This window comes from Streptomyces pseudovenezuelae (assembly GCF_029892565.1).
Classification (GTDB): Bacteria; Actinomycetota; Actinomycetes; order Streptomycetales; family Streptomycetaceae; genus Streptomyces; species Streptomyces pseudovenezuelae_A.
In genome coordinates this window covers 1-55,621 of sequence record NZ_JARXVH010000007.1, presented here as the reverse complement: position 1 = coordinate 55,621, position 55,621 = coordinate 1, and the positions used below count along the sequence as shown (strand labels likewise).

55 protein-coding genes (1 of these 55 cut by a window edge) are annotated in these 55,621 nt (G+C 70.1%); 24 read left to right on the top strand and 31 right to left on the bottom strand.

The genetic code is table 11. From position 1 onward, the window contains the following. The 3 genes in view from M2283_RS23135 to deoC are tightly spaced (at most 6 nt apart) and all read right to left on the bottom strand, a layout consistent with a single transcriptional unit that may run on beyond the window. Positions 1 to 341 carry the 5' end (the start) of an aldehyde dehydrogenase family protein gene (locus M2283_RS23135; RefSeq protein WP_280878258.1) on the bottom strand. 577 nt of this gene lie to the left of the window's left edge, so 341 of the gene's 918 nt are visible here — the first part of the coding sequence; the start codon lies at positions 339 to 341; its stop codon lies off the left edge, out of view. Beyond that, on the bottom strand, positions 334 to 1,788 hold the full coding sequence (locus M2283_RS23130; RefSeq protein WP_280878257.1) for an aldehyde dehydrogenase family protein: 1,455 nt from the start codon (positions 1,786 to 1,788) through the stop codon (positions 334 to 336). Before M2283_RS23130 ends, M2283_RS23135 begins: the two co-directional genes overlap by 8 nt. A gap of 6 nt (positions 1,789 to 1,794) precedes the next feature. Next, positions 1,795 to 2,751: a deoxyribose-phosphate aldolase gene (gene deoC / locus M2283_RS23125; protein ID WP_280878715.1), complete on the bottom strand. Its 957-nt coding sequence runs from the start codon at positions 2,749 to 2,751 to the stop codon at positions 1,795 to 1,797. A 158-nt stretch (positions 2,752 to 2,909) separates the two neighbouring features. Between deoC and M2283_RS23120 the strand changes: the two genes are divergently transcribed. After that, positions 2,910 to 3,635: a PH domain-containing protein gene (locus tag M2283_RS23120; protein ID WP_280878256.1), complete on the top strand. Its 726-nt coding sequence runs from the start codon at positions 2,910 to 2,912 to the stop codon at positions 3,633 to 3,635. A 112-nt stretch (positions 3,636 to 3,747) separates the two neighbouring features. Here M2283_RS23120 and M2283_RS23115 read toward each other — a convergent pair whose 3' ends face one another. Further along, entirely contained in the window at positions 3,748 to 4,929 is a 1,182-nt protein-coding gene (locus M2283_RS23115; RefSeq protein WP_280878255.1) for a glycosyltransferase family 39 protein, read from the bottom strand. Between the two features lie 216 nt (positions 4,930 to 5,145). Here M2283_RS23115 and M2283_RS23110 point away from each other — a divergent pair, with 216 nt between their 5' ends. Then, complete coding sequence (locus tag M2283_RS23110; RefSeq protein ID WP_280878714.1) at positions 5,146 to 6,714, top strand: purple acid phosphatase family protein; 1,569 nt, start codon at positions 5,146 to 5,148, stop codon at positions 6,712 to 6,714. 27 nt (positions 6,715 to 6,741) lie between these two features. Here M2283_RS23110 and M2283_RS23105 read toward each other — a convergent pair whose 3' ends face one another. From M2283_RS23105 to M2283_RS23095, 3 genes are all read right to left on the bottom strand, one after another. Then, positions 6,742 to 8,373, bottom strand: coding sequence for a phospho-sugar mutase (locus tag M2283_RS23105; RefSeq protein ID WP_280878254.1), 1,632 nt, complete (start codon positions 8,371 to 8,373; stop codon positions 6,742 to 6,744). Positions 8,374 to 8,494: 121 nt separating this feature from the next. Next, positions 8,495 to 9,319, bottom strand: coding sequence for a purine-nucleoside phosphorylase (locus M2283_RS23100; protein WP_280878253.1), 825 nt, complete (start codon positions 9,317 to 9,319; stop codon positions 8,495 to 8,497). Positions 9,320 to 9,462: 143 nt separating this feature from the next. Then, the gene (locus M2283_RS23095; protein ID WP_280878252.1) at positions 9,463 to 9,900 is read right to left on the bottom strand and encodes a gamma-glutamylcyclotransferase; all 438 of its coding nucleotides are present in this window, start codon (positions 9,898 to 9,900) and stop codon (positions 9,463 to 9,465) included. 95 nt (positions 9,901 to 9,995) lie between these two features. On the opposite strand from M2283_RS23095, the gene M2283_RS23090 reads away from it, so the two are divergent. Then, the gene (locus M2283_RS23090; RefSeq protein WP_280878251.1) at positions 9,996 to 11,444 is read left to right on the top strand and encodes an NAD(P)H-quinone dehydrogenase; all 1,449 of its coding nucleotides are present in this window, start codon (positions 9,996 to 9,998) and stop codon (positions 11,442 to 11,444) included. Between the two features lie 166 nt (positions 11,445 to 11,610). Next, a complete protein-coding gene (locus M2283_RS23085; protein WP_280878250.1) occupies positions 11,611 to 12,558 on the top strand; it encodes a DeoR/GlpR family DNA-binding transcription regulator in 948 nt (315 codons plus the stop codon). A gap of 113 nt (positions 12,559 to 12,671) precedes the next feature. Here the strand turns inward: M2283_RS23085 and M2283_RS23080 are convergent, their stop codons facing one another. Together M2283_RS23080 and M2283_RS23075 are read right to left on the bottom strand one after the other, a co-directional pair. Next, entirely contained in the window at positions 12,672 to 13,244 is a 573-nt protein-coding gene (locus M2283_RS23080) for a TetR/AcrR family transcriptional regulator (RefSeq protein ID WP_280878249.1), read from the bottom strand. An 80-nt stretch (positions 13,245 to 13,324) separates the two neighbouring features. After that, positions 13,325 to 15,097, bottom strand: a complete 1,773-nt coding sequence (locus M2283_RS23075) for an acetyl/propionyl/methylcrotonyl-CoA carboxylase subunit alpha (protein ID WP_280878248.1) — start codon at positions 15,095 to 15,097, stop codon at positions 13,325 to 13,327. A 363-nt stretch (positions 15,098 to 15,460) separates the two neighbouring features. Between M2283_RS23075 and M2283_RS23070 the strand changes: the two genes are divergently transcribed. Continuing rightward, positions 15,461 to 15,937 carry a hypothetical protein gene (locus M2283_RS23070; RefSeq protein ID WP_280878247.1) on the top strand — a complete coding sequence of 159 codons (477 nt, stop codon included), beginning with the start codon at positions 15,461 to 15,463 and terminating at the stop codon, positions 15,935 to 15,937. Here the strand turns inward: M2283_RS23070 and M2283_RS23065 are convergent. The 4 genes from M2283_RS23065 to M2283_RS23050 all read right to left on the bottom strand — a co-directional run bounded on the left by M2283_RS23065 (position 15,906) and on the right by M2283_RS23050 (position 18,666). After that, a complete protein-coding gene (locus M2283_RS23065) occupies positions 15,906 to 16,532 on the bottom strand; it encodes a Maf family protein (protein WP_280878246.1) in 627 nt (208 codons plus the stop codon). The genes M2283_RS23070 and M2283_RS23065 overlap by 32 nt on opposite strands. 23 nt (positions 16,533 to 16,555) lie before the next feature. After that, entirely contained in the window at positions 16,556 to 16,684 is a 129-nt protein-coding gene (mmpB, locus tag M2283_RS23060; RefSeq protein WP_280878245.1) for a morphogenic membrane protein MmpB, read from the bottom strand. Between the two features lie 117 nt (positions 16,685 to 16,801). Then, positions 16,802 to 17,011: an acyl-CoA carboxylase epsilon subunit gene (locus M2283_RS23055; RefSeq protein WP_280878244.1), complete on the bottom strand. Its 210-nt coding sequence runs from the start codon at positions 17,009 to 17,011 to the stop codon at positions 16,802 to 16,804. A 17-nt stretch (positions 17,012 to 17,028) separates the two neighbouring features. After that, positions 17,029 to 18,666 carry an acyl-CoA carboxylase subunit beta gene (locus tag M2283_RS23050; RefSeq protein ID WP_280878243.1) on the bottom strand — a complete coding sequence of 546 codons (1,638 nt, stop codon included), beginning with the start codon at positions 18,664 to 18,666 and terminating at the stop codon, positions 17,029 to 17,031. Positions 18,667 to 18,777: 111 nt separating this feature from the next. Between M2283_RS23050 and M2283_RS23045 the strand changes: the two genes are divergently transcribed. Together M2283_RS23045 and M2283_RS23040 are read left to right on the top strand one after the other, a co-directional pair. After that, positions 18,778 to 19,638, top strand: a complete 861-nt coding sequence (locus M2283_RS23045; protein ID WP_280878242.1) for a biotin--[acetyl-CoA-carboxylase] ligase — start codon at positions 18,778 to 18,780, stop codon at positions 19,636 to 19,638. A gap of 143 nt (positions 19,639 to 19,781) precedes the next feature. Beyond that, positions 19,782 to 20,936 (top strand): adenylate/guanylate cyclase domain-containing protein, encoded by a 1,155-nt coding sequence (locus M2283_RS23040; protein ID WP_280878241.1) that lies wholly within the window; start codon positions 19,782 to 19,784, stop codon positions 20,934 to 20,936. Between the two features lie 56 nt (positions 20,937 to 20,992). Here the strand turns inward: M2283_RS23040 and M2283_RS23035 are convergent, their stop codons facing one another. Continuing rightward, positions 20,993 to 21,595 (bottom strand): hypothetical protein, encoded by a 603-nt coding sequence (locus M2283_RS23035; protein WP_280878240.1) that lies wholly within the window; start codon positions 21,593 to 21,595, stop codon positions 20,993 to 20,995. A gap of 228 nt (positions 21,596 to 21,823) precedes the next feature. On the opposite strand from M2283_RS23035, the gene M2283_RS23030 reads away from it, so the two are divergent. From M2283_RS23030 to hutH, 3 genes are all read left to right on the top strand, one after another. Beyond that, entirely contained in the window at positions 21,824 to 22,624 is an 801-nt protein-coding gene (locus tag M2283_RS23030) for an enoyl-CoA hydratase/isomerase family protein (RefSeq protein ID WP_280878239.1), read from the top strand. Positions 22,625 to 22,751: 127 nt separating this feature from the next. Continuing rightward, on the top strand, positions 22,752 to 23,900 hold the full coding sequence (locus M2283_RS23025; protein ID WP_280878238.1) for a GGDEF domain-containing protein: 1,149 nt from the start codon (positions 22,752 to 22,754) through the stop codon (positions 23,898 to 23,900). A gap of 146 nt (positions 23,901 to 24,046) precedes the next feature. Then, positions 24,047 to 25,585, top strand: a complete 1,539-nt coding sequence (gene hutH, locus M2283_RS23020) for a histidine ammonia-lyase (protein WP_280878713.1) — start codon at positions 24,047 to 24,049, stop codon at positions 25,583 to 25,585. A 90-nt stretch (positions 25,586 to 25,675) separates the two neighbouring features. On the opposite strand, the gene M2283_RS23015 is transcribed toward hutH, so the two are convergent. Both M2283_RS23015 and M2283_RS23010 read right to left on the bottom strand, forming a co-directional pair. Further along, entirely contained in the window at positions 25,676 to 26,482 is an 807-nt protein-coding gene (locus M2283_RS23015) for a hypothetical protein (protein WP_280878237.1), read from the bottom strand. A gap of 41 nt (positions 26,483 to 26,523) precedes the next feature. Continuing rightward, a complete protein-coding gene (locus M2283_RS23010; protein WP_280878236.1) occupies positions 26,524 to 26,850 on the bottom strand; it encodes a hypothetical protein in 327 nt (108 codons plus the stop codon). A gap of 109 nt (positions 26,851 to 26,959) precedes the next feature. Here M2283_RS23010 and M2283_RS23005 point away from each other — a divergent pair, with 109 nt between their 5' ends. The 5 genes from M2283_RS23005 to M2283_RS22985 all read left to right on the top strand — a co-directional run bounded on the left by M2283_RS23005 (position 26,960) and on the right by M2283_RS22985 (position 34,772). Next, positions 26,960 to 27,322: a hypothetical protein gene (locus M2283_RS23005; RefSeq protein WP_280878235.1), complete on the top strand. Its 363-nt coding sequence runs from the start codon at positions 26,960 to 26,962 to the stop codon at positions 27,320 to 27,322. Between the two features lie 239 nt (positions 27,323 to 27,561). Then, entirely contained in the window at positions 27,562 to 28,824 is a 1,263-nt protein-coding gene (locus M2283_RS23000) for a L,D-transpeptidase (protein WP_280878234.1), read from the top strand. Between the two features lie 135 nt (positions 28,825 to 28,959). Continuing rightward, on the top strand, positions 28,960 to 30,441 hold the full coding sequence (locus M2283_RS22995; RefSeq protein WP_280878233.1) for an ABC transporter permease: 1,482 nt from the start codon (positions 28,960 to 28,962) through the stop codon (positions 30,439 to 30,441). 106 nt (positions 30,442 to 30,547) lie between these two features. Then, positions 30,548 to 31,231: an ABC transporter ATP-binding protein gene (locus M2283_RS22990; protein WP_280878232.1), complete on the top strand. Its 684-nt coding sequence runs from the start codon at positions 30,548 to 30,550 to the stop codon at positions 31,229 to 31,231. Between the two features lie 217 nt (positions 31,232 to 31,448). Continuing rightward, positions 31,449 to 34,772, top strand: coding sequence for a S8 family peptidase (locus tag M2283_RS22985; protein WP_280878231.1), 3,324 nt, complete (start codon positions 31,449 to 31,451; stop codon positions 34,770 to 34,772). Between the two features lie 129 nt (positions 34,773 to 34,901). Here M2283_RS22985 and sigJ read toward each other — a convergent pair whose 3' ends face one another. Next, complete coding sequence (sigJ, locus tag M2283_RS22980) at positions 34,902 to 35,831, bottom strand: RNA polymerase sigma factor SigJ (protein WP_280878230.1); 930 nt, start codon at positions 35,829 to 35,831, stop codon at positions 34,902 to 34,904. A gap of 157 nt (positions 35,832 to 35,988) precedes the next feature. On the opposite strand from sigJ, the gene M2283_RS22975 reads away from it, so the two are divergent. After that, a complete protein-coding gene (locus tag M2283_RS22975) occupies positions 35,989 to 36,516 on the top strand; it encodes a YceI family protein (RefSeq protein WP_280878229.1) in 528 nt (175 codons plus the stop codon). A 62-nt stretch (positions 36,517 to 36,578) separates the two neighbouring features. Continuing rightward, positions 36,579 to 37,349, top strand: a complete 771-nt coding sequence (locus tag M2283_RS22970; protein ID WP_280878228.1) for a group II truncated hemoglobin — start codon at positions 36,579 to 36,581, stop codon at positions 37,347 to 37,349. 4 nt (positions 37,350 to 37,353) lie between these two features. Here the strand turns inward: M2283_RS22970 and M2283_RS22965 are convergent, their stop codons facing one another. After that, a complete protein-coding gene (locus M2283_RS22965) occupies positions 37,354 to 38,265 on the bottom strand; it encodes a helix-turn-helix domain-containing protein (RefSeq protein ID WP_280878227.1) in 912 nt (303 codons plus the stop codon). 180 nt (positions 38,266 to 38,445) lie between these two features. Between M2283_RS22965 and M2283_RS22960 the strand changes: the two genes are divergently transcribed. Next, positions 38,446 to 39,486, top strand: a complete 1,041-nt coding sequence (locus tag M2283_RS22960; RefSeq protein WP_280878226.1) for an NAD(P)-dependent alcohol dehydrogenase — start codon at positions 38,446 to 38,448, stop codon at positions 39,484 to 39,486. A 69-nt stretch (positions 39,487 to 39,555) separates the two neighbouring features. Here the strand turns inward: M2283_RS22960 and M2283_RS22955 are convergent, their stop codons facing one another. From M2283_RS22955 to M2283_RS22945, 3 genes are all read right to left on the bottom strand, one after another. After that, on the bottom strand, positions 39,556 to 40,617 hold the full coding sequence (locus M2283_RS22955) for a FecCD family ABC transporter permease (protein WP_432423122.1): 1,062 nt from the start codon (positions 40,615 to 40,617) through the stop codon (positions 39,556 to 39,558). Positions 40,618 to 40,697: 80 nt separating this feature from the next. Beyond that, the gene (locus M2283_RS22950; protein ID WP_280878225.1) at positions 40,698 to 41,687 is read right to left on the bottom strand and encodes a FecCD family ABC transporter permease; all 990 of its coding nucleotides are present in this window, start codon (positions 41,685 to 41,687) and stop codon (positions 40,698 to 40,700) included. Further along, positions 41,684 to 42,733, bottom strand: a complete 1,050-nt coding sequence (locus M2283_RS22945; protein ID WP_280878224.1) for an iron-siderophore ABC transporter substrate-binding protein — start codon at positions 42,731 to 42,733, stop codon at positions 41,684 to 41,686. Before M2283_RS22945 ends, M2283_RS22950 begins: the two co-directional genes overlap by 4 nt. Before the next feature lie 109 nt (positions 42,734 to 42,842). Between M2283_RS22945 and M2283_RS22940 the strand changes: the two genes are divergently transcribed. Together M2283_RS22940 and M2283_RS22935 are read left to right on the top strand one after the other, a co-directional pair. Further along, on the top strand, positions 42,843 to 43,226 hold the full coding sequence (locus M2283_RS22940; RefSeq protein ID WP_280878223.1) for a VOC family protein: 384 nt from the start codon (positions 42,843 to 42,845) through the stop codon (positions 43,224 to 43,226). Positions 43,227 to 43,328: 102 nt separating this feature from the next. Then, the gene (locus tag M2283_RS22935) at positions 43,329 to 44,096 is read left to right on the top strand and encodes an SDR family oxidoreductase (RefSeq protein WP_280878222.1); all 768 of its coding nucleotides are present in this window, start codon (positions 43,329 to 43,331) and stop codon (positions 44,094 to 44,096) included. 29 nt (positions 44,097 to 44,125) lie between these two features. Here M2283_RS22935 and M2283_RS22930 read toward each other — a convergent pair whose 3' ends face one another. The 3 genes from M2283_RS22930 to M2283_RS22920 form a co-directional block, all read right to left on the bottom strand. Then, positions 44,126 to 44,692 (bottom strand): DUF3885 domain-containing protein, encoded by a 567-nt coding sequence (locus tag M2283_RS22930; RefSeq protein ID WP_280878221.1) that lies wholly within the window; start codon positions 44,690 to 44,692, stop codon positions 44,126 to 44,128. A gap of 116 nt (positions 44,693 to 44,808) precedes the next feature. Beyond that, positions 44,809 to 45,936, bottom strand: coding sequence for a serine hydrolase domain-containing protein (locus M2283_RS22925; protein WP_280878220.1), 1,128 nt, complete (start codon positions 45,934 to 45,936; stop codon positions 44,809 to 44,811). 64 nt (positions 45,937 to 46,000) lie between these two features. Then, positions 46,001 to 46,405, bottom strand: a complete 405-nt coding sequence (locus M2283_RS22920; RefSeq protein WP_280878219.1) for a MerR family transcriptional regulator — start codon at positions 46,403 to 46,405, stop codon at positions 46,001 to 46,003. Positions 46,406 to 46,549: 144 nt separating this feature from the next. Between M2283_RS22920 and M2283_RS22915 the strand changes: the two genes are divergently transcribed. After that, on the top strand, positions 46,550 to 47,008 hold the full coding sequence (locus tag M2283_RS22915; RefSeq protein ID WP_280878218.1) for a hypothetical protein: 459 nt from the start codon (positions 46,550 to 46,552) through the stop codon (positions 47,006 to 47,008). A 40-nt stretch (positions 47,009 to 47,048) separates the two neighbouring features. Here M2283_RS22915 and M2283_RS22910 read toward each other — a convergent pair whose 3' ends face one another. After that, the gene (locus M2283_RS22910; RefSeq protein WP_280878217.1) at positions 47,049 to 47,786 is read right to left on the bottom strand and encodes an SDR family oxidoreductase; all 738 of its coding nucleotides are present in this window, start codon (positions 47,784 to 47,786) and stop codon (positions 47,049 to 47,051) included. Between the two features lie 135 nt (positions 47,787 to 47,921). Here M2283_RS22910 and M2283_RS22905 point away from each other — a divergent pair, with 135 nt between their 5' ends. Next, positions 47,922 to 48,854 (top strand): helix-turn-helix transcriptional regulator, encoded by a 933-nt coding sequence (locus tag M2283_RS22905; protein ID WP_280878216.1) that lies wholly within the window; start codon positions 47,922 to 47,924, stop codon positions 48,852 to 48,854. Here the strand turns inward: M2283_RS22905 and M2283_RS22900 are convergent. The 3 genes from M2283_RS22900 to M2283_RS22890 form a co-directional block, all read right to left on the bottom strand. After that, positions 48,801 to 49,532, bottom strand: coding sequence for a hypothetical protein (locus M2283_RS22900; RefSeq protein WP_280878215.1), 732 nt, complete (start codon positions 49,530 to 49,532; stop codon positions 48,801 to 48,803). The two genes, M2283_RS22905 and M2283_RS22900, sit on opposite strands and share 54 nt — an antisense overlap. 194 nt (positions 49,533 to 49,726) lie before the next feature. Next, a complete protein-coding gene (locus M2283_RS22895; RefSeq protein WP_280878711.1) occupies positions 49,727 to 50,647 on the bottom strand; it encodes a DUF5829 family protein in 921 nt (306 codons plus the stop codon). Between the two features lie 152 nt (positions 50,648 to 50,799). Beyond that, entirely contained in the window at positions 50,800 to 51,345 is a 546-nt protein-coding gene (locus M2283_RS22890; RefSeq protein WP_280878214.1) for a WD40/YVTN/BNR-like repeat-containing protein, read from the bottom strand. A 798-nt stretch (positions 51,346 to 52,143) separates the two neighbouring features. Between M2283_RS22890 and M2283_RS22885 the strand changes: the two genes are divergently transcribed. Next, entirely contained in the window at positions 52,144 to 52,839 is a 696-nt protein-coding gene (locus M2283_RS22885) for a hypothetical protein (protein WP_280878213.1), read from the top strand. Positions 52,840 to 53,148: 309 nt separating this feature from the next. Here the strand turns inward: M2283_RS22885 and M2283_RS22880 are convergent, their stop codons facing one another. From M2283_RS22880 to M2283_RS22870, 3 genes are all read right to left on the bottom strand, one after another. Next, positions 53,149 to 53,565, bottom strand: a complete 417-nt coding sequence (locus tag M2283_RS22880) for a hypothetical protein (protein ID WP_280878212.1) — start codon at positions 53,563 to 53,565, stop codon at positions 53,149 to 53,151. A 271-nt stretch (positions 53,566 to 53,836) separates the two neighbouring features. Next, positions 53,837 to 54,349 carry a DUF4291 family protein gene (locus M2283_RS22875; RefSeq protein ID WP_432423113.1) on the bottom strand — a complete coding sequence of 171 codons (513 nt, stop codon included), beginning with the start codon at positions 54,347 to 54,349 and terminating at the stop codon, positions 53,837 to 53,839. Beyond that, entirely contained in the window at positions 54,291 to 54,854 is a 564-nt protein-coding gene (locus M2283_RS22870) for a hypothetical protein (RefSeq protein WP_280878710.1), read from the bottom strand. The genes M2283_RS22875 and M2283_RS22870 overlap by 59 nt, the downstream gene beginning before the upstream one ends. 173 nt (positions 54,855 to 55,027) lie before the next feature. Between M2283_RS22870 and M2283_RS22865 the strand changes: the two genes are divergently transcribed. Beyond that, complete coding sequence (locus tag M2283_RS22865; protein ID WP_280878211.1) at positions 55,028 to 55,567, top strand: hypothetical protein; 540 nt, start codon at positions 55,028 to 55,030, stop codon at positions 55,565 to 55,567. Positions 55,568 to 55,621 lie beyond the last annotated feature (54 nt).

Below are 55,621 nucleotides of genomic sequence, written 5' to 3'. Positions count from 1 at the left end.
ACGGTCGCCTTGGCCTTCGACAGGCCCTCCGCGTCCGCGACCTCGCGCACGAACTGCTCCCTGCGGCCCTCCAGCATCTCGGCGACGCGGTAGAGGACCTGGCCCCGGTTGTACGCCGTCGCGCCCGACCAGCCGCCGAACGCCTTGCGCGCGGCCACGACCGCGTCCCGGGCGTCCTTGCGGGAGGAAAGGGGCGCGTTCGCCAGCCACTTGCCCTTCGAGTCCGTCACGTCGTACACCCGGCCGCTCTCGGAACGCGGGAACTTGCCACCCACGTACAGCTTGTAGGTCTTGAAGACGCTCAGACGCTGCTGTTCTGTCTTGTCGGACTTCTCAGACATCGAGGTACGCCTCCAGGCCGTGGCGACCGCCCTCGCGGCCGAAGCCCGACTCCTTGTACCCGCCGAACGGCGAGGTCGGGTCGAACTTGTTGAACGTGTTGGACCAGATGACGCCGGCCCGGAGCTTGCTCGCGACCGCGAGGATCCGGGAGCCCTTCTCGGTCCAGATGCCCGCCGAGAGGCCGTACTGGGTGTTGTTGGCTTTGGCGACGGCCTCGTCCGGGGTGCGGAAGGTGAGGACCGACAGGACCGGGCCGAAGATCTCGTCGCGGGCGATGGTGTGCGCCTGGGTGACGTTCGTGAAGAGCGTCGGGGCGAACCAGTAGCCGGAGGAGGGGAGTTCGCACTCCGGGGACCAGCGCTCGGCGCCCTCCGCCGAGCCCTGCTCGACGAGTGAGGTGATCCGGGCGAGCTGTTCGGCGGAGTTGATCGCGCCGATGTCCGTGTTCTTGTCGAGCGGGTCGCCGAGGCGGAGCGTGGAGAGCCTGCGCTTCAGGGAGTCCAACAGCTCGTCCTGGATGGACTCCTGGACGAGGAGACGGCTGCCCGCGCAGCAGACCTGGCCCTGGTTGAAGAAGATGCCGGTGACGATCCCCTCCACCGCCTGGTCGATGGGGGCGTCGTCGAAGACGATGTTCGCGCCCTTGCCGCCGAGTTCGAGGGTGACCTTCTTGCGGGTGCCCGCGACCGTCCGCGCGATCTCCTTGCCGACCGCGGTGGAGCCGGTGAAGGCGACCTTGTTCACGTCCGGGTGCGCGACGAGCGCGGCGCCCGAATCGCCGTAGCCGGGAAGGATGTTGACGACGCCCCTGGGCAGGCCCGCCTGGCGGCAGATGTCCGCGAAGAAGAGGGCGGAGAGGGGGGTCGTCTCGGCGGGCTTGAGGACGACCGTGTTGCCCGTCGCCAGCGCCGGGGCGATCTTCCACGCCAGCATCAGGAGCGGGAAGTTCCAGGGGATGACCTGGCCCGCGACGCCGAGCGGCCGCGGGTTCGCGCCGAAGCCGGCGTGGTCCAGTTTGTCGGCCCAGCCCGCGTAGTAGAAGAAGTGCGCGGCGACCAGGGGGAGGTCGGTGTCGCGGGTCTCCTTGATCGGCTTGCCGTTGTCCAGCGTCTCCAGGACGGCCAGTTCGCGGCTGCGCTCCTGGATGATCCGGGCGATGCGGAACAGGTACTTGGCGCGCTCGGAGCCGGGCAGCGCCGACCACTTCTCGAAGGCCCTGCGGGCGGCCTTCGCCGCGCGGTCGACGTCCGCCTCGCCCGCCTGGGCGATCTCGGAGAGGACCTCTTCGGTGGAGGGGGAGACGGTCTTGAAGACCTTGCCGTCCGCCGCCTCGGTGAACTCGCCGTCGATGAACAGGCCGTAGGAGGGCGCGATGTCGACGACCGAGCGGGACTCGGGCGCCGGTGCGTACTCGAAAACGGATGCGGATGCGGGTGTGGATGCCATGGGGGATCAGTCCACCGTCACGTAGTCGGGGCCGGAGTAGCGGCCGGTGGCCAGCTTCTGACGCTGCATCAGCAGGTCGTTCAGGAGCGAGGACGCGCCGAAGCGGAACCAGTGGTTGTCCAGCCAGTCCGCGCCCGCGGTCTCGTTGACCAGAACCAGGAACTTGATGGCGTCCTTGGAGGTACGGATACCGCCCGCGGGCTTCACGCCGACCTGGACGCCGGTCTGCGCGCGGAAGTCCCGCACCGCCTCCAGCATCAGCAGGGTGTTCGCGGGCGTGGCGTTGACCGCGACCTTGCCCGTCGACGTCTTGATGAAGTCCGCGCCCGCCAGCATGCCGAGCCAGCTCGCGCGGCGGATGTTGTCGTACGTCGACAGCTCGCCGGTCTCGAAGATGACCTTCAGGCGGGCGGCGCCCGAGGCCTCCCTCACGGCGACGATCTCGTCGTACACCTTCATGTACTTGCCCGCGAGGAACGCCCCGCGGTCGATGACCATGTCGATCTCGTCGGCGCCCGCGTCCACGGCGTCGCGCACGTCGGCCAGCTTCACGTCGAGCGCGGCGCGGCCGGCCGGGAAGGCGGTGGCGACCGAGGCGACCTTGACCGAGGAGCCGGCGACGGCCTCCTTGGCGGCGGGCACCATGTCGGGATAGACGCAGACGGCCGCGGTCGAGGGCGTCGCGCGGTCGGTCGGGTCCGGATGGACCGCCTTGGCGCCGAGCGCCCGGACCTTGCCGGGGGTGTCCGCGCCTTCCAGCGTCGTCAGGTCGACCATCGAGATGGCGAGGTCGATGGCGTACGCCTTCGCGGTGGTCTTGATGGAACGGGTGCCGAGCGAGGCGGCGCGCGCCTCCAGGCCGACCGTGTCGACGCCGGGCAGCCCGTGGAGGAAACGGCGCAGCGTGCTGTCGGACGCCGTCACCTCGCCGAGTGAGTGTGTGGCAGGTGCAGTGGTGGGCATGGTCACCAGACGAGCATATCTACGCGCGTAGCGGCTGTACAGCCCCGGACTCACTCCTGGAAGCGGCCCCGGGTGCCTCCCCGGCTGCTGCCTGGCTGTCCGTCGGGTAGGGGCCCCGCGGTCGAGCGTTGTCGGTGCCGTCGTGGACAATCGGGACCATGACGACGTCCGAGCCCCAGTCACCAGCGCCGCAACCCCCGGCAGCCGAGTCCAAGGACCGGATCTACCGGTCGCCCGCGGGGATCGCCGGTGGTGTGCTGCTGCTCGCCATCGTGGCCTGGCTGGGCCTCGACGCGATCTTCTCCGGGCACGGCCGCACGCCGTGGCTGGCGCTCGCCACGCTGATCCTGGTCGTGCCGCCGGTCGTCGCCTTCACACTGCGTCCCGCGGTGTACGCCAACCAGGACCGGCTGCGCATCCGCAATCCGTTCCGGGTGATCGTGCTGCCCTGGGGGCAGGTCGCCTCCCTGCGCTCCAGCTTCTCGAACGAGGTCGTGACGGAGTCCGGCGCGAAGTACCAGCTATGGTCCGTCCCCGTCTCCCTGCGGGCGCGGAAGAAGGCGTCCCGGCGGGAGTCCCGGGCGGCGGCGGACCAGGTCGCGGGGAGAAGCGGGCGGAGCCGCGGCGGTTTCGGCGGCGCCTTCGGGGGCGGCGGACTCGGTGGTGGCCTGGGCGGCGGGCTGTCGCGCGGTGCCGCCGCCGTCCCGGACGGGCCGGTGCGTGCGGAGACCGACAAGGTCATGGACGAGCTGCGGGAGTTCATGGAGACCCGTGGGCAGGCCGAGACGGCTCAGGGCGAGGTGACCGTGCGCTGGGCATACGAGGTCGCGGGGCCGACGCTGGCCGGTGCGGTGCTGCTGGTGATTCTGCTGGTGGTGGGCTGACGACCGGGGCGGCCGGCCCGATCACGTGACCCAGCCCGATCACGTGACCCGGGCCGACCACGTCACCCCGGGCCGGGCATCCCGTATGACGCCCTAGCCCGCCCCCCGTGAATCAGGGCGCGCTGGGCCACACCAGCGCCATGTACGCCCCGCAGTACGCCGACCCGAGCACCGCCGCCGTCAGAGCGAGCGCGCGGTACCGGCGCGAGGCGCGGGCCAGATGCAGGGCGAGCGGCAGCAGCAGTGGGAAGCCCGGCAGCAGGAAGCGGGCGCGCGGGAAGTAGACGCCTCCGCTGCACAGGACGATCACCAGCAGGACGCCGGTGAAGACCAGCAGCGGCAGCGGCTGCCGGTCCCACACCGACAGCGCGTACAGCACCACCGCCACGATCAGCGCGCAGGTCACCAGCACGAAGAACAACTCGGGCGTGGAGTCGTACATCAGGTACTCGCGCATCCGGCGCAGCGTCTGGACCCCGCCGTCCAACTCGTTGTGCCACAGCCGCTGTACGGCGAAGTAGCCGTCCCAGCGGCCCAGGCGCAGCCCCACCCAGCCGACGTATCCGCACCAGCCGAGCGGGGCCAGGGCGGCGGCCGCGAGGAGACGTGGGTCGAAAGGGCGGCGGCGCAGCGCGAGCAGGGCCCAGACGGTGACCGCGGCGGCCACCGCGATGCCGGTCGGGCGGGTCAGGCCGGCCAGCGTCGCCAACGCCCCGGCGAGCAGCGGCCGTTCGGTGAGCACCGCGTACAGCGCCCAGGCCGAGAACGCCGTGAACAGCGACTCCGTGTACCCCATCCACTGCACCAGGCCCACCGGCAGCGCGGCCCACAGCACGGTCAGCAGCACCCCGGCCCGGCGCCCGTGCAGCCGGTCGCCCACCGCGAAGACGCCCCAGGCGGCGACGACCGAGGAGACCACGGCGATGCCCAGACCGGTGGAGGCGCGGGAGCCCGGGGTCAGCACGGCGACGGCCTTCATGAGATACGGGTAGAGCGGGAAGAAGGCCAGGTTGTTGGCGTCGCGCGCGGTGCCCAGGACGTGCGCGTAGCCGTGGTCGGCGATGCCGAGGTACCAGTCGGCGTCCCACTGGACCGCCAGGATCGGCCAGACGCCGTGGTGCTGACGGTGCGCCCAGAGGGTGAGCACCAGCAGGCCGGTGAGGCGTACAGCGAGATAGGCGAGGAGGGCGGGGGCCGCGCGCCGCAGGACGGGCGGGGGAGGGGGAGCGGGCCTCGGCGAGCCGGTGGGTGCGGTGGTCGCTCGGGGTGTCGGCCGGGTGGCGGTCGAGGACACGGCGGTGGCTCCAGGGCTGGCTCGGCGGTGCGTTCGCCGTCCACCGTTGCCGCCGCGCCCCGGCAGGACGTGGAACCCAGGTCAACGGACCCCGGTAAATCACCCGATGGGGTGCTACGGACCCGTACATGGGCCAATGCAGAGGTTCAGTCCAGTCCCCATTCACCGGCCGCTGCCAGCGTCACGCCCATGAACTCCCCTCTGCACACGCCCCGCATGGGCATCCCCGCCGAACTGGCCGACGGACTGACCATGCCGGAGCGGCACGCGTACCTCCGCGGCGCCCTGTCCCGCCGCGGCCTGCTGCGCACCAGCGCCATCGCCGCCGCCACGGGCGCCGGACTCGCCGCGTCGGGCCCGGCCGGAGCCGCGACCCCGGACCTCATCACCCGCCCGTCCACCGACTCCGTCGACGGCGCGCTGGTGGCGCCGTTCGGCCGGCACCTCGCCTACGGCGCCGACCCGCGCACCCAGATGCGGGTCTCCTGGCAGGTCCCGCTCCCCGTCCGCGACCCCTACCTGCGGATCGGCCTGAGCCCCCTCGACCTCGGCCACCGCATCCCCGCCGAGGTCCGCGACCTGTTCACCCCGGCCGGCGTCGGCAAGAGCGCCGACATCGACCAGTACTACGTCCACGCGGCCCTGGACAACCTGCGCCCCGGCACCACGTACTACTACGGCGTCGGCCACGACGGCTTCGACCCCGCCCACCCCGGCGCCGCGCACACCGTCTACTCCTTCACCACCGCCCCCGCCGAGCGCACCACCCGCCCCTTCACCTTCACGGCGTTCGGCGACCAGAACCCGAGCTACACCTCCATCGGCCTCAACGCCCTGGTCCAGGCCCAGAACCCGGCCTTCCACCTGCACGCGGGCGACATCTGCTACGCCGAGGAGACCGGCCACGGCCTGCCCGCCGACAGCAGCAGCTACGACGCCCGCCAGTGGGACCAGTTCCTCGCCCAGATCGAGCCGCTGTCCAGCCGCGTGCCCTGGATGGTCGCGTTCGGCAACCACGACATGGAGGCCTGGTACTCACCCAACGGCTACGGCGGCAACGAGGCCCGCTTCACCCTCCCGGCCAACGGCTTCGACCCCGACAACGCCCCGGGCGTGTACTCCTTCGTGCACGGCAACGTCGCCGTCGTCTCGATCGACGCCAACGACGTGTCGTACGAGATCCCCGCCAACATCGGCTACACGCACGGCAAACAGACCGTCTGGCTCGACAAGCGCCTCGGCCAACTGCGCAGGACGCCCGGCATCGACTTCATCGTCGTCTTCCACCACCACTGCGCCTACTCCACCACCACCTCGCACGCCTCCGAGGGCGGGGTGCGCGAGCAGTGGGTGCCGCTCTACGAGAAGCACCAGGTGGACCTCGTGGTCAACGGCCACAACCACATCTACGAGCGCACCGACCCGGTCGTCCGGGACAAGGCCGTACGCGCCCTCCCCATCGGCGGCACGCACGAACCCGCGCGCGGCGGCGTGGTGTACGTGACGGCGGGCGCGGGCGGCGAGAGCGTCTATGCCTTCCCCGTGGCCGACAGCTACGAGGGCCACGAGGACGAGGTCGGCCCGGTGCCGACGTACTGGACGGGCGCCGACGGCAAGGTCACCGAGAACGTCGACTGGTCCCGGGTCCGCTACACCGGCTACTCCTTCATCCGCGTCGACGTCACCCCCGCCCACCGACACGGCACCTCGACCCTGACGGTACGGGCGCTGGCCGCGACGGGCGCGGAGGTGGACCGCTTCACGGTCGAGCGGAAGGCCGACTGACCGACCGTAGAGGGAGGTTGACGGGGGTCAGATACCGGCCGCCGCCGACAGGTCCCGCTTGATCGCCGCCAGCAGGTCCGAGGCCTTGGCCCGCGCCGCCGGAAGATCGGCGAGCGCGCCGACCGGCACGACGACCTCCAGGTAGCACTTCAGCTTCGGCTCGGTGCCGCTCGGGCGGACGATCACGCGGGCCCCCTCCAGCGTGTACCGCAGCCCGTCGGTGGGCGGCAGCCGGTCGGTGCCCTGATTGAGGTCCTCGGACCGGGTGACGGCGAGCCCCGCCAACTCGGTCGGGGGCCGCTCCCGCAGCCGCCCCATGGCATCGGCGATCACGGACAGGTCCTCGACCCGCACCGCCAACTGGTCGGTGGCGTGCAGCCCGTGCTCGACGGCGAGATCGTCGAGGAGATCGAGCAACGTCCGCCCCTCCTCCTTCAGTTCGGAGGCAAGCTCGGTGACGAGAAGCGCGGCGGTGATGCCGTCCTTGTCGCGCACACCGTCGGGGTCCACGCAGTAGCCGAGGGCCTCCTCATAGCCGTAGCGCAGCCCTTCCACCCGGGCGATCCACTTGAACCCGGTCAGCGTCTCCTCGTACGGCAGCCCGGCCTTCTCGGCGATCCGCCCGAGCAGCGAGGACGACACGATCGACTCGGCGAAGGTCCCCCGCGCCCCGCGCCGCACGAGATGCGCGGCCAGCAACGCGCCGACCTCGTCCCCGCGCAGCATCCGCCACTCACCGCTCTCCTTGACGGCGACGGCACAGCGGTCGGCGTCGGGGTCGTTGGCGATGATCAGGTCGGGATCGGTGGCCCGGGCCCGCGCGAACGCGAGATCCATGGCCCCCGGCTCCTCCGGATTGGGAAAGGAGACGGTAGGGAAGTCCGGGTCGGGCTCGGCCTGTTCGGCCACGAGCACGGGCTCCGGGAACCCGGCCCGAGCGAAGGCGGCCATCAACACGTCCTTGCCGACACCGTGCATGGCGGTATAGACGGTACGAGCGCTACGCGGCGACCCCTCGGCAAGCACGGCATCCGTGCGCGCGAGATAGGCGTCGAGGACGGCGTCGTCGAGAATCTCCCAGCCGGCATCGGGACGAGGAACATCGTCCAGGCGCGCGATGGCATCGATCTCGGCGGCGATCTCCGCATCCGCGGGCGGCACGATCTGCGAGCCGTCGCCGAGGTACACCTTGTACCCGTTGTCGCGGGGCGGATTGTGACTGGCGGTGACCTCGACACCGGCGACGGCGCCCAAGTGCCTTATGGCGTAGGCGAGTACGGGCGTCGGCAGCGGCCGGGGAAGCACGGCGGCCCGCAGCCCGGCCCCCGTCATCACGGCGGCGGTGTCCCGGGCGAAGTCGGCGGACTTGTGCCGGGCGTCGTACCCGACGACGACGAGCCCGTCCGTCTCGCCCTTCCCCTTGAGATAGGCGGCGAGCCCGGCGGCGGCCCGAATGACGACCGCCCGGTTCATGCGCATCGGCCCGGCCCCGAGCTCACCGCGAAGACCCGCGGTGCCGAACTGGAGGGTCCCGCTGAACCGCTCGCCGAGTTCGGCGACATCCCCGGCCTCGATGAGCTTGGCCAACTCGTCGCGCGTGTCCGGGTCCGGGTCCTCGGCGAGCCAGGCCTGGGCCCGGGCGATGAGATCGTCGTGCACGGTCGCTTCAACCTCCGTGAGTGTGCCAACGCCAGTCCGTGTCTTTCAGCCCGTCCGGCGTTTGAGGACGAGGCCCTTTCGGGGCCGATGGGGGTCTGGGGGCGAAGCCCCAGCAGCGCACCTACAGCCGACCAAGCACCTGAGTGAGCAGAGACCCCATCCGAGTGGCAGAGTCCCGCCCGGCCTGCAGAACCTCCTCATGGTTCAGCGGCTCACCCGTCATACCCGCGGCGAGATTCGTCACCAGGGAAATACCCAGCACCTCAGCCCCCGCCTCACGCGCAGCAATCGCTTCGAGCACAGTCGACATGCCCACCAGATCCGCCCCGATCACCCGAGCCATCCGAATCTCCGCCGGAGTCTCGTAGTGCGGCCCGGGGAACTGCGCGTACACGCCCTCCTCCAGACTCGGGTCGATCTCCTTGCACAACGCCCGCAACCGAGGCGAGTAGAGATCGGTGAGGTCGACGAAGTTCGCGCCGACGATCGGAGAGGTCGCCGTCAGATTGATGTGGTCGCTGATCAGTACCGGCTGCCCCGGCCGCATACCTTCGCGCAGACCGCCACACCCGTTGGTGAGGACGATCGTCTTGCTGCCGGCGGCCACCGCGGTACGCACACCGTGCGCGACGGCGGCGACGCCACGGCCCTCGTAGTAGTGGGTACGGCCCAGGAAGACCAGGGCCCGCTTCGCGCCGATCTGGTACGAGCGGACCGTGCCGCCGTGTCCCTCCACCGCCGGCGGCGGGAAGCCGGGCAGCTCGGTGACCTGGAACTCGGCGTCGGGTGCGCCCAGGGCGTCCACGGCCGGAGCCCAGCCCGAGCCCATCACGAGGGCGACGTCATGGGTCTCGGCGCCGGTCAGTTCGCGCAGGCGCGAGGCGGCGGCGTCGGCGGCGGCATAGGGGTCGCCCTGGATGTCGTCCGGAAGAAGAGATGCGTTCACGCGATGAGGGTAGCCGGTCAAGGCCTACGCGCGTAGATGACAGAGCTGACGGGATGGCGATCGTTGTCTTGTCGTTTCCAACGAACCCTGCGACAGAACGGGATCTTTGTGGCGCCTGTCACTTTCCCGTGTGACCCCTGTGTTCAACAGGGCCGCTTGCGCAGCTCCATCACATAGTCGTGCGGCGCCCCCGCCGACTCGGCCGCGTCCGCCAGCTCCCCGAGGTAACGGGCGGACGGCAACCCACCCTCGTACCCGTTGAGGACGTACACCCACGAGGGCTCCTCGCCCTCCAGCGTGTGCACCCGGACCCGCATCCGGCGGTAGATGCCGAGGCCGACGCCCTCCCACCGGTCCATGGACTCCTCGTCCAGCGGCGCGATGTCGTACAACGCGACGAAGACCTGGCAGAGCGGGTCCTCGACCAGCGTCGCCAGCGCGCCCTCCCAGCCCATGTGCTCGCCCCCGAAGGTCAACCGCCACCCGTTCAGCCAGCCCGTGGCGCGCATGGGCGAGTGGGGAGCGCGGCGGGTCATCAGCCGCGCGTCGAGGTTGCCGGCGTACGCGGCGTAGAGCGACATGCGTCGAGGGTACGGCAGCCGACACACGCCCCTCTCCGGCACCACGGGCCCCTCGGCCCGCCCCCTGGCGATCGCACCTTGAAGCGTGCGGGACAATGGGGTACGTGACTCGGATCGTGATCATCGGTGGTGGACCCGGCGGATACGAAGCTGCCCTGGTAGCGGCGCAGCTCGGCGCGGAGGTGACCGTCGTCGACTGCGACGGTCTGGGCGGGGCGTCGGTGCTGACCGACTGCGTGCCGTCGAAGACCCTCATCGCCACGGCGGAGGTGATGACCACCTTCGACTCCTCGTACGAAGAGCTGGGCATCATCGTCGCCGACGACACCCCACCGCTGGAACAGGCGGCCCGGGTGGTCGGCGTGGACCTCGGCAAGGTGAACCGGCGTGTGAAGCGGCTCGCCCTCGCCCAGTCGCACGACATCACCGCCTCCGTCACCCGGGCCGGCGCCCGGGTCCTGCGCGGCCGTGGCCGCCTGGAGGGCATGCAGGCCCTGGACGGCTCCCGCAAGGTCGTGGTCACCGCGGCCGACGGCACCGAGGAGACCCTCGTCGCCGACGCCGTGCTCATCGCGACCGGCGGACACCCCCGCGAGCTGGACGACGCCCTGCCCGACGGCGAGCGCATCCTCAACTGGACGCAGGTCTACGACCTCACCGAACTGCCCGAAGAACTCATCGTGGTCGGCTCCGGCGTCACCGGCGCCGAGTTCGCCGGCGCCTACCAGGCCCTCGGCTCCAAGGTCACCCTCGTCTCCTCCCGCGACCGCGTGCTGCCCGGCGAGGACCCGGACGCTGCCGCCGTCTTGGAGGACGTCTTCCGGCGCCGGGGCATGAACGTCATGGCCCGCTCCCGTGCCGCCGCCGCCAAGCGGGTCGGCGACCGGGTCGAGGTCACCCTCTCCGACGGCCGCGTCATCACCGGCTCCCACTGCCTGATGGCCGTCGGCGCCATCCCCAACAGCGCGGGCCTCGGTCTGGAGGAAGCCGGCGTGCGGGTGCGCGAGTCGGGCCACATCTGGACCGACAAGGTCTCCCGCACGACCGCTCCGGGCGTGTACGCGGCCGGGGATGTGACCGGCATCTTCGCGCTCGCCTCCGTGGCCGCCATGCAGGGCCGTATCGCCATGTACCACTTCCTCGGCGACGCGGTGGCCCCCCTCAACCTCAAGACGGTCTCCTCGAACGTCTTCACCGACCCCGAGATCGCCACCGTCGGCTACTCCCAGGCCGACGTCGACTCCGGGAAGATCGACGCCCGCGCGGTGAAGCTGCCGCTGCTGCGCAACCCGCGCGCCAAGATGCAGGGCATCCGGGACGGCTTCGTGAAGCTCTTCTGCCGCCCCGGCACCGGCATCGTGGTCGGCGGTGTCGTGGTCTCCCCGCGCGCCTCGGAACTGATCCATCCGATCTCGATCGCCGTCGACAACAATCTGACGGTCGAACAGATCGCGAACGCGTTCACCGTTTATCCCTCCCTTTCGGGGTCGATCGCCGAGGTGGCCCGACAGCTGCACACCCGTAAGGCGACGGGCGAGGCCTGACCGCGAAAACCGACTCCCCGCTGGTCACGGGGAGTTGTCGAGCATGCGTACGGCATAGTCGGCACGGATAGGCCTTATACCACTTCCCGTGCTTGTGTGCGAACAACTTCTGCTATTCGGCGCAAACTGCTGAAAGCAGACGGTCGTCCGCGTTACTGTCAGTTTCGTGTTCGCTGCAGAACGTCGCCAATTGATCCTCGAAATGGTGCGAGCAAACGGGGCCGTGTCGCTCCGGGAACTCGCCCGCGTCGTCCAGACCTCCGAAGTGACCGTACGGCGGGACGTGCGCGCACTGGAGGCAGAAGGACTCCTCGACCGCCGGCATGGCGGTGCGGTACTGCCGGGCGGGTTCACGCGGGAGTCCGGCTTTCCGCAGAAATCACATCTCGCGACCGCCGAGAAGACGGCCATCGCCGATCTCGCCGCGAGCTTCGTCGAAGAGGGCGAGGCCATCGTGGTCGGGGCGGGAACCACCACCCAGGAACTGGCACGCCGGCTCGCCCGGGTGCCCGGACTGACCGTCGTCACCAACTCCCTGTTGGTGGCCCAGGCGTTGGCCCATGCCAACCGCGTGGAGGTCGTGATGACCGGCGGCACCCTGCGTGGCTCCAACTATGCCCTGGTGGGCAGCGGTGCCGAACAGTCCCTTCAGGGGCTGCGCGTGTCCCGTGCCTTCCTCTCCGGGAGTGGGCTCACCGCCGAGCGGGGGCTCTCCACGTCCAACATGCTGTCGGCGTCCGTCGACCGGGCGCTGGTGCAGGCCGCGGCGGAGGTCGTCGTCCTCGCCGATCACACGAAGCTCGGTTCGGACACGATGTTCCAGACCGTGCCCACGGATGTGATCACGCGGCTGGTGACCGACGAGCCGCCTGCGCATGATGATCGGGCGGGCGCCGAATTGCAGGCGTTGGCTGATCAGGGTGTGCAGATCGCTGTCGCGGGGGCGTCGGGAAATACGGCGGGGAATGATGCGGTCCCTCCCCGGGGGGCTCGGCGGGATGTGGCTCTGCCGGCGCCTCGGCGGGGGGCGGCGGGACTTAGGTCGGCCACGACGCTCGGTGAGACTTCGCCGGGGGCCGAGCGGGCCCGGGTCGCTGATATGCGGCGGCGTTAAGGGCGCCTATTCGCCGTAGGGGACTGTGTTCGTGGGCGGGTGCGGGCAGTTCGTGGCTTGTCGCGCAGTTCCCCGTGCCCCTTAGGGGCATGCACCTGCGCCTCGATCGACAATCAACCCGTCTTCAAGCCCCGTAGGGTCAGGGTCAGTAGACGGTCCGCCAGATTTGGGTCTCCCGGAGACTCCTCCGCTGCCAACGCGATGGCGTGGGTCAGTTGGAGGAGGTCGGTGATGGTGATGTCCTCGCGGACCGTGCCCGCTTGCTGAGCCCGGGTCAGGAGTGCGGCGCCCGCCTGTTGGATCGGGTCGCTGCAGCGGGACAGGGCTGACGTGTGGTCCGTCGTGACGGACATCAGCGCTCTGGACAAGCCTCGGTACTCGCCGGCGTGGGTGACGATCTCTCGTAGCCAGGTGACCAGGGCCGTGCAGGGGTCGGGGGCGTCCAGGAGGGTGTGGGCGCGGGAGAGCAGGTCGCCCACCGCGTCCTCGAAGACGGCGCTCAACAGGGCGTGACGGTTGGGGAAGTGGCGGTACAGCGTGCCGATGCCCACGCCCGCGCGCCGGGCCACGTGTTCCAGGGAAGCGTCCGTGCCCTGGGCGGCGAAGGTGGCGCGGGCCTCGGTGAGGAGGCGCTCGTAGTTGCGGCGGGCGTCGGCGCGTAGGCCTGCCGGGGGGTTGGCCGTCATGGGACTCACCTGCCCTTGTGCGAAGGCGCCCGGCAGAGCGGCCGTTGCCGTCTGCCGGGCGCCTGTCGATGCCGTACGGCTCAGTCCTTGATCTCGCAGATCGCGGCGCCCGAGGTGATGGAGGCGCCGACCTCGGCGGACAGGCCCTTGATGGTGCCGGCCTTGTGCGCGTTGAGCGGCTGTTCCATCTTCATCGCTTCGAGTACGACCACCAGGTCGCCCTCCTTGACCTCCTGGCCCTCCTCGACCGCGATCTTGACGATCGTGCCCTGCATCGGGGAGGCGAGCGTGTCACCGGAGGCGACGGGGCCGGACTTCTTGGCCGCGCGGCGCTTGGGGCGGGCGCCGGCGGCGAGGCCGGTGCGGGCCAGCGACATGCCCAGCGAGGACGGGAGGGAGACCTCCAGGCGCTTGCCGCCGACCTCGACGACGATCGTCTCGCGGTCCGGGTCCTCGTCCGTCTCCGCGTCGGCGGGGGCGGTGAAGGGCTTGATCTCGTTGACGAACTCGGTCTCGATCCAGCGGGTGTGGACCGTGAACGGGTCCTGGCTGCCGGTGAGTTCGGGGGCGAACGCCGGGTCCCTGACGACCGCGCGGTGGAACGGGATGGCGGTGGCCATGCCCTCGACCTGGAACTCGTCCAGGGCGCGGGCCGCGCGCTGCAACGCCTGCGCGCGGGTGGCGCCGGTGACGATCAGCTTGGCCAGGAGCGAGTCCCAGGCCGGGCCGATGACCGAGCCGGACTCCACGCCCGCGTCCAGGCGGACGCCCGGGCCCGACGGCGGGGCGAAGGTCGTCACGGTGCCGGGGGCGGGCAGGAAGCCGCGGCCCGGGTCCTCGCCGTTGATGCGGAACTCGAAGGAGTGGCCGCGCAGTTCGGGGTCGCCGTAGCCGAGTTCCTCGCCGTCGGCGATACGGAACATCTCGCGCACGAGGTCGATGCCGGCGACCTCCTCGGTGACCGGGTGCTCCACCTGGAGACGGGTGTTGACCTCCAGGAAGGAGATCGTGCCGTCCACGCCGACCAGGAACTCCACGGTCCCGGCGCCGACATAGCCGGCCTCCTTGAGGATGGCCTTCGAGGAGGCGTACAGCTCGGCGACCTGCTCGTCGGACAGGAACGGCGCGGGCGCCTCCTCGACCAGCTTCTGGTGCCGGCGCTGCAACGAGCAGTCACGCGTCGATACGACGACCACGTTGCCGTGGCTGTCGGCCAGGCACTGCGTCTCCACGTGCCGGGGCTTGTCCAGGTACCGCTCGACGAAGCACTCACCGCGCCCGAAGGCGGCGACCGCCTCGCGCACCGCGGAGTCGTACAGCTCCGGGACCTCTTCGAGCGTGCGGGCGACCTTCAGACCGCGGCCACCGCCACCGAAGGCGGCCTTGATGGCGATCGGCAGCCCGTGCTCCTGGGCGAAGGCGACGACCTCGTCCGAGCCCGAGACCGGGTCGGGCGTGCCGGCGACCAGCGGGGCACCGGCGCGCTGCGCGATGTGCCGGGCCGCCACCTTGTCACCCAGGTCGCGGATGGCCTGCGGCGGCGGGCCGATCCAGATCAGGTCCGTGTCCAGGACCGCCTGGGCGAACTCCGCGTTCTCGGAGAGGAAGCCGTAGCCGGGGTGGATGGCGTCGGCGCCGGACTCGCGGGCCGCGTTCAGGACCTTCTCGATGTCGAGGTAGCTGGTCGCCGGGGTGTCACCGCCCAGGGCGAACGCCTCATCCGCGGCGCGGACATGCAGAGCGTCCCGGTCCGGGTCGGCGTATACGGCCACGCTCGCGATCCCGGCGTCCCGACAGGCCCGGGCCACGCGGACAGCGATTTCGCCACGGTTGGCGATGAGCACCTTGCGCACGATTGAGGCTCCCTCCTTGAAACAAGCCGAGTTTAGGGACTGCCGACACGGCACTTCGACCCGTCCCGGGTGGTGAGCTTGCCCACACGGAGCGTGATGCGCGGCGTGCTCGACCCGTGAAATCCCTTGTCGCACCTAGGTGCGCGGGACTCCTTGGGGAAACCCTAGCCCGCTCCTGTGGTCAAGGTCTCTGTCATCACGTGCTGCGGGCCACGCGGTTTCTTTGTGGAGTCCCTACGAATGGCCCAATGATTCTTTGCGGTCCGCAGAACCCTTGTCCCCGGGTTTACCCGTTAGTAGCGTTCGCGGTGTATCGAACGTACTTGGGGTAACAAGGCTCGGCTCGGAAGTGGGTGGGGACCGGTGATACGCAGGCCGGTGGCGTGGATCGTGGCGATCGTGCTGTTCGCCGAGGCGTTCGGCGTCTTCGCGCTGAACTGGTTCCTCGGCATCGTCGTCGACCGCCAGGACATGTCCCTGGCCGGTCTCGACCCGGACACCATGGCCGTGTCCTCGAAGGCCGGCGGGGTCGTCTTCGGCCTCTACTACGCCCTGTGCGGACTGGTCGCCCTGCTCGTGGCCCTGCGCAACCGCCCCCCGGCCGGCCTCGGCCGCGTCCTGCTGATCAGCGCGGCGGTGGTGCACGGGCTGCTCGCCGCCTTCGTGTGGGGGCTGGTGGGCTGGACGGCGTTCCTGTTCATGATCGTCGTACTCGCGCTCATCGTGCTGCTGCTGATGACCTACGACACCAAGGCTGCGCCCGCCCCCGAGGAGCCCCAGGACGCCGAGGGGAGTGACGGCCCGAAGGTCACGACTCCGCCGGCGCCCACAACTCCGTGATGCCGACGCCCAGTTCGGCCAGCAGGCGGCGAACCAGGGGCAGGCTGAGGCCGATCACGTTGCCGTGGTCGCCGTCGATGCCCTCGATGAACGGCGCGCTGCGGCCGTCGAGCGTGAACGCCCCGGCGACGTAGAGGGGTTCGCCCGTGGCGACGTACGCGGCGATCTCCTCGTCGGTGGGCTCGCCGAAGCGGACGACGGTGGACGCCGTCGCCGACACGTACCGCTTGTTGTCGTCCGAGGTGTCCCAGACGCAGTGACCGGTCTGGAGCGTGCCCACACGGCCGCGCATCGCCTTCCAACGGGCCGTCGCCTCCTCGGCGTCGGCCGGCTTGCCCAGCGCCTCGCCGTCCAGGTCCAGCACCGAGTCACAGCCGATCACCAGGGCGCCGTGCACCTCCGGACGGGCGGCCACGACGGAGGCCTTCGCCTCGGCCAGGGCGAGCGCGAGCTCGGCGGGGGTGGGGGCGGTGATGGCGTCCTCGTCCACCCCGCTGACGATCACCTCCGGTGCGAGGCCCGCTTGGCGGAGGAGGTTGAGGCGGGCCGGGGACTGGGAGGCGAGGACGAGTCGTCTGCGCGGCTGAGCGGTCATGCGGTCAGATTAGCCGTCGGCCCCTATCTCACGCCCAGCACGATCATGGCGACGATCATGGCCAGGGCCAGGAAGAAGCCGAGCCGCCTGAGGGTCTCCTGCATGTCGCGGAGTTCGTCAGGCGGCTCGTTCTTCGGGTCGGACCAAAGCATGTCACTAGCGTGCGGCTGGGCGAGGGAGGGCGCCTGAGTACGGGTACTTAAATTGGCGCCCTGAGTTGTCCCTCTGTGCGCGGTTCCCCGCGCCCCCAAAGAAGAAGTCGGCCAGGACTAGCTCGGCCAGTAGGTGCGGGTCCATGCCGTGGGCCCCGGCTGCGGTAGGCGGTGGGTCGCGATCCTTGACGGGTCGGACCATGCTGCCCGCGCGGGCTCCTCATCACCCGGCGTGGCCTCTGCCGCTACCGCTCGGGCTCGGACCACCGCCAGGGCGGCGGCCAACTCCTCCGGGGTCGGATTGCCCCGTACGACCTTGATGTTCATGGCGGCTCCCGGGCGGGCTAGAGGGGGATGTTGCCGTGCTTCTTGGGGGGCAGGGTCTCGCGCTTGGTGCGGAGTTGGCGCAGGCTGCGGACGATGTGGCCGCGGGTGTCGGAGGGCATGACGACGGCGTCGATGTAGCCGCGTTCGGCCGCGATGTAGGGGTTGAGGAGGGCGTCCTCGTACTCCTGGATGAGGCGGGCGCGGGTCGCCTCGACGTCGCCGTTCGTCTGCGCCTCGGCGATGGTGCGCCGGTGCAGGATGTTGACCGCGCCCTGGGCGCCCATGACGGCGATCTGGGCGGTGGGCCAGGCGAGGTTGAGGTCGGCGCCGAGGTGCTTGGAGCCCATGACGTCGTAGGCGCCGCCGAAGGCCTTGCGGGTGATGACGGTGATCAGGGGGACCGTCGCCTCGGCGTAGGCGTAGATCAGTTTGGCGCCGCGGCGGATGATGCCGTCGTGCTCCTGGTCGACGCCGGGCAGGAAGCCGGGGACGTCCACGAAGGTCAGCACCGGGACGTTGAAGGCGTCGCAGGTGCGCACGAAGCGGGCGGCCTTCTCGGACGCGGTGATGTCGAGGCAACCGGCGAACTGCATCGGCTGGTTGGCGACGATCCCGATCGGCCGTCCCTCGACGCGGCCGAAGCCGGTGAGGATGTTCGGCGCGTACAGGGCCTGCGTCTCGAAGAACTCGGCGTCGTCCAGGACGTGTTCGATCACCGTGTGCATGTCGTACGGCTGGTTCGCGCTGTCCGGTACGAGGGTGTCCAGCTCCAAGTCCTCGTCCGTGACGGCGAGATCGGCCTCCTCGGGGAAGACCGGGGCCTCGGAGAGGTTGTTGGACGGCAGGTACGACAGCAGCTGCTTGACGTACTCGATGGCGTCCTTCTCGTCGCCGGCCATGTGATGGGCCACGCCGGACACGGAGTTGTGGGTGCGGGCGCCGCCCAGCTCCTCGAAGCCGACGTCCTCGCCGGTGACGGTCTTGATGACGTCCGGGCCCGTGATGAACATGTGCGAGGTCTGGTCGACCATGACCGTGAAGTCGGTGATGGCGGGGGAGTAGACCGCGCCGCCGGCGCAGGGCCCGACGACGAGCGAGATCTGCGGGATCACCCCGGACGCATGGGTGTTGCGGCGGAAGATCTCGCCGTACGCGCCGAGAGAGGCGACCCCCTCCTGGATCCTGGCCCCGCCGGAGTCGTTGATGCCGATGACCGGGCAGCCGGTCTTCAGGGCGAAGTCCATGACCTTGACGATCTTCTGGCCGTAGACCTCGCCGAGGGCGCCGCCGAAGACGGTGAAGTCCTGGGAGAAGACGGCGACCGGGCGGCCGTCGACCGTGCCGTAGCCGGACACCACGCCGTCCCCGTAAGGGCGGTTGTGCTCCAGGCCGAAGTTGGTGGAGCGGTGCCGGGCGAACTCGTCGAGCTCGACGAAGGAACCCTCGTCGAGCAGCAGGTCGATCCGCTCACGGGCCGTCAACTTGCCCTTGGCGTGCTGCTTTTCGACGGCGCGTGCGGAGCCGGCGTGCGTCGCCTCGTCGATCCGGCGCTGGAGATCCGCGAGTTTGCCCGCGGTGGTGTGGATGTCGATCCCAGGGGTCCCTTGGATCCCTTGGGTCTCTTGGATCTCGTGGCGCTCTTCCGGCTCGGACATCGGGATCGTGGCTCCCTGCCTGCTCAAAAGGGGGGACGGTTACTCATCCGTAGCGTAGTGGTGTGCCTACCAATCGGCAGTGCGGCGTTTGCCACACCTAGGGTGGCTTGCATGACGCCGCGCGATGCCTCAGACGACAGCCGCTGGTCCGACCTCGAACGGCCACCCCTCAACGCCCTCGCGCTGCGGCGCGGGCTGTTGCGGGAGGGCGGGCTGTGGCGCGAGGTGACGGTGGTGCAGAGCACCGGCTCCACCAACTCCGACCTGGTCGCCCTGGCCGGCTCCGGCAAGGCGGACGAGGGCACGGTACTGGTGGCCGAGGAGCAGACCGCGGGCCGCGGCCGTCTCGACCGCCAGTGGACGGCACCGCCCCGCTCCGGCCTCTTCTTCTCCGTCCTGCTCCGCCCCGCCGAGGTCCCGGTGACCCGCTGGGGCTGGCTCCCCCTCCTCACCGGAGTCGCCGTGGCGACGGGCCTCTCCCGCTCGGCCGGCGTCGACACCGCCCTCAAGTGGCCCAACGACCTCCTGGTGACCATCGACGGCCAGGAACGCAAGGCCGGCGGCATCCTCGCCGAGCGGGCGGGCGACGACGCGGTGGTCGTCGGCGTGGGCATCAACGTCACCCTGCGGGAGAGCGAGCTGCCGGTGCCGCAGGCCGGTTCGCTGGCGCTGGCCGACGCGGTGACCACGGACAGGGACCCTCTGCTGCGGGCCGTCCTCCGTTCCCTGGAGGAGTGGTACGGCCGCTGGCGCGGGGCGGGCGGCGACCCGGTGGCGAGCGGGTTGCAGGAGACGTACGCGGCGGGCTGCGCCACGCTGGGCCGAGTCGTACGTGCCGAACTCCCCGGCGACCGCTCGATTACCGGCGAGGCGGTCGCGATCGACGGTGACGGAAGGCTGGTCCTGGCCACGGAGGAGGGGGTGCAGGAGCCGGTGGGGGCGGGGGACATCGTGCACTTGCGCCCGGCGTGAGGGTGTCGGGCGGGTCCTTCGTTGCTTCATAGGCACAGCCCCCAGTAGACGGTCACGTCGACTACGGAGTGAGCTACGGCACAGCTGCCGTAGAGTTATGGCCGGTCGATACCTGACCGCGGCAGATCGGAAGGGCAGCAGGCGTGACCGTCGACGACACGGGCTCCGGCGCGGGCGCGGACGGCCGGGTTGACCCGCCCGACAACCCCGGCGACCTCGCAGACAACCCGGGCGAGACCCTCGGAGAGGACCCGCTCGCCCTGCGCCTCGAAGGGCTCATCCTCGGCGCGGAGCGGCGCTACACCCCTTTCCAGGCGGCGCGCAGCGCGGGCGTCTCCATGGAGCTGGCCTCGCGTTTCTGGCGGGCGATGGGCTTCGCCGACATCGGCCAGGCCAAGGCGCTCACGGAGGCGGACGTGCTGGCCCTGCGCCGGCTCGCCGGTCTCGTGGAGGCGGGCCTGCTCAGCGAGGCGATGGCGGTGCAGGTGGCCCGGTCCACCGGGCAGACCACCGCCCGCCTGGCCGAGTGGCAGATCGACAGTTTCCTTGAGGGCCTGACCGAGCCGCCCGAGCCGGGCATGACGCGCACCGAGGTGACGTACCCCCTCGTCGAGCTGCTGCTGCCCGAGCTGGAGGAGTTCCTCGTCTACGTCTGGCGGCGCCAGCTCGCCGCCGCGACCGGCCGGGTCGTCCAGGCGGCCGACGACGAGGAGATGGTGGACCGGCGGCTCGCGGTCGGGTTCGCCGACCTGGTCGGCTTCACGCGGCTGACCCGGCGGATGGAGGAGGAGGAGCTCGGCGAACTCGTCGAGGCCTTCGAGACGACCGCCGCGGACCTGGTGGCCGCGCACGGCGGACGGCTCATCAAGACGCTCGGCGACGAGGTGCTGTACTCGGCGGACGACGCCGGGATCGCCGCGGAGATCGCGCTGCGGCTGATCGAGACGATGGCGAACGACGAGACGATGCCCGAGCTGCGGGTCGGCATCGCCTTCGGCACGGTCACCACCCGTATGGGCGATGTCTTCGGCACGACGGTGAACCTGGCCTCGCGGCTGACGTCGATAGCTCCTCGGGACGCGGTGTTGGTCGACAGCGCCTTCGCGGAGGAGCTGATCCGCAGCGGCGAGGCGCCCGCCTCGGAGGCGGAGGCCGCCGAGGCCGCGGCCACCGCCGAGAAGGAGGGCGAGGACCCGCCGACCTACCGTTTCGGGCTCCAGCCGATGTGGCAGCGGCCGGTGCGAGGCCTGGGCGTGGTCGAACCGTGGCTGCTCACGCGGCGGGCCGGAACGGCGTAGTCCGGCCTTCTCGGTACCGGACTTTTCGGTACCGGACTTTTCCGTAGGCCGGCGGATCAGTGCGACAGCAGGCCCACGCACACGCCGACGATCGGCACGCACAGGCCGGGGTCGGTCGTCGGGTGCGGGGCGGGTTGCGGCGCGGTCGTGTGCGTCGGGGCCGGAGCCGGGGGCTGGGTCGCGGTCGGCGTCGGCTGTGGTGCGGGGGCCGTCGTCGCGGGGGCCCGGGGCGCCGTCGTAGGGGTGGCGTTGGGCGCCTCCGGGATCGTCGTGGGGCCCGGGGCGGCTCCGACTCCCGGCGCGGCGGTCGGTGATGTCGTGGCCGTCGGGACCGGGACGACCGTAGGTGTCGCGCTCTCCCCGCCCATCACTGAGGTCGCCGACGGGATCGGGCTGGCCGCGAGTGTGGCGGCGGCGTTCTTCGGGCGGTCGGCCCGGTCGCCGGGGTGCAGTCCGGGCTCCGCCTCCGCGGTGCCGATCCCGCCGACGCCCGACTCGGGTGCGAGCCGGACCAGGCTCAGCACTCCGGCGGCGAGCGCGATGCCGCCCGCGGCGAAGAGCACCTTGCGGGGCCGCGGCCTGCGGTGCCGGCCGCCGGAACCGAAGAGACGGGTGCCGCCGCCTGTTGCCTCGTCGGCCCTGACCTGGGTGTCTGTCATCGCGATCCCTCCCCGCTGCCCGCGCGCCCCCGGTGCGCCGTGGCGGACGCACGTTATGCGCTGCCGTGGGCGGTGCGGCGGGAGTTGGGCGGCTTGTCACTCGAACGGGGAGTCGGCCCCGGAGCCGGACCTGAACCGGCACGGGGGCCGTCGGCCTTCCCCCGCCTCCGCGCGCCTGCGATGATCGGGGCCGGAGCTGTTGTTAACCCGCGTTAACCGGAGGGTGTCATGAGCGAGGAGCGGTTCGGGGAGTTCGTGCTGGTACGGCGGCACGGGGACGGGCATGTCGCCGAGCTCGTCCTGGACCGGCCCAAGGCCATGAACGCCGTGTCGAGCGAGATGGCCCGCTCGATCGCCGCGGGCTGCGCCGCGCTCGGCGCCGACCAGGACGTACGGGCGGTCGTGGTGACCTCGACGCACGAGCGGGCGTTCTGCGTCGGCGCGGACCTCAAGGAGCGGAACTCGTTCAGCGACGCCGACATGCTGCGCCAGCGCCCCGTCTCACGGGCCGCCTACACCGGCGTACTGGACCTGCCCGTCCCGGCCGTCGCCGCCGTGCACGGCTACGCGCTGGGCGGCGGATTCGAGCTGGCCCTGTCGTGCGACCTGATCGTGGCCGACCGTACGGCCGTGGTGGGGTTGCCGGAGGTGTCGGTCGGGGTGATCCCGGGCGGCGGCGGTACGCAGTTGCTGCCCCGGCGGGTCGGGGCCGCGCGGGCGGCCGAGCTGATCTTCACGGCGCGGCGGCTGGAGGCCGCGGAGGCACGGGAGTTGGGGCTCGTCGACGAGCTGGTGGAGGCGGGGCAGGACCGCGAGGCGGCGCTGGCCCTGGCCTCCCGTATCGCCGCGAACTCGCCCGTCGGCCTGCGCGCGGCCAAGCGTGCGTTGCGCCTCGGGCACGGGCTCGACCTGCGGGCGGCCCTGGAGGTCGAGGACGCGGCCTGGCGGGCCGTGGCGTTCTCGGGGGACCGGGCGGAGGGGGTCGCGGCCTTCAACGAGAAGCGGAAGCCGCAGTGGCCGGGTGAGTAGCGCTCCGGGTGAGTAGCGGTCAGCGTGGGCGGATGGTCCACCGGACCCCGTACGGCCCCGCCCCGCCCACTCACCCCACCGCCGCACCAACGTCACGAAACCACCCAAACCTCCCTAACCTGGGTTAATGGGTGAGGACAACCGGCTCACGGCCGTCGTCGCGTTGGCGCAGGGCATGGCGGCGGCGCACGGCTCGCGTGAGGCGTGGCGGGCGGCGGCGGCCGGGGCGTGCCGGGCGCTGGGCGGGAGCTTCGCCGCGCTGTCGGTGTGGGAGCGCGAGCTCAGCCGGCTGCGGGTCCTCGTGAACGTGGGGGAGCGGGCCGAGGGCGAGGACGAGTTCCCGGACGGGGAGTCGTACCCCGTGCACCAGTTCCCGGAGATCACCGAGTTCCTGCACGAGCGGTGGGCGGGCGGTGGCGAGCCCAACGCCTGGGTCGAGACGGCCGAGGGCCCGGCGGCCGGGGGGCGGCCCGGTTACGTCCATCAGCGCGTCGCCGCCCTGCGCCGCCGGGGCCGCGGCTCCTGTGTCGTCGCGCCGATCGTGCTGCACGGGCGGGCCTGGGGCGAGCTGTACGTGGCCCGGCCGGCCGGCGCCCCCGTCTTCGCGCGGGCCGACGCCGACTTCGCGACCGTCCTGGCCTCCGTCGTGGCCGCCGGGATCGCCCAGACCGAGCGCCTTGAGGAGGCGCGCAGGCTCGCCTTCACCGACGCCCTCACCGGGCTCGCCAACCGCCGCGCGGTCGATCTGCGGCTGGACGAGGCCGTCGAGCGGCACCGCGTCGACGGGACCGTCGTCAGCCTCGTCGTCTGCGACCTGAACGGCCTCAAGCGCGTCAACGACACCCAGGGGCACGCGGTGGGCGACCGGCTCCTGGAGCGTTTCGGGTCCGTCCTGTCGCTGTGCGGGGCGATGCTGCCCGGCGCGCTCGCGGCCCGCCTCGGCGGGGACGAGTTCTGTCTCCTCGCGGTCGGTCCGGCCGCCGACGAGGTGGTCGAGGCGGCCCGCGAACTCTGCCGCCGCGCCGCCGAGTTGGAGCTGGGTGACGGGGTGGCGTGCGGGGTCGCGTCCACCGAGGACCCGATCGGTCCTGTCCGCTCGGCCCGCCGGCTCTTCCGGCTCGCGGACGCAGCCCAGTACCGGGCGAAGGCGCTCCACGCGGACCGGCCGGTGGTGGCGGGGCGGGAAGGGGTCGACGACCCCGTCGTGCGGTTGGCCGACACGCCTTCGCCGTCGGCGCCGGCCGAGCGGCGCCGGTTCCGGGGCAGGCACACCTGACGGACTCGGGGCGATTCGAGGGCCGGCTCACCTGACGGGCGGGGCCGGGGCCGCCGGTCCCCGCGCGCGCCGAAATGTGTAAGGGGCGTAACCCCGACCCAGTAGTGACATCTCCGTCTTCACTGCGTACGCTCCTGAATATGGATATGCACACTGTGGTGGTGGGGACGTCCGGGGTCACCGCGTCCGACGTTCTCGCCGTGGCGCGTGACGGCGCCCGGGTCGAGCTCTCCCCGGAGGCGCTGGCGGCCCTCGCCGCGGCCCGCGGGATCGTGGAGGCGCTGGCGGCCAAGCCCGAGCCGGTCTACGGCGTCAGCACCGGCTTCGGCGCCCTGGCGACCCGGCACATCAGCCCCGAGCTCCGTGCCCAGCTGCAGCGCAACATCGTCCGCTCGCACGCCGCCGGCATGGGACCGCGGGTCGAGCGGGAGGTCGTACGGGCGTTGATGTTCCTGCGGCTCAAGACCGTCTGCTCGGGACACACGGGCGTGCGCCCCGAGGTCGCGCAGACCATGGCCGACGTGCTGAACGCCGGGATCACCCCGGTCGTCCACGAGTTCGGCTCCCTCGGCTGCTCCGGCGACCTCGCCCCGCTCTCGCACTGCGCCCTGACGCTGATGGGCGAGGGCGACGCCGAAGGCTCCGACGGAACCGTCCGCCCGGCCGGCGAACTGCTCGCCGAGCACGGCATCGCCCCCGTCGAACTGCGCGAGAAGGAGGGCCTCGCCCTCCTCAACGGCACCGACGGCATGCTCGGCATGCTGGTCATGGCCCTCGCCGACCTGGACCTCCTCTACAAGTCGGCCGACATCACCGCCGCCCTGTCCCTGGAGGCCCTGCTCGGCACCGACAAGGTGCTCGCCCCCGAACTGCACGCCATCCGCCCGCACCCGGGCCAGGGTGCCAGCGCCGCCAACATGCTGGCGGTGCTGAAGGGTTCGGAGCTCACCGGCCACCACCAGGACGACGCCCCGCGCGTCCAGGACGCCTACTCGGTGCGCTGCGCCCCGCAGGTCGCCGGCGCCGGCCGGGACACCATGGCGCACGCCCGCCTGGTCGCCGAGCGGGAGTTGGCCTCGGCCGTCGACAACCCCGTTGTCCTGCCGGACGGACGCGTCGAGTCCAACGGCAACTTCCACGGCGCCCCGGTGGCCTACGTCCTCGACTTCCTCGCGATCGCGGTCGCGGACCTCGCGTCCATCGCCGAGCGGCGCACCGACCGGCTGCTCGACAAGAACCGCAGCCACGGCCTGCCGCCGTTCCTCGCCGACGACGCCGGCGTCGACTCGGGCCTGATGATCGCCCAGTACACGCAGGCCGCCCTGGTCAGCGAGTTGAAGCGGCTGGCCGTACCGGCGTCCGCGGACTCGATCCCGTCCTCCGCCATGCAGGAGGACCACGTCTCCATGGGCTGGTCGGCCGCGCGCAAGCTGCGTACCGCCGTCGACAACCTCGCGCGCGTACTCGCCGTCGAGCTCTACGCCGCCTCCCGCGCGGTCGAGTTGCGCGAGGGCCTGACCCCCGCGGCCGCCTCGCGGGCCGTCATCGAGGCCGCGCGGGCCGCCGGTGTGCGGGGCCCGGGCCCCGACCGGTTCCTGGCGCCCGACCTGGCCGCGGCGGACGTGTTCGTGCGCGAGGGGGGACTGGTGGCCGCGGCGGAGACGGTCACCGGACCGCTGCAGTGAGGGTCAACGGATCGCTGCGGTAGGGGAATTCGTAGGGGAGTTCCTAGTGGAACTCCCGGGCCCGGTCCTCGTGGACCGGGCCCCGGAGCGTCACTTGAGCTTGGCCGCCTGGGCCTTGATCAGCTCCGCCGGGATGTCGTACGTGACCTTCTCGCCGGCCATCGCCGCCAGGCTGAGCGAGTAGTACGCGGCGACCGTGGAGCCGTGCCGCACGACCTCGCCGTGCACCGTGGTCATGTCGCCCTCGACCGGGCCGGACACCGCGAAGGCGATCGACTCGTCACCGGTGCCGGAGGCCTTCTCCTCGACGACCTTCGTGAACTTCTGGGTGTCCTCGCCCGGAGCCGAGACCGAGAACCCGCTCGCGCAGCCGGAGATCGCGTCCGACACGGACTTCAGCGTCTCCTGGGCGCCCTCGCCGTCGTACGAGGAGAGCGAGACGACCGTCATCGTCGAATCGAGGATGTCCTGAAGGTTGTCCATCGTGGCGTCCAGGTCCTCGTCGGAGGTGCCCGTCGGCGTCGGCTCGGTGTCCTTCTCGGTGGCCATCCGGTTCACGTACGCGCTCTCGTCCGCGCCCGGCGCGAAGCCCGTGAGGACGTAGGCGAGCGGCGCGCACTTGGCGTCGACGACCTTCACCTTGTCCTTGGACTCGGCGAACTTGTCCCCGGTGTCGGCGGATTGGACGTCGAACCCGTCCAGGTCCCCCTTGGCGATGATCAGCTTGTCCAGCTCGGCCGCGCTGAGCGCCTTGGCGGCCGCGGTCGACGAGGAGCCCTTGTCCGCCGAGTCGTTGCCACTCTCGGTGTCCTTGGATTCCCCGCCGCACCCCGTGATGAGGGCGAACGACAGCGCGGTCGCCGTGGCGCCTATGCGCACCCTCGATGATCTCTTCATGAGCGGACTATGAAGTCCGGGTCAAAGAAACGTCAAGTCAGTTAGAACCCGAGGCGTTCGCGGCGCACCGAGTAGACGACGAACCCGGCACCCAGGGTGAGGAACAGCGTCCCGCCGACGACGTACGGGGTCGTGTCGAAGCTGCCCGTGTCGGCCAGCCGCGTCTCGCTCCCGACCGCGTCGTCGGACACCGAGTCGGTGTCCGCGGCGGTCTGCGAAGTGGCCCTGGCCTGCGTGGTCGCGGTCGCCGACGGCTGATCTCTGACCGGGGTGTCCTGAGTCGCGTTGGCGGACGGGACGAACCAGAGGGCACCCAGCAGGGTCCCCGCGGCGGTGGCGGTCAGCAACGGACGGCGAACGGATGACACGGAATATCGATCCCCTTGTGGCGCTGGCGAATTGGCCGTGTGGGCCGATGTTAGTGAAAGGAGTGGGTCACGGGAAAGTCACGGGAGCTGTGGGCCTTACGCTCCCGGCATGAGCCTTGAAGAGACCTCACGATTTGTACGGCTTCGCGTGGAACTCGTCCTCGAAGTCGACGACGCGGACGCCGTGGCCAAGGCCGCGCTGCGCCGGATCGCCGACGAGGACGATATGCCGGCCGATGAGCGGGTACATGCCGAGGACGCTGTGACGGAAGACACCGCGGAGGCGCTCGCGTATCTGGTCGATCCGTTCGACCTGGTCAGCGAGGTGCCCGGGGTCGAGCTGGCGCAGGCCTCCTGGTCGAGCGAGCCGATCGACTACGACCCCGATTCGCCGGATTGGGATCTGGACGAGGATGATGACGAAGGAGATACGGAGGACGAGGGGGACGAGGAGACGCGCGGCGCCTCCTGACGCGACTTGGGGAAAACGTGACCCCGGGTGGCAACCGCCGGCCGGGGTTTCGTCGTCTCAGGTGGCGCACGGACCGAGATCCGCACCACCCGCCCCGGCGGACGTGGCGTGCCCCACACGTAACTGGAATGTGGAACGGGATGAACCGGTCGTAGCGTTGAAGTTCGTTGACGGGGACTCGATCGACGGGGACTCGTCGGTCAACGGGGACTCTTGGGGTTTTGGGGATTTCGGCAGCGATGGAGAAGCGTGTGATGACGGACAGTAAGCGGCGCAGGGGCCTTTCGGTCGCGGCCGCACTGCTCGGCGGAGTACTGGTGCTCTCGGCGTGTTCCGGCAGCGACGACGACGCCTCCGGCGGGGGCGGTGACGCCTCGCAGGCCAAGGCCGACGAGGCGGCGGCCAAGAAGACGTCGGTGGCCGACATCAAGATCACGCCCAAGGACGGCTCGGACAACGCGTCGATCAACAACTCGGCCGCGGTGACCGTCAGCAAGGGCACGCTCACGACCGTGTCGATGACGACCGCGGACGGCGGCAAGGTCGCCGGCGAGCTGTCGGCCGACAAGACCAGCTGGAAGCCGACCACCCAGCTGGAGCGCTCGACCACCTACAAGCTGGCCGCCGCCGCGAAGGACTCGGACGGGCGCGTCGCCCACGAGAACGCCTCGTTCACCACGGTCTCCCCGGCCAACAGCTTCATAGGGAACTTCACGCCGGAGGACGGCTCGACCGTCGGTGTGGGCATGCCGGTGTCGATCAACTTCGACAAGGCGATCACCGAGAAGGCCGCGGTCCAGAAGGGCATCACGGTCTCCTCCAGCAGCGGTCAGGAGGTCGTCGGGCACTGGTTCAACGCCAACCGCATCGACTTCCGCCCCGACAAGTACTGGACCGAGAACTCCACCGTCACGCTGAAGCTCGCGCTCGACGGCGTCGAGGGAGCCTCCGGTGTCTACGGTGTGCAGCAGAAGACGGTGACCTTCAAGATCGGCCGTAACCAGGTCAGTTACGTCGACGCGAAGACCAAGCAGATGAAGATCACGCACAACGGCGCGACGATCAAGACCATTCCGATCTCGGCCGGTTCGCCCGACAACAAGACCTACGAAGGCATCATGGTGATGTCGGAGAAGTTCAAGGAGACGCGCATGAACGGCGCGACCGTGGGCTTCACCGACGACGACGGCAAGGGCGAGTACGACATCAAGGACGTACCCCACGCCATCCGCCTCACCAACTCCGGCACCTTCGTGCACGGCAACTACTGGGGCGCCAAGTCCGTCTTCGGCAGCGTCAACACCAGCCACGGCTGCGTGGGCCTGTCCGACACCAAGGGCGCCAACGACACCGGCACGGCGGGCTACTGGTTCTACACCAACTCCATGGTCGGAGACGTGGTGGTGGTCCAGAACACCGGCGACAAGACGGTGTCCCCGGACAACGGCCTGAACGGCTGGAACCTCAGCTGGGCGGACTGGAAGGCCGGTTCGGAGGTCTGACCCGACGGAAGTCCACAGCTTTCCGATGCCGCCCCCAGGGGCGGCATCGGTGTTTCCGGGCCTCTGCACAGCCTTCTCATCGTTCTCTTATGTCGGCCTTATCCAGTCATCACGCGCTGTACCTAGCTTGCGGCCATGTTCTTCACCTACCTGAGGCGCGAACTGCGCCGCCGCAGAAAGGCGGCCCTCGTCGTCGCCTCCGGGCTCGCGCTGGGCATCGCGCTCGTCATCGTGGTCAACTCCGTGTCGTCCGGCATGGGGAAGGCGCAGGACAAGGTCCTTCAGTCGCTGTACGGCCTCGGTACGGACATGACGGTCACCAAGGCCGCCGCCGCTTCCACGAGCACCTCGGACCGGCCGCGCTTCAACTTCGACGCGCAGGCCGACGGTTCCGACTCCGAGCAGAGCAGTGACCGCGTCATGGTGCAGGGCTTCCAGACCCTGTCGAACACGACGGTCTCCAAGGTCGGTTCGCAGAGCGGTGTCTCTGACGCCGTAGGCGGGCTGAGCCTTCAAGTCATCAAGGTCGACGGGCAGTTCACCCGCGGCCAGTTCCAGCAGCAGGGCGGCGGCGGCCAGAACGGCGGCGGTCAGAACGGTGGCGGTCAGAACGGTGGCGGCGGCGGTCAGCCGCAGGGTGAAGTCCAGGGCGGCGGCGCCAACTTCGACGTCAACAGCTACTCCGTCTACGGCGCCGACGTCACCAAGCCGGCCCTCGGTCCGCTGACCTCGTCGAAGATCACCAGCGGCCGTACCTTCAAGACGACGGAGACCGACTCGAAGGTCGTCGTCGTCGACTCGGCCTACGCCAAGGAGAAGAAGTACAAGGTCGGCTCCACGATCACCGTCAAGAGCGTCAAGTTCAAGGTGATCGGCATCGCCACCGCCGACAGCGGCGACTCGGCCGCCAACCTGTACGTCCCGCTCAAGCAGGCGCAGACCCTCAGTGACTCGAAGAACAAGGTCACCACGATCTACGTCAAGGCGACCGACTCGCAGAAGATCAACTCGGTCAAGTCCACGATCCAGAAGAACGTCACGGGTACGACGGTCACCACCTCCGCCGACCTCGCCGACACCGTCTCCGGCTCCCTCTCCACCGCCTCCTCCCTCGCCACCAGCGTCGGCAAGTGGCTCTCGATCGCGGTCCTGATCGCCGCCTTCCTGGTCGCCGGTCTCCTCACCTCCTCCGCCGTCTCCCGGCGCGTCCGCGAGTTCGGCACCCTCAAGGCCCTCGGCTGGAAGTCGGGCCGCGTGACCCGCCAGGTCGTCGGCGAAGCGGTCGTCAACGGTCTGCTCGGCGGCATCCTCGGCATCGCCGTCGGCCTGGCGGGCGCATATGTAGTGACGGCCATCAGCCCCACCCTGTCGGCGCAGATGGGGAGCACCGGTGGTGGCGCCGGCGGTCCCGGCGGCGGCGGTGGCGGCGGCTTCGGCGGTCCCGGCCGCACGGCGGCAGCCAAGACCCTCGACGTCGCCCTGACGGCCCCGGTGAGCGTCACCACGGTCGTCCTCGCGGTCGGCCTGGCGGTGGCGGGCGGCCTGATCGCCGGAGCGTTCGGCGGTTGGCGAGCATCGAGGCTCCGCCCGGCGGATGCCCTGCGCAGAGTCGAGTAACGGTTCCGCAATTGGCCTCAGGGGGCGCGGCGAACTGCGCGACCAGCCCCCACAGGCCGGCAGCAAACGACGAAGCGCACCACCCCAAATCCTCCCAGGAGCCACCATGTACGAACTAAGAGGCGTCACCAAGCGCTACACCCGCGGCAAGGAAGCAGTCGTCGCCCTGGACAGCGTCGACCTCGCCATCGCAGACGGCGACCGCCTGGTCATCCAGGGCCCCACCGGCGGCGGCAAGTCCACCCTGCTCCAGATGCTGGGTGCCCTCGACAGGCCCACCGCGGGTGAAGTCACCCTCGACGGCACCGACTTGGCCAAGCTCTCCGAGGCGAAGCTGACCAAGGTCCGCAGCGAGAACATCGGCTTCGTCTTCCAGTCCTTCAACCTCATCCCCACCCTCACCGCCCAGGAGAACGTGGAGACCGCCCTCGTCCCCCTCGGCATCAAGGGCAAGGACCGCCGCGAACGAGCAGCGGAGGCACTGAAGTCGGTCGGCCTCGGCGAACGCCTCGGGCACCTTCCGTCGGAGATGTCCGGCGGTCAGCAGCAGCGCGTCGCGATCGCCCGCGCACTGGTGAAGGAGCCGAAGGTGCTGCTCGCCGACGAGCCCACCGGCAACCTCGACGAGTCGATGCGCGACGAGATCATGGACGTACTGGAGCGTATGTGGAAGGAGTTGGGGCTGACCTTCATCATGGTCACCCACGATTCCTCGATCGCGAAGAAGGCCCCGCGCGTCGCGACGATCCGCAAGGGGCGCATCACTGTCAAGGAGAACGCGGGGGCATGACGGGGCGTGAACCGCGCGAAAACGTAACGGCTTTCCCGCGGTCGCGTAACAGTTCTCCGACCGACTTCTTACCGCCCTCTCATCTCTTGAGGTGCCTGATCGCCCCCCGGCATACTGCGTATTCCGGGGGGCGCACGCATGTGCGGGACCACCCCCGGCCGGGTGAATGGGGAGTATTCGCCCGGACCTTCTGCTAGGGGGAGTTTTGCGCAGACAAGTGAAAAAGGCGTGCGCGGGCACGATCGCCGCGGCCGCCGCCGTGGCCCTCGCGGCGGGCATGACCAGCCCGGCGCAGGCCAAGTCCGAGCAGCCGGGCACCACTTCGGCCCAGGCGGCCAAGTCGTCACTCACCGCAAAGCACCACATCACCCTGATCACGGGTGACCGCGTCGCCGTCGACGCCAAGGGCCGGGTCGTCGGCCTGGAGCCGGCCAAGGGACGCGAGCACATACCCGTCCAGATCCGCAAGGCCGACGGCCACACCCTGGTCGTACCGGCCGACGTCGCCCGCCTGATCGCGACCGGCAAGGTCGACCAACGGCTGTTCGACGTAACGGAGTTGGACAAGGCCACGAACCGCGCGTCCCAGAAGCAGGGACTGAAGGTCATCGTCGGCTACAAGGGCGCCGCCGCCGCGACGAAGGCCGACGTCCGTGACGCGGGCAAGCTCCGCCACAGCCTCACCACGCTCAACGCGGACGCGGTGCAGACGCCGAAGCAGGACGCGCCCGAGCTGTGGGACGCCGTGACCAACGGCTCCAGCACCGCCTCCGGCATCGCGCACGTCTGGCTCGACGGCGTCCGCAAGGCCAGCCTCGACAAGTCCGTGCCGCAGATCGGCGCCCCCACCGCGTGGGCCGCCGGCTACGACGGCAAGGGCGTCAAGATCGCCGTCCTCGACACCGGCATCGACGCGACCCACCCGGACCTCAAGGACCAGGTGATCGCGGCCAAGAACTTCTCCACCTCGCCCGACGCCACCGACAAGTTCGGCCACGGCACGCACGTCGCGTCCATCGCGGCCGGCACGGGCGCGAAGTCGAACGGCAAGTACAAGGGCGTCGCCCCGGGTGCCAAGCTGCTCAACGGCAAGGTGCTCAGCGACGACGGCTACGGCGACGACTCGCAGATCATCGCGGGCATGGAGTGGGCGGCCGAGCAGGGCGCCAATGTCGTCAACCTGAGCCTGGGCGGCGGTGACACCCCGGCGATCGACCCGCTCGAAGCCGAGGTGAACAAGCTGTCGCAGGAGAAGGGCATCCTGTTCGCCATCGCCGCCGGCAACGACGGCGACTTCGGCGACCAGACCATCGGCTCCCCGGGCAGCGCCGCCGACGCGCTGACCGTCGGCGCGGTCGACGACAAGGACGTACTGGCCTCCTTCTCCAGCCGCGGCCCCGGCCTCGACGGGCAGATCAAGCCCGACGTGACCGCGCCCGGCGTGGACATCACCGCGGCCGCGGCCCCGGGCAGCGTCATCGACAAGGAGGTCGGTGAGAAGCCGCCGGGCTACCTGACCATCTCCGGTACGTCGATGGCGACCCCGCACGTGGCGGGCGCGGCGGCGATCCTGAAGCAGGAGCACCCGGACTGGGGCTTCGCCGAGCTGAAGGGCGCGCTGACCGGATCCACCAAGGGCGGCAAGTACACGCCGTTCCAGCAGGGTTCGGGCCGCATCCAGGTCGACAAGGCCATCAAGCAGACGGTGATCGCCGACCCGGTGTCGGTGAGCTTCGGCGTCCAGCAGTGGCCGCACACCGACGACACCCCGGTCACCAAGCAGGTGACGTACCGCAATCTCGGTACGAAGGACGTCACGCTGAAGCTGGCGGCGACCGCGACGAACCCGAAGGGGCAGGCCGCTCCGGCCGGCTTCTTCAAGCTCGGCGCCACCACGGTCACCGTCCCGGCCAGCGGCAAGGCCTCCGTGGACCTGACCGCCAACACCAAGCTGGGCGGCACCCTCGACGGCGCGTACTCCGCGTACGTGACCGCGACGGGCGACGGCCAGAGCGTGCGGACGGCCGCGGCCGTGCAGCGCGAGGTGGAGTCGTACGACGTCACGCTGAAGGTCATCGGCCGTGACGGCAAGCCGGCGCCGTACTACAACGCGAGCCTGAGCGGTGTCTCCGGCCTCGGCAAGGACACCTGGTACACGCCGTACGACGCCTCCGGGACCGTCACCGCGCGCGTGCCCAAGGGCGGTTACGTCCTGGACAGCGGTGTCTTCGTGGACCCGGAGGACGCCACCAAGGGCATCGACTGGCTGGCCCAGCCGAAGCTGAGCATCACCAAGAACACGACGATCACGGTGGACGCCCGGACCGCGAAGCCGGTCGACATCACCGTCCCGGACACCGCCGCCAAGTCGGTGTTCGCCTCCGCGGACTACTCGATCACGGTCGGCAACTCCGGCTACGGCTTCGGCTGGTGGCTGGACACCTTCGAGAACTTCCGCTCCAAGGGCCTCGGCGGCCAGATCACCGACGGGTCGCTGACCCAGCAGTGGGACGGCCACTGGACCAAGGGGACGACCGAGGAGTACGACACCACGGTCGGCGGCGTGGTCAAGCAGCTCGCCAACGGCTACACCAAGCACTACAAGGCGAGTGAGCTGGCCAAGGTGAAGGTGGGCCTGGGCTCCGGGGCGAGCGGCAAGAAGGGCGCGCTGAGCGCGATCGGCTGGCTGCCCGAGAGCAGCGGCGCCTCCGGGATCGGCATCACGCAGAACCTGCCCGGCACCCGCACTCTGCACCTGTCCACCGGTGGTGGCGTGAAGTGGGATGTGAGCTTCGAGCAGTACGGCGGTGTCGACCCGGACGGCTTCCCGACGACGGAGGCCTACTACACGATCGGCAGTCCGCAGGCCTACAAGGGCGGCAAGACGTACTCGTCGACCTTCAACACGGCCGTCTTCGGACCGCACCTCAACTCGCAGTTCGGTCTGTACCGCGACGGCAACAGCATCTACGGCGTCGTGCCGCTGTTCGCCGACGGCAAGGGCCACCCGGGTTCGTCGACCTTCACCTCGGTCGACACGACCCTGTACCGCAACGGCACCAAGGTCTCCTCCAACACCGATCCGCTGTTCGGCGAGGGCGAGTTCAAGGTTCCGTCGGCCGCGGCCGACTACAAGCTGACCACCTTGGTCAAGCGCAGCGTCAAGATCGCGGCGGCCTCCACCCGCATCGACGCGAGCTTCACGTTCCGCTCGAAGAAGGGCACCACCCTCACCAAGCTCCCGGCCTCCACGGTCCGCTTCAACGCGACCACGGGCCCGGACAACCGGGTCGAGGCCGGCAAGACGGTCTCCATCCCGGTCGCCGTCGAGGGCTCGGCCAAGGGCAGCAACCTCAAGTCGCTTGCGGTGTACGTCTCCTACGACTACGGCCAGACCTGGAAGAAGGTCAGCGTCGTGGGCGGCAAGATCAAGGTCAAGAACCCGGCGAAGGGGCAGGCCATCTCCTTCCACGCCAAGATCGCCGACAAGAAGAACAACAAGTCGACGATCTCGATCTACAACGCGTACTACGGCAAGTGAGCCGCTAGCTCGCACGTGAAGTACCGCGCATGAAGTACCGCGTATGAAGTACCGCATGTGAACGGCCCGCCGGAGGCACAGCTTCCGGCGGGCCGTTCGCATTCCGGACGCGGGCTCACCCCGCACCCCTCAACTCGTCGTCCAGGAACGGAGTTTCTCGGGATTCCGCACGCCCCAGATGTGCCGGATCCGGTCGCCCGCGACATCGAAGGCCAGCACCACCTCCGTGACACCGTCCACCTGCGCCACCAGCCCCGCCTGCCCGTTGACCGTACGTTCCAGGACGATCACCTCGGCGGGTGCCTTGGCGAGGAGTTCGGCGAAGAAGCGGGCGACCGGCTCGCCGCCGCGGATCGGCCGGAGCGCGGCACTGGCGAGACCGCCGCCGTCACCGGTCGCCGTGGCGTCGGGATCGAGGAGGCGGACGAGGGCGTCGATGTCCTGGGCCTCCCACGCCTCCTTGAAGTGCCGGACGACGTCGGCGCGTTGGGCCGCCGGAGTTGCCGGAGTCGCCGACGACCGTGACGCGCGGATACGCCGCCGGGCGGACGAGGCCAGCTGACGGCACGCTCCCGGCGTACGACCGACGATCTCGGCCACGTCGGCGAACGAGAACCGGAAGACGTCGTGCAGGACGAACGCGACGCGCTCGGCCGGGGTCATCGACTCCAGCACGACGAGGAAGGCCATGTTGACCGACTCGTCGAGGGTGACCCGGTCGGCCGGATCCGCCGAGGCGCCGCTTGCCCGCCCAGCGGTCCACTCCGTACGGTCGGGCACCGGCTCCGGGATCCACTCACCGACGTACCGCTCCCGCCGTGCCCGCGCCGAGCGGAGCAGGTCGAAACAGATGCGGCTCGCGACCGTCGTCAGCCACCCGCCGGGCGACGCGACGGCGTCCCGCTGCGGCACCGGCATCGCGTACCACCGGGCGTACGTCTCCTGCACGACGTCCTCGGCGTCGGCCAGCGAGCCGAGCAACCGGTAGCCGAGATTGATCAGTTGACGCCGCTCGCTCATGATCGCGTCGAGCCCCGCCTCGGCCGACTCCTCACTCATGCCGGTCCCTCCCTCACGGATCGCAGGTTCCCTTCATGGATACGACGACACGGTGGACCGGAATGTGAGGCCGGGCCGGCCCCACCTGACATTCCGGGGGCCCCTCTCGTCGTACCCCTGTGACACCCCAGGGAGCCAGAGAGCCAGGAGGAAGACCATGAACGAACTGTCGCAGCAGACCGCGCTCACCGGCGACTACGTCCTCGACACCGCCCGCACCCGGATCGGGTTCGTCTCGCGGGCCGTGCTGATCAGCAAGGTGCGCGGGCGGTTCGAGGAGTTCGAGGGCAGTGCGCATCTGGACGGTGAGGACCCGTCGAAGTCGGAGGTCCGGCTGACCATCCGCACGCGGGGCCTGCAGACCGGCAACGCCCGCCGCGACGAGCACCTGCGCGGCGCCGACTTCCTGGACGGCGACCACCACCCGGACATCACCTTCACCTCAACGCGCGTACGACAGACCGGCGCGACCCGCTTCACCCTCACCGGCGACCTGACAGTGCGTGGCACTACCCGCCCGGTCACCGTGGACCTGGAAGTGACCGACACAGGTTCCGGCGTCTCTTTCACCGGCCGGGGAACCCTCAACCGCAGGGACTGGGACGTGAGTTGGGGCGGCCGCCTGCTCGCCGACAAGGTGACCCTGGAACTGGAGGTCGCGCTGATCCATTACGCCCAGCGCTGACACGTCCGAAGGCCCCGCCGGAAGTACCGCGTCCGGTGGGCCTCGCGTGTTTCGGTGAGCGCATGACCACACAGACCGTCGAGTACGTCCGCTACCGCATCCCGGAGACCCGCTCGGCCGAGTTCCTGGCCGCGTACACGCGCGCGGCGGCCCAGCTGGCGGCGGCGCCGGAGTGCGTCGACTACGAACTGGCCCGCTGCGAGGAGGACTTCGAGCACTTCATCCTGCGCATCGTCTGGACCTCGACCGAGGACCACCTGAAGGGCTTCCGCAGCTCGGAGCTGTTCCCCGGCTTCCTCGCGGAGATCCGCCCGTACATCGAGAACATCGATGAGATGCGCCACTACAAGCCGACGTCGGTGCGCGGGCCGGGCGCGGCGGTGCCGACGCTGTATGGCTGGGCGGGCGGCGACGAGGCCTTCTCCCGTCTGACGTCGGCCTTCTACGACAAGGTCGTCAAGGACGACCTCCTGTCCCCGCTCTTCGCCGATCTGGCCCCCGAGCACGCGGAGCACGTCGCCCACTGGCTCGGCGAGGTCTTCGGCGGCCCGGCGACCTACTCCCGCACCCAGGGCGGCCACGCCCACATGGTCTCGATGCACGCCGGCAAACACATCACCGAGCCCCAGCGCCGCCGCTGGGTCAACCTCATCCAGGACGCGGCAGACGAGGCAGGCCTCCCCACGGACGCGGAATTCCGCTCAGCGTTCCTGGCGTACGTGGAGTGGGGGACCAGGCTGGCGGTCTACTTCTCGGGCCCCGACGCGGAGCCGCCGGCGGAGCAGCCGGTGCCCAAGTGGAGTTGGGGGGCCATGCCGCCGTATCAGGGGTGAGCGGTCAGAGTCGGTCGGCGGTGTCCGCTCGCGTGGCGTCCGCTCCCCAACTCGCCAGCAACCGCAGTGACTCCGCCGAGGCGGACCCCGGTTCCGCGTGGTACGCGACCAGGCCCTGTTCCGACTCGTCGGTCAGTCTGAACGACTCGAAGTGAAGGGCCAGTTCGCCGACCAGGGGGTGGCGCATGTGCTTGACGCCGTGGTTCTTCTCCTTGACGTCATGGGTGGCCCACAGACGGCGGAAGTCCTCGCTCTTGACGGAGAGTTCGCCGACCAGCGTGGACAGCCGGGGGTCGTCGGAGCAGCGGCCCGCGTCCATCCGGAGCACGCAGACGATGTCGATCGCCTTCTGCTCCCAGTCGATGAAGAGGTCCTTGTAGTCGGGCCGAAGGAACACCAGCCGCGCCCAGTTCCGCTCGTGTGGCGGCAGCTCTCCCCAGTCGCCGAAGACCGCCGCCGCCATCCGGTTCCAGGCGAGGATCTCCGTGCGCCGCCCCGAGATGTAGGCGGGCACGCTGTCCATCGTGTCCAGCAGCCCCTGCAGCGCCGGCCGCACCTGCTGCCGGGTGCACGCCGCCGTCTGCCTCTTCTTGGCCTTCGGCTTCGCGAGATGCGTCAGATGCGAGTGCTCGGCGTCGGTCAGCCGCAGCGCCCGCGCGATCGAGTCCAGCACCTCGGTCGACACGTTCCGCCCGTTGCCCTGCTCCAGCCGCGTGTAGTAGGCCACCGAGACGCCCGCCAGCTGCGCCAGCTCCTCGCGGCGCAGCCCCGGCACCCGCCGGTGCCGCCCGAAGTCGGGCAGTCCCACGTCCTCCGGCTTCAGCCGGGCCCGCCGGGTGCGCAGGAACTCGCTGAGCTCGGCACGCGGGTCGAGGGAGCCGGCGGCCTCCCGCACGGGATCGGGCTGTTCGTCCATACGACCAGTATCCCCGGTCGTACGCACAGCATCCTGACCCCGCCAGTGGTAGGCACAGTGGACGTAGGCAGAGCCGTGGCCTGGGTGATTCCTCGCGCGGGCGGCATGCTGGACGTCGTGCCCGGCCAGAAGGACATCAGAAGGCGGCCGGCACATACCCCCCGCTAGGAGATTCCCGGCATGACCACCGTTGCCGCGTACGCCGCTCCCGCCGCCAAGGCGCCGCTGGAGCGCACCACCATCGAACGCCGCCCGGTCGGCGAGTTCGACGTCCTGATCGACATCAAGTTCGCCGGTATCTGCCACTCGGACATCCACCAGGCCCGTGAGGGCTGGGGCGAGGCGATCTTCCCGATGGTCCCGGGCCACGAGATCGCGGGCGTCGTCTCCGAGGTCGGCCCCGGCGTCACCCGGCACCAGGTCGGCGACCGCGTCGGCGTCGGCTGCCTGGTCGACTCCTGCCGCGAGTGCGACAACTGCAAGGCGGGCCTGGAGCAGTACTGCACCGGCGGCAACGTCGGCACGTACAACGCCGTCGGCAAGGACGGCGAGGTCACCTACGGCGGCTACTCCGAGAAGGTCGTCGTCGACGAGAACTTCGTCGTCCGGGTCCCCGACGGCCTCTCCCTCGACGTGGCCGCCCCGCTCCTGTGCGCCGGCATCACCACGTACTCCCCGCTCAAGCACTGGAACGCGGGTCCCGGCAAGAAGGTCGCCGTGATCGGCTTCGGTGGCCTCGGTCACATGGCCGTCAAGATCGCGCACGCGCTCGGCGCGGAGGTCACGGTCCTTTCCCAGTCGCTGCGCAAGCAGGACGACGGCCTGAAGCTGGGCGCCGACCACTACTACGCGACCAGCGACCCGAAGACCTTCGAGGAGCTGCGCGGCACCTTCGACCTGATCATCTCGACGGTCTCCGCCCCGCTGGACTTCGGCGCGTTCCTGGCGCTGCTGCGGGCCGACGGCGCCCTGGTGAACGTCGGCGCCCCCGAGGAGCCCATCTCCCTCAACCTCTTCTCGGTGATCGCCGGCCGCAAGACCCTCGCCGGCTCCAGCATCGGCGGCATCCGCGAGACCCAGGAGATGCTCGACTTCTGCGCCGAGCACGGCTTCGGCGCGGAGATCGAGCTGATCAGCGCCTCCGAGATCAACGAGGCGTACGAGCGGGTGCTCAACAGCGACGTCCGCTACCGCTTCGTGATCGACACGGCGACCATCTGATCGCGATCCAGGAACCGGGCCAGGTCCCGATCGACCTGACGGCCCCGGAGGCGCACTCCTCCGGGGCCGTCAGTACGTCGTCGTACGCCTGCCCAGCAGCCACAGCAGATACGGCCCGCCGACGAGCGAGGTGAGCGCGCCGACCGGGATCTCCAGCGGGGGCAGCAGCGTACGGGCCACGAGATCGGCGCCGACCAGGATCACGGCCCCCGTCAACGCGGCGTTGAGCAGCGGCAGTTGAGGCGTCCGCGTGAGCCGGCGGGCCAACTGCGGCGCGGTCAGCGCGACGAACCCGATCGGCCCCGCCGCTCCGGTCGCCGTCGCGGCGAGGACGACACCGAGGACGGTGAGCCCGAGCCGGACCCGGTCCACCCGTACCCCGAGCGCGGCGGCCGTCTCCGGGTCGAGCCCGAGCGGCCGCGTCGCCCGGCTCGCCCACACCAGCGCGGGCAGCGACAGCAGCAGTACGACGCCCAGCGGCCCGGCCTGCTCCCAGCCGCGCCCGTTCAGGCTCCCGGTCAACCACAGCTTGACCTGTTCGGCGGCCTCCAGCTCACTGTCGGTGAGATACAGCTGCACGACTGCGGACAGGGCGACCCCGATCCCCACCCCGGTCAGCACGAACCGGCTCGGCTGCATCCCGTGCCGCCACGCCAGTACGTACACGAGCGCGGCGGCGGCAAGGCCGCCCACCACGGACACGATCGGCAACGCGCCGGGCGAGGCGATGACCCCGGTGGACAGCGCCAGCACGGTCGCGGCGGCGGCCCCGTGCCCGACCCCGATCACATCGGGACTGGCCAGCGGATTCCGGGTGACGGTCTGCACGAGCGCCCCGGACAGTCCGAGCGCGGCCCCGACGAGCGCGCCGAGCACGATCCGCGGCACCCGCAACTCCCCGACGACGAGCTCGTAGGGCCCGGCTCCCGTACGCAACGTGTGCCACACCTCGACCGGCGAGATGTACGTCTGCCCGAGACAGGCGGAGGCGAGCATGACGGCGGCGAGGAGGAAGAAGAGGAGGACAGCGACGGTGGCGGAACGGCGGTGGAGGAGGAGGGAGATACGGGGGTGGGGGCGGAAGATGGTAGTTCCAGCCGCCGCCCCAACTGCGCCCAGCCGTGCCGCCAGGGCGGCACGGCTGGGCGCAGCGGCACTCCGCAAGCGCCGGGCTGCGTGCCCCACCTCGTCGCTGCGACCCCGGGTACCTCTCAACTCGTCGTTCCTTTACGCCGCACCAGCACCACCAGCACCGGCACCCCCACCAACGCCGTCATCACCCCGGCCGGCACCTCCGCAGGAGCCCGTACCACCCGCCCCGCCACATCCGCGCCGACCAGCAGCGCCGCCCCGAGCAGCGCGGACAGTGGCAGTACCGACCGATACCCCCCGGTCACCAGTCGCCGAGCCAGATGCGGCACCGCGAGGCCCACAAATGCGATCGGCCCCGCGGCAGCCACCGCGGCAGCCGTCAGCAGGGTCGCGCCGAGCGCCGCACACCCCCGGACCAACCCCACCCGGTGCCCCAGCGCCCGGGCCGTCTCGTCGCCGAGGGCCAGCGCGTCCAGGCCGCGCGCGCATCCGATCACCAGCAGCGCCCCGACGAGGAGGAACGGCAGCATGCGTACGACGGTGTCGGTGTCCCGTCCGCTGAGCGAGCCGACCTGCCAGAAGCGGAACTGGTCGAGCGTGGCGGAGCTGGAGGTGAGGACGACGGTGGTGGCGCCGGCGGTCATCGCGGACAACGCGGTCCCGGCGAGCGCCAGTTTCACCGGTGACGCCCCGCCCCGGCCGCGCGAGGCGATCCCGTACACGAGGAAGGCGGCCACGACGGCGCCGGCGAAGGCGTACCAGACGTAGCCGCCGAAGCCGTAGCCCCCGGCGCCGAAGGCGATCGCGAAGACCACGCCGGCCGCCGCCCCCTGGCTCAGCCCGAGGATGCCCGGGTCGGCGAGCGGGTTGCGGGTGACGGCCTGGAGGGCCGCGCCTGCCAGGCCGAGTGCAGCGCCCGCCGTCAGTCCGACCTCGGTACGCGGCAGTCGCAGCGACCGTACGACCAGTGCGTCCGGTGAACTCCCGCCGTGCACAAGGGCGTCGAGGACCGCGGACGGCGGAACGGCCCGGGTGCCGACGGCGAGGCTGAGCAGCGCGGCGACCGCCACCACGAGGGCGGCGGCCGGCCAGGCGAGGCGTCGGGTCACGTGCCGAGGTGCTCGGCGAGCTGCTGTACGACCAGACGGGCGGCGGTGGGACCGGCGTTGAGGTACCAGGGGTCGTCGTCGACCTTGACCGCGTGTCCGGCCTTGACGCCGGCCATCGACTTCCACAGCGGCCCGGCGAGCACGCTCGCCGCGTCGGTCTTGCCGGCGTCGCCCTGGACGGAGTAGAAGATCCAGTCACCGTCGGCGGTGTCGATGCTCTCCGCGCCGATGTCCTCCGAAATGGCCGTGAACTGCTGGGACTTGGGCCGCTTCAGCCCCATGTCGACGGCGATGGAACCGGTGAAGGAGGAGACGCCGAACATACGCGTGCGGTCGGGCGTGAAGCGCACCATGGAGACGGTCGGGTCGCCCGTGACCGTCTTCCCCTTCGTGGCCGCGTCACCGACGATGCCGTCGAGCAGCTTCTGCGCCTGCTGCCCCTTGCCGATGGCGTCGCCGACCAGCAGCAGGTCGCGCTTCCAGTTGATGCCGTTGCCTGCGGTGATCACGGTGGGCGCGATCTTCGACAGCTTCGGATAGAGGTCGCCGAGCGAGTCGTTGGCGAGGATCAGGTCCGGCTTGGCGGCGGCGAGCGTCTCCAGGTTGGGCGCCTGGCGCGTGCCCGCGTCGGTCATGTCGGCGAGCTGTGCCTTGTACTTGGGGAAGGCGTCCGCCAGGTAGTCGGGTACGAGACCGGCGTTGTCGGCGCGCGTGGTGGCCGTCGGCACGGTCCCCAGCGAGAGCAGGTCGTCGAGCTGACCGGTGCTGAGCACGGCGATCTTCTTCGGCGCCGACTTGACGGTGGTCCTGCCCTCGAAGTGCGTGACGGTACGGGGGAACGTCCCGTCCGTGTCCGGGTCGGCGCCCATGCCGTCGGCGAGCGTGCTGGGGGCGGCGGACGGTCCCTCGGAGGCGCCGATGACCTTGTTCTGCGCGCCGGCCTTCTTCTCGGTGCCGCTGTCACCGCTGTCCGAGGAGGAACACCCGGCGAGCAGCCCTCCGACGACGGTCGCGGCCACGACGGCCTTCAATCCCACTGCACGCACGACTGCTACTCCGATACACATCGATCACGTCGATCGCCATTGATCCTGTTAAGGCAAGCCTTACCTTAACTTCCTTGCGGAGTATGTTGGGCGTGAGGAGGCCCACACGATGACCGTGCAGCTGAACCACACCATCGTCGCCGCACATGACAAGCAGACGTCGGCCCGGTTCCTCGCCGACATCCTGGGACTGAAGGTGAGCCCGCAGTACGGGCCGTTCATCCCCGTCGAGATCCCGAACGGCGTGACGCTCGACTACATGGACACCGCCGGCGACATCACGCCGCAGCACTACGCGTTCCTGGTCTCGGAGGACGACTTCGACACCATCTTCGCCCGCGTCCGGGAGGCGGGCCTGACCTACTGGGCGGACCCCTTCCACCACCGCCCCGGCGAGATCAACCACAACGACGGCGGCCGCGGCAGCTACTTCGACGACCCGAACGGCCACAGCCTGGAGATCCTCACCAGGCCGTACGGCAGCGGGAGTTGATCCCCGCCGAAAACTTCTCCCTCTCGTCTGTCACATTCCTCCGCGCCGAGGGGTCATGTCGGTGAAGGCACCGAGCATCATGACGAACAGGGAGCGCAGATCATGTCGACGTCATCCATCCTGGTCACCGGCGGAACCGGCACCCTCGGGCGCCACGTCGTCCCCCTCCTCCGGGCGGCCGGCCACGAGGTCCGCGTCCTGAGCCGGCACAGCCGCCCCTCGGCGGACGGCGTCGAGTACGTCACCGGCGACCTGCTCAAGGGCGAGGGCATCGCAGCGGCGCTCGACGGCACGGAGACCGTCCTGCACCTGTCCGGCGGCCCCAAGGGCGACGACGAGGCGACCCGCCACCTGGTACGGGCGGCCCGCGTGTCCGGCGTCCACCACCTCGTCTACATCTCGGTCGTCGGCGCGGACCGGGTCCCGCTGGCGTGGGTGCGGACGAAGCTGGAATCGGAGCGGGCGATCGCCGACTCCGGCATCCCCTGGACCACCCTCCGCGCGGCCCAGTTCCACGACTTGGCGCTGACGATGGTCGAGAAGATGGCCAGGCTCCCCGTCCTCCCGGCCCCCGGCGGCCTCCGCCTCCAACCGGTCGACGCCTGCGAAGTCGCTGCGCGGCTGGTCGAGTTGACCCTCAACGCCCCCGCCGGCCTGGTCCCCGACCTGACCGGCCCCAAGCTCTACGACCTCCCCGCCCTGGTCCGCCCGTACCGCCAACTCCTCGGCCGCCGCAACCGCCCGACCCTGCCGGTGCGGGTGCCCGGGAAGGTGGGGCGGGCGTATCGGGCGGGGGCGAACCTGACGGTGGAGGGGGCGGAGTGCGGGAAGCGGACGTGGGAGGAGTTCTTGGGGGAGCGGTTGGGGTGAGGCGGGGTGTTCGGGGGCGGGGCGGGTCGTCAGAGGCCGGCCGAGTTGCGGGGGAGCCAGTCGGGGTGGCGGGCGCGCAGTGCGTCCCGCTCCGCGGGCGTGGTGAGCAGGACGTCCGCGCCGCCGTCGTACGGGACGTGGATACGGCGGAGTTCGGTGTCGGTGACGAAGACCTCGGCGAGCGTGTCGTCGGCGACAGCGCGCAACAGGGCGTCGGCGCAGCCGTGTTGCCACGGGCGGAGGGCGGCGTAGAAGCGGGAGTGGATGTGGAACTCGGAGTCGGGATCGTCCTCTTCGGACTCGATCCACCACCGGACGCCGTCCGGGTGGAGCCGCTGTCGTAGCGGGTACCTGCCGGGGCCGGTCGGCGTGGTCGACCAGTCCGCGGTGACGACGTACACCTCGCGGCCCGCGAACAGCTCGTCGAGGACGGTGTTGTAGCGGTGCAGCACGATCGCGTACTCGTCCTCGGACTCCGGGTAGCGCTTCGAGCCGGGGAGGCTGTGGAAGCGGACCCAGACGTCCGGGTACGTGGTGCGGAAGGTGTGGGCGAAGGGCGGGACCGATGGGTGGCGGGCGCGCCAGAGGGCGGCCAACTCCGGGAGGGCTGCTGGTGTTGAGGGCGGCGCCGGTGCCGGCGCTGAGGGCGTTGAGGGTGCTGGGGGCGTCGCGGGCGTGAGCCCGTCGGTCGACGTCGACGACGCCCCGTTGCTCACCTGGCGGCCTTCGCCTGCAGTCCCTGGAGGCCGTCATACGCGGCCATCACCATCTCCAACCCCCGGCTGTCGTCGCCGGGTTCGCGCATCTGGTTGGTGACGTAGGCGATCGCCGTACGGGCGTCGGGTTCGACCATGACGAGGGAGCCGCCCCAGCCGCCCCAGCCGTAGGTGTTGCCGAACAGCCCGTAGCCCAGGCCGTATCGGACAGGCATGCCCAGGAGGCGGTCCTGGCCCTGGAACTGTTCCACCCACGCCCGATCGCACCCCGCCCGCGACAACAGTCGTACCTCGCCCACCGATCCGCCGCACGCCATCACCGACTGCACGAGGGCGACCGAACGGGCGTTGCCGAAACCGCTCGCGGCGGGGATCTGGGCGCGGCGCCAGGCCACGCTGTTCCCGTCCCGGACGCGGATTCCCGTACCGGGGGCGGGAGTTGGTGCGCCGATCCCGGGAGCGCTGGAGGTGTAGTCCTCGTCGTGGGACGGCGGCGGGACCGTGAGCGCCACCCGGTGGTCGTGCTCGGCGGCAAGGCCCATGTGGAAGTCGGCGCCCAGCGGTCCGGCGATCTCCTCGGCGAAGAACTCGCCCGGGGTGCGCCCGGTGATCCGGCGTACGACCTCGCCGACCAGGAACCCCTGGGTGAGCGAGTGGTACCCGGCGGCGGTGCCCGGTTCCCACTCCGGGGCCTGCGCGGCGAGCCGGGCGGTGGCGGACGACCAGTCGTAGACGTCCTCGGCGGACCACGGTCCCTCGAAGTCGGGCACGCCCGCGGTGTGCGAGAGCAGATGCCGTACCAGCACACCGTCCTTGCCGGCCGCCGCGAACTCCGGCCAGTAGCGGGCGACGGGCGCGTCCATGTCCAGCTCACCGCGGTCGGCGAGGACCAGTGCGGTGAGCGCGGTCATCGTCTTGGTGACGGAGTAGACGTTGACGATCGTGTCCCGCTGCCACGGCACGGTGCGGGCCGCGTCCGCGAACCCGCCCCACACGTCCACCACGGGCTCCCCGTCCACGAAGACGGCCACCGACCCACCGGCGTCCCCCTCGTCGAGGAGGGCGGCCAGTGCGCTGGGCACGGCGTTGAAGAGGTCGTCGTAAGAGCCCTGAATGTCGGCCATACATGGCATTGAGCCGGGTACGGGGTCCCGGGGGCAACTGGTTTTCGAGGGCGCGTGCCCCTGCCTACCGCCGTCCGAGTTTCTCGAATCCGCCGCCGTTCGACGAGACGGGCCGGTCGGCGGCCCGCAGGGGGCATCCGGTGCCGACGCGGGTGGCCAAGTCGGCCCGCAGCGAGGTGAGTTCGGCGATACGGGCGTCGATGACCTGGATCTTCTCCTCGAAGAGCGCGGACAGTTCCGCCGCGTCGTCCGGCGCCTCGCGCAGTCTCTCGCCGTTCCGCGCGATCTCCGACAGCGAGAACCCGAGGGCCTGCGCGGTGCGGACGTACTGCAACCAGGCCACCGTCTCGGGCGGAAAGTCCCGGTACCCGTTGGGCAGCCGCCGGCCTTCGACGAGGCCGACCTTCTCGTAGAACCGGATCGTGTCCCTGGTCATGCCTGCCTGCGCGGCAAGTTCCCCGATGCGCACGCGCGCCCCTCCGTCAACTGCCGGGCTTGACCTTGGACCGTACTCCACTGTTTAGCGTCGAGCGTTCCCTCCACGAGTCCACCCCCCGAGACCAGTCCCCGATCCATCCCCGTTGTCAGTCTCGAGACCAGCAGGAGCCGCACCGTGAGCCGCCTTCGCACGCCCGCGCATCCCGCCTACCTCCGCCTCGTACGGGCGAGCGCCTGGTACGACCTGGTCGTCACGGCCGGGTTCGCGACCCCGTGGACCTACGCCCTCGTACACGACGCACTGTCGTCGTCAGGGAGCGCGCTCGGTCTCGGCGGTCTACCCGAACTCGACCCGTGGCAGACGCTGTTCGCCAATCTGATGGGCTCGGTGGTGGTCGTCTGGGCCGCCCTGCGCATCGTCAGACCGCTGCCGGAGTACGGGGCGTTCGACGGCATCGCGCGGGTCCTTTTCGCGACGTGGCAGGCGTACGCACTCGTCCACGGTGTGTCCCGGCTTCTGTGGCTGTTCCTCGCCGTCGAGTTGACGTTCGGGGTCCTTCAACTCGCGCCGTGGGTACGGGGTCGGGGTGTGGGTCCGGGCGACGGACGTCGGGTGGGCGCGGCGAGCACGTGACGTGCCGGCACGCCCCGGTGCGTGGTCGCCGTCGGAGGGGTCAGCTCTGGGCCGTGGGGCGTACGACGATCTCGTTGACGTCGACCTCGTCGGGCTGTTCGACGGCGAACGCGATGGCGCGGGCGATCGCGTCGGCCGGGATCGCGAACTCGTCCCGCATCTTCGTGATGTCCGCCCTGACCTGGCTGTTGGAGGAGGCCTCGGCGAAGCCGGTCGCGGTCATGCCGGGGGAGACGGTGGTCACCCGCAGCCCCGCGCCGGCCTCCTGCCGCAGCCCCTCGCAGATGGCCCGTACCGCCACCTTGGTGCCGGCGTAGACGGCCATCGCCGGCGCGACACGGAACGCGGCGGTGGAGGCGACGGTGACGAAGTGCCCGCTGCCCTGCGCCCGGAAGACCGGCAGCGCGGCACCGATCCCGTGCAGTACGCCCTTAACGTTCACGTCGACCATCCGGTTCCACTCCTCGACGCGCAGGTCGTCGAGGGGCGAGATGGTGCCGACGCCCGCGTTGCCGACGAGCACGTCGAGCCGGCCGAAGCGGTCGCGGGCCAGCGCGACGAGGGCGTGCAGGTCGCCGGGCCGGGTGACGTCGGTACGGAGGTGTACAGCCGTACCGCCCGCCTTCTCGATCCGCGCCACCACCTCCGCGAGCTGTTCGTCCCGGCGTGCGCCGAGGACGAGCCGGGCGCCGCGCTCGGCGAGCAGCAGGGCGGTGGCCTCGCCGATGCCGCCGCTCGCGCCTGTGATCGCCACGACCTTCCCCGCAATTCCAGACATGGTGTCGTCCTCTCGTTGGTCGGTTCTGTCGTTCGGTCGGCGGCGCTGTGCTGCTGCGCCGCTGACACCACTCTCCTCATGATTTAGCCTGGTATCCAGAATCAACTTATTCTGGTACTGGGAGTGCCATCCGCCATGCCGAACCAGCCCGCCCACCCGGACCGACGCCGTCAGCTGGGCGCCTTCCTGCGCAGTCGCCGAGAGCGGCTCACCCCCGACGAGGTCGGCCTGCCCCTGACGGGCCGCCGCCGCACGCCGGGCCTCCGCCGGGAGGAACTGGCACTGCTGGCCGGCATGAGCGCCACCTGGTACACGTACCTCGAACAGGGCCGAGACGTCCGCGCCTCCGAACAGGTCCTGACCGCCCTCGCCACGGCACTACGACTCAACGACCACGAGCGCACCCACCTCCTCCAACTCGCCGGCCACGGACGCCCGTTGCCCGAGCCCGAGGAACGCGAATCGCTCACACCGGAGGTCGCAGCCGTCCCCCTCCTGCTCCAGCCGCACCCGGCGTACGTCATCGCGGGCAACTACGACGTGCTCAGCCACAACAGGGCGGCGGAGGAACTGTTCCCGGGGCTCATCGCGGGTGTGGGTGTGGGTGAGGGGGAGGGCGAGGGCTCAGGTACGGGTACGGGTGTCGGCGATACCGAAGGCGCCGACCCGCCGGCCAACTTCGTCCGCTGGGTCTTCCTCGAACCGACCGCCCGCCACATCCTCGTCGACTGGGAACCCGAGGCCCGCGGCCTCCTCGCCCGCCTCCGCACCCTGACCGCCCGCCACCCCGACGACCCCCGCTACACCCGCCTGATCGAAGACCTGAAGCAGGGCAGCGCGGAGGTACGGACCTGGTGGCCCCAGTACGAGGTGCAAGCCCGTCGCAGCGGTCGCAAGCGGCTACGGCACCCGAGACGCGGCGCGGTCGAGTACGCGTACACGGCGTTCCACCTGGCGGAGCAGCCGGAGCAGACGTTGGTGATCTATTTCGACAGCGCCCAAGCGGTCATGTCGCTACCCCCACATTCTCTCCCAGCGCACATCGACGCTCCAGGCCTCCGCACCTGACGCGAACTCGGCGAAGATGACGGCCACTTGATCCTCGTCGCTGAGGACGCAGCGGTAGTGCCGCTCCATCGAACCGTCCCGATGCTCGACGGCGAACTCGCCTGCGTTCACACCTGCGTTGGGGCCTTGGCCGACCTGGACGTAGCGGCCCTCGGGCTTCTCAAGGATCAGGAACCAGTTGTCAGCCGACAGTTGGCGCACGGCACGGTCGATCACGTCGAGGTCGGGGCCCTCGACATTCAGCCCGACGCACGGCTGAAGGCGCAAGACCCCCGCTCCATCCGTTCCGCCCAGTCCATTCGCTTCGCGCAGCGCGGGCGGAAGGTGGAGCACCTCGGCTTGCGGGTCGAAACAGACCAACCCGTGCCGGCCGGCGAGGGCGAGTACCGCGGGCGCGATCTCATCGGCCCGGCCCCACGAGATCGGCATGATCACGTGAGCGTCGGACACATCGAGACCCGACGTCCACGGGGACGCCTCGACCCGAGGGGAGTCCGCCGCCGAGTCCGACAGCTCAGGAAAGTCCACGACCAGCGCCCGATGGAACGCGGTCACCGCGTCGCTCACGACAACCCCCGCCGCCGAAGTGCTGCTGTCACACAGCGACTTGTACTTCTCGGCCGCCAACGACGCCGAGATCCGCCCGGGTTCGTACCACACCGCAAGATCGAAACTCATGTCGTCCGCTCCACCAATCCCCACCCTCGAAGGAGACCGAGCGTATGCGGAAGCTCTGACAACGCCGGCCCGCCACAAGACCCCGGAACACCCGCGAAACCGTGTGACGCCCGGCCGGCCCCGGTTGTCCAGACGTGAAGGTGCGCCCCCTCGCCGAGGGAGCGCACCCACTGTCTACCGAGCTCTCTACCTGTCTACGGGGTGTCGTGGTCGGCGAACGTCCACACCGCCCGGCTGCCGGGGCCGACGGTGAGGGTCGAGTTGCCGATCCGCTCCACGTGCCGGTCCTTCACGGGCCGGTTGAGCGACATCTCGACCCGCTCGTACGCCACTTGCTCGTGCGGGACGGAGTCGAACCGAATCGTGGTGCCGCCCCCCTCCGCGACGACGCCACCGCCCGACACGTTCTTGACGGTGAACCCGCCGGCCCGCAGCAGCGGCACGGTTTCGGCGAGGTCGGCCGCGGTGACCGCGATGCGTACGGAGGTCACGTCACGCATCAGGTGGGTGCGGTAGTCGTCGGAGAGGTAGCGCTCCCGGCCGACGTCACCGGGAGAACTCGGCGGCTCGGTCTTGCCGCGAGGATCGGCGAAGTACTCCGGCCGGTACTCCATCGCCCAGGCACCGAAGGCGTCGTACTGGGTGTCGGTGAGGATGGCGTCGAACCACGGCACGGGCACCCCGTCACCGAAGTCCCGGGTCTGGAGGAACTCGATGGGGTCGGCGACCCCCTCGCTCTTCAGCCGCTCGGTGACCGTCGCCAGATCCCCCGCCCGCTCGGTCGACAGACCCAGCCCGGCGGATCCGAAGGCACCGTCCTGGCCAGCGAGGTCACCGACCCCGAACAGTTCCAGGTAGCTCTCGCGGCCCATCAGATACCGGCCGGTCCAGGTCTGCCCGCCGGCACCGGTCGTGGTCCGCACCTCGAAGTTGGCGAACTCCCGCAGGTAGGCGGAGTGTTCGATGGCGTCGGCGGTCTCCCGATCGAGCACCCCATAGCTGTGGTTGTAGAACAACAACTGCCGATCGTACGAGGCCCGGTTCCCCTCGGCCTGCGCCGTCCCCACCCCACCCCCGATCGCTCCGGCGAGAGCCACAGCGAGCACGATGATCATCCGCAATGTCCGACGAATCAGCATGTGGGGGATGGTAGGGCGGGGAGGATGAGGTCGCCCTACTTTATGAACCTGGCCGAAATGCTTGACAGTTGACGTTTTGGGAGGTGCCGCGAGACAGCGCAGTGAGCGGTCACTGAACCGCCAAAGGATCAATACCGCGGAAATACGAGCCGAGCCGCCAATCCGCCCTCACCGACGGCCCAACAGCCCGCGTGCGGTGAACAGTTGATGCCCAGCAGGAGCGTGTGGTCGAAACGGGACCAGGTGCGCCCACCGTCGGTCGTGACATCGCTCCCGTCCGGACCGACGGCGATCGCGGTGTTCCGACGGCCGGGTATCCACGTAACGCCGTTCTTGAAGCCAGCCGGCGTACCACCGAGCGCCCACGAACTGCCCCCGTCGTACGTACGGGCGACCGCACCCAGATCGATCGCTTGCCCCCGGTCGAAGCTGCCGCCCACCGCCAGGCCGTCCCTCGGATTCCGGAAGGACAGCGAGGCGATGTTCGCCGGCGCACGGGATATCGGCGTCCCGGTCACCGCCCAGTTCCTCCCGCCGTCCCGGCTGTGGAACACCTGCGGGTTGTGTCCACCACCGCTGACCTCGGTCGTCCCGAACCACGCGTCATGCCGGCCGCTGGTGACCAGACACGTGCCGGTCGCCAGTGCACCTGCGCCGGGCGCCGTGTCGGGCATCCCTCCGACGGACGTCGGGTGCCAACTCCGGCCACCGTCAACGGTTTCGAGGAGAGGGAACTTGCTTCCGACAGCATCACCCACGACGAGGCCGCGCTGATGGTCGAAGAAGGCCATGCACGAGAAGAACGCGTCCGGATCCGCGGCGCGAAACACCTGCTGCCAACTGGCCCCGCCGTCAACCGTCCGATAGATCCGCGGAGGCTCTCCGGTTGCCCCGTTGTTCAGCGCCGGCACGAGCGCATGATCACGATCGAACGCCTCGACGTCCCGAAACTCCTCACCCGCCCCTCCCGGAGGAGTCACGTCCTGCGAGGAACGCCCTCCATCCACACTCCGCACCACAGCACCGCCCGCCACCCCCTGAACCCGTCACCGGCCGCCCAGACGGAGGAGTGGTCCACGACGGCGACCGAAATCAAGGTGTTGCCCGTGGCGGTCGGCGTGAAGCGCCACGAGGGCGATGCCACAGGGTGCCCTCTCGCCACTGCCGAGGACGCCAAAGCCGGTTCACTCAGAGCCAGAACAAGTCCGACCGCACCACACACGCGCAGAAACGTCCGAAGAAGCGCGGGTCCCGTCTCCGGGACGCTAGCGGGTACGGGGAGGGAGGAACATGCGCAATAAGTGCGATTCCCAGAAGCCCAACCGGCTCCGGGCGAGCCCAATCGGGCCCAGGAAGCCGTCGGCTCTCCGCCGTGGCGACGCCGATCGGACAGGAGAACCCAGCTCGCCCATGCCAGAACAAAGGGGTGCCGTGTCTTGAGAGTTCCGTTGAGAAACCACTTCAATGGCACGGTGACCAAGGCACCGATGGACGCGGACACGACTATCGCCGGGCAGATCTCACTGGGCGACGTCATCGAGCAACTGAGTCGGCACAGACCGGTGTTCCACTCCGAGGCCGACCTTCAGCACAGTTTCGCCCGGGTGTTGTGGGAGTTGACGCCGGACGTGCGCTCCCGGCTTGAGGTACCGCAGAGGCTGTCGGGCAGGAGCGAATACCTGGACCTCCTGTGCATCGGTCCCTCGGCCCGTACAGCGATCGAGTTCAAGTACTTCACCCGGACATGGGCAGGCGCGGTAGGCACTCCGGCCGAGGACTACGCCTTGAAGGGGCATGCCGCCACAGACCTCGCCCGTTTGCACTTCGTTCGGGACATAGCCCGGCTGGAACGCTTCTGCCGCCGGTCGGACCAGAACGGTCTGGCCATCATGCTGACCAACGATGCGTCCCTGTGGACACCACCTGGCCCCGGCCGGGCGCAGACTCGGGATCGGGACTTCAGGATCCACCAGGGTCGTGAACTCGCCGGCACGCTGTTGTGGGCCGAGGGCACCTATAAGCCGAACACGTGCACGTTGCGGGGCGCGTATCCCCTCGATTGGGAGCCGTATTCCGAACTGGACGGAGCAGGGGGCGAGTTCCGCTACGTCGCCGTGTCCGTCAGCCCGGTCCGGGACGGAGCCGACGACATGCCCGTGCCTGTCTAGCGATGCTCGCGCGAAACCGCTGTGTGGTGCCCAGGCAATGACTAGCCTCACGGCATGACGTCGGTTGACGAGTGGCCGGACTTTCCCGAAGGGCTTGACCCCAAGAGCGTGTCCTTTCGGGAAGCCCGGTGCACGTGGCACGGCAAGCCTTGTGCGGAGCCGCCGGTCAAGGTGGTGCGCACCCGAAATGGAGCGCGGTGGGCCGCATGCGCACGGGCTGTGCGCGAGATCGCTGCTGATCGTGGTGCCTGACGCGGCTGGCGAGTCGCCGGGGTGGCCCCGGCGACTCGCAGAGTCCCTGTGAACAGGTCAGCCCAGAGCCACGCCAGGGATGAAAGCGATGAGCCCGGAGAGGAAACTGCCGATTGCGGCCAGTGTCACGAGAGCGGCCTTCCCGTCTGAGAAGAGGCCGGAGCAGAACTCGCGTACTTGCCGTCGAAGGATCAGCATCTTCAGCTTCTGCCACCGATGCTGGCGGATGTAGCAGCCCATGAGAAGTCCGGTTGCGTTGTTCCGGCAACCGTCCTCCCTTCCCCTGACGGGTGCCCCACATGTCACGGGTGCCTGGAAGAAGCACCAGATCAGTACCACCGCCGACAGGGTCGCGACGACCACAGGTCCCGCGGCCCTGTTGATCCAGGCGGCGATCAGAACAGCGGCGGCGATGACGCCCCACCACTGTCCCAATCCACCCAGTCGACTGCTCCGTGCCCCCGAAGTCGCCATGCCTGTAATCGTGGCGAGAGAGCCGGCGAATCATGCCCCCGAGCGGTGGTTTGACTGAAAGCGGTTCCCAGGAAGGCTGACGTCCAGTGAAACCGGATCGCCCAGACCACATCGGACCTGGCCGCGATGCCACGAACGTGATGCCCGGCGCCGCGGCGGTCTGGCGGGCCTGAGCCTCGGACGTGTTACTCGGGCCGGACACCCGCCCCGGCGAGCCAGCGCTGCCATATGCCCTCATCGGGTCCAGCCGGCTGGTGAGCGAAGCAGCCCGTCATCCCTGTAGATGGGCAGGAAGCTCGTCTCCAACGGGATAAGGGCCTCCCTGGTGCAACAGTCGGGCCGCGGAGTCCTGGTCACCGTCGCTGACGAGGGCATGGATCTCACGGACAAGAGCATGGATCTCGCGGACGAGCGGGGTCACGTCGCGCAAGGAGACCGTCCACTCGTCCGCGTAGCGGCGTACCGCCTCACCGGAGAGGCCGAGTTGCAGCGACCGGCGCGGCAGGGGTTGCAGGCGCGGGTCCCGTTCGGGGTCCCACTGGACACGAGCCAGCGCCCACTCGAAACCGTCGCGGGTGATCTCGACGGCCAGCACGGTCTCCTGACCTGCCTTCGTGCTCCGGCCGCAGCGGTACATCATCCACAGGAACGACGGCTTGATCCACATCAGGCCGCGTTCGCAGACCTTGTGGCCCGGGCAGTCGCGGGCTCGCGTCGCGGGCTGGTCAGCGCTGAACGTCGCTGCCGTTGGTGTGCTCAGGGCGGCAGGTCCACAGAGACACATCGCTGCTCGTCGCGACGGCGATGGTCTCCCCGGAGGGAGAGAAGCCGAAGGCTCGTAGTTCCGAGTACGAGGAGTGGAAGATGTGCCACCACTGCTCTCCGTGCGGGCCGGAGTGGGGGAGTCCGCCGTCACTCGAGAGCAGCACACGATCGTTGGGCCAGGCCGGGGTGACGGCCTCCAGGGTCCAGCCGTCCCCGGTCGTGGCGTGCAGTCCTCCGCCGAAGAGCCCTGCGATGTGTACGCGGCTGCCGGCGATCGGGCCCAGTCCGGGGCAGGTCAGGTCGGCGGCCGCGTCGGGGGTGCTGTCCTCGGGGTCGGGGTCGCGGTCCCTGGCGATCTTCTCCCCGGTAACGGCGTCGAAGAGGCCATGACCGTCGTTGGAGACGACCATCACCAGGTCATGGCCGCTGTCGGGGTGCGTCGCGAAGCCGATCCCGAGAAGTCCTCCGACAGGGACGCCGTACTTGTACTCGAAGACGGGCCGCCAGGGTTCGGGCGCGGGCATCACGGGGGCGGCGAGGAGTCGATCCCGCAGGGCCCGCTGGTACGCGGAAAGCGTCTGTTCGCGAACGGGTTGCTCCACCGCTTCTGCCCTCCTGAGCCGCTTGATCACCTCTTCATGATCCAGGGTCGATGACCACCCTGCCCTCGCAACCCGGCAGTTGAGAAGATCACGGCATGGCGGCTTCCAACGAACATCCCCCCGATGGCTGGGCATTTCTCGGGATCGGCGACCCCCTCTTGGTCGTCCACGACGAGCGGCGCGGCCTTCTGGCGGCGGCAGGCACGGATGTGCACGGCAGAGGCACCCCGGTTGCGGTCTACAAGAGCCGCGCCTTCGTCCGCAGTGCGCTCATCCGCTCGCGCTTCCCCGTACGCGCGATGGCCTTCCATCCCAGACGTTCGCTGCTTGCGGTAGGCACCGGAAGGTACGACGGTGGCTACTTCTTCGAGGGCGAGCTACTACTTCTGCACCTCAATGCGGGCGCGGTCGTCTCTCTCATCGAGCGCGAACTCGGCCGTCAGGTTCTGGGCCTGGAGTGGCTCGACGAACAGTCACTCCGTGTCCTCATGGCACCGCCCGACGACTGGCAGGACGAAGCGGCGCACGAGCACGGCCACGTCGCCGTCGTAGGCCGGCCGGACTGGACCGCCGTCCCTGCACAGTCGCTCACCGTGACGGCGGCCGTGGCAAAGTCCAGGTGTGCGGCCAGTTGAGTCCAGGCTGATGGCCACCGGAATTCCAGGTGGATGGCCGTCTGACCTGTGGTG

Excerpts from the sequence above, each read along its gene's own strand:
- hutH (WP_280878713.1), top strand. The coding sequence starts at position 24,047 with ATGCACACTGTGGTGGTGGGGACGTCCGGGGTCACCGCGTCCGACGTT.
- M2283_RS23000 (WP_280878234.1), top strand. The coding sequence starts at position 27,562 with ATGGAGAAGCGTGTGATGACGGACAGTAAGCGGCGCAGGGGCCTTTCG.
- M2283_RS22865 (WP_280878211.1), top strand. The coding sequence starts at position 55,028 with ATGGCGGCTTCCAACGAACATCCCCCCGATGGCTGGGCATTTCTCGGG.
- M2283_RS22870 (WP_280878710.1), bottom strand. The coding sequence starts at position 54,854 with ATGCCCGCGCCCGAACCCTGGCGGCCCGTCTTCGAGTACAAGTACGGC.
- M2283_RS22995 (WP_280878233.1), top strand. The coding sequence starts at position 28,960 with ATGTTCTTCACCTACCTGAGGCGCGAACTGCGCCGCCGCAGAAAGGCG.
- M2283_RS22905 (WP_280878216.1), top strand. The coding sequence starts at position 47,922 with ATGCCGAACCAGCCCGCCCACCCGGACCGACGCCGTCAGCTGGGCGCC.
- M2283_RS23095 (WP_280878252.1), bottom strand. The coding sequence starts at position 9,900 with ATGTCGCTCTACGCCGCGTACGCCGGCAACCTCGACGCGCGGCTGATG.
- M2283_RS23005 (WP_280878235.1), top strand. The coding sequence starts at position 26,960 with ATGAGCCTTGAAGAGACCTCACGATTTGTACGGCTTCGCGTGGAACTC.
- M2283_RS22935 (WP_280878222.1), top strand. The coding sequence starts at position 43,329 with ATGTCGACGTCATCCATCCTGGTCACCGGCGGAACCGGCACCCTCGGG.
- M2283_RS22890 (WP_280878214.1), bottom strand. The coding sequence starts at position 51,345 with ATGCCCGACACGGCGCCCGGCGCAGGTGCACTGGCGACCGGCACGTGT.
- deoC (WP_280878715.1), bottom strand. The coding sequence starts at position 2,751 with ATGCCCACCACTGCACCTGCCACACACTCACTCGGCGAGGTGACGGCG.
- M2283_RS22940 (WP_280878223.1), top strand. The coding sequence starts at position 42,843 with ATGACCGTGCAGCTGAACCACACCATCGTCGCCGCACATGACAAGCAG.
- M2283_RS23015 (WP_280878237.1), bottom strand. The coding sequence starts at position 26,482 with ATGAAGAGATCATCGAGGGTGCGCATAGGCGCCACGGCGACCGCGCTG.
- sigJ (WP_280878230.1), bottom strand. The coding sequence starts at position 35,831 with ATGAGTGAGGAGTCGGCCGAGGCGGGGCTCGACGCGATCATGAGCGAG.
- M2283_RS22970 (WP_280878228.1), top strand. The coding sequence starts at position 36,579 with ATGACCACACAGACCGTCGAGTACGTCCGCTACCGCATCCCGGAGACC.
- mmpB (WP_280878245.1), bottom strand. The coding sequence starts at position 16,684 with ATGCTTTGGTCCGACCCGAAGAACGAGCCGCCTGACGAACTCCGCGAC.
- M2283_RS22875 (WP_432423113.1), bottom strand. The coding sequence starts at position 54,349 with ATGTGTCTCTGTGGACCTGCCGCCCTGAGCACACCAACGGCAGCGACG.
- M2283_RS22990 (WP_280878232.1), top strand. The coding sequence starts at position 30,548 with ATGTACGAACTAAGAGGCGTCACCAAGCGCTACACCCGCGGCAAGGAA.
- M2283_RS23130 (WP_280878257.1), bottom strand. The coding sequence starts at position 1,788 with ATGGCATCCACACCCGCATCCGCATCCGTTTTCGAGTACGCACCGGCG.
- M2283_RS22900 (WP_280878215.1), bottom strand. The coding sequence starts at position 49,532 with ATGAGTTTCGATCTTGCGGTGTGGTACGAACCCGGGCGGATCTCGGCG.
- M2283_RS23050 (WP_280878243.1), bottom strand. The coding sequence starts at position 18,666 with ATGTCCGAGCCGGAAGAGCGCCACGAGATCCAAGAGACCCAAGGGATC.
- M2283_RS23025 (WP_280878238.1), top strand. The coding sequence starts at position 22,752 with ATGGGTGAGGACAACCGGCTCACGGCCGTCGTCGCGTTGGCGCAGGGC.
- M2283_RS23120 (WP_280878256.1), top strand. The coding sequence starts at position 2,910 with ATGACGACGTCCGAGCCCCAGTCACCAGCGCCGCAACCCCCGGCAGCC.
- M2283_RS22965 (WP_280878227.1), bottom strand. The coding sequence starts at position 38,265 with ATGGACGAACAGCCCGATCCCGTGCGGGAGGCCGCCGGCTCCCTCGAC.
- M2283_RS22895 (WP_280878711.1), bottom strand. The coding sequence starts at position 50,647 with ATGATCATCGTGCTCGCTGTGGCTCTCGCCGGAGCGATCGGGGGTGGG.
- M2283_RS22910 (WP_280878217.1), bottom strand. The coding sequence starts at position 47,786 with ATGTCTGGAATTGCGGGGAAGGTCGTGGCGATCACAGGCGCGAGCGGC.
- M2283_RS23065 (WP_280878246.1), bottom strand. The coding sequence starts at position 16,532 with ATGACCGCTCAGCCGCGCAGACGACTCGTCCTCGCCTCCCAGTCCCCG.
- M2283_RS23045 (WP_280878242.1), top strand. The coding sequence starts at position 18,778 with ATGACGCCGCGCGATGCCTCAGACGACAGCCGCTGGTCCGACCTCGAA.
- M2283_RS22880 (WP_280878212.1), bottom strand. The coding sequence starts at position 53,565 with ATGGCGACTTCGGGGGCACGGAGCAGTCGACTGGGTGGATTGGGACAG.
- M2283_RS23090 (WP_280878251.1), top strand. The coding sequence starts at position 9,996 with ATGGGGTACGTGACTCGGATCGTGATCATCGGTGGTGGACCCGGCGGA.
- M2283_RS23055 (WP_280878244.1), bottom strand. The coding sequence starts at position 17,011 with ATGAACATCAAGGTCGTACGGGGCAATCCGACCCCGGAGGAGTTGGCC.
- M2283_RS22960 (WP_280878226.1), top strand. The coding sequence starts at position 38,446 with ATGACCACCGTTGCCGCGTACGCCGCTCCCGCCGCCAAGGCGCCGCTG.
- M2283_RS23035 (WP_280878240.1), bottom strand. The coding sequence starts at position 21,595 with ATGACAGACACCCAGGTCAGGGCCGACGAGGCAACAGGCGGCGGCACC.
- M2283_RS23030 (WP_280878239.1), top strand. The coding sequence starts at position 21,824 with ATGAGCGAGGAGCGGTTCGGGGAGTTCGTGCTGGTACGGCGGCACGGG.
- M2283_RS23080 (WP_280878249.1), bottom strand. The coding sequence starts at position 13,244 with ATGACGGCCAACCCCCCGGCAGGCCTACGCGCCGACGCCCGCCGCAAC.
- M2283_RS22925 (WP_280878220.1), bottom strand. The coding sequence starts at position 45,936 with ATGGCCGACATTCAGGGCTCTTACGACGACCTCTTCAACGCCGTGCCC.
- M2283_RS23110 (WP_280878714.1), top strand. The coding sequence starts at position 5,146 with ATGGGCATCCCCGCCGAACTGGCCGACGGACTGACCATGCCGGAGCGG.
- M2283_RS22975 (WP_280878229.1), top strand. The coding sequence starts at position 35,989 with ATGAACGAACTGTCGCAGCAGACCGCGCTCACCGGCGACTACGTCCTC.